General features: G+C 34.8%; 69 protein-coding genes and 1 pseudogene. 15 read left to right on the top strand and 55 right to left on the bottom strand.

The features are described from left to right. The 14 genes from ILT06_RS30720 to ILT06_RS30655 form a co-directional block, all read right to left on the bottom strand. On the bottom strand, window positions 1-207 hold a 207-nt coding region (locus tag ILT06_RS30720; protein WP_222655900.1), incomplete at its 3' end, for a hypothetical protein. A gap of 107 nt (window positions 208-314) precedes the next feature. Further along, complete coding sequence (locus tag ILT06_RS30715) at window positions 315-518, bottom strand: XtrA/YqaO family protein (protein WP_222655899.1); 204 nt, start codon at window positions 516-518, stop codon at window positions 315-317. A 119-nt stretch (window positions 519-637) separates the two neighbouring features. Next, window positions 638-1,138: a hypothetical protein gene (locus ILT06_RS30710; protein ID WP_222655898.1), complete on the bottom strand. Its 501-nt coding sequence runs from the start codon at window positions 1,136-1,138 to the stop codon at window positions 638-640. A gap of 21 nt (window positions 1,139-1,159) precedes the next feature. Next, a complete protein-coding gene (locus ILT06_RS30705; RefSeq protein ID WP_222655897.1) occupies window positions 1,160-1,741 on the bottom strand; it encodes a dUTP diphosphatase in 582 nt (193 codons plus the stop codon). After that, complete coding sequence (locus tag ILT06_RS30700; RefSeq protein WP_222655896.1) at window positions 1,738-2,187, bottom strand: hypothetical protein; 450 nt, start codon at window positions 2,185-2,187, stop codon at window positions 1,738-1,740. The genes ILT06_RS30705 and ILT06_RS30700 overlap by 4 nt, the downstream gene beginning before the upstream one ends. Continuing rightward, window positions 2,187-2,465, bottom strand: coding sequence for a hypothetical protein (locus tag ILT06_RS30695; protein WP_222655895.1), 279 nt, complete (start codon window positions 2,463-2,465; stop codon window positions 2,187-2,189). Before ILT06_RS30695 ends, ILT06_RS30700 begins: the two co-directional genes overlap by 1 nt. Before the next feature lie 201 nt (window positions 2,466-2,666). Next, window positions 2,667-3,134 carry a hypothetical protein gene (locus ILT06_RS30690; protein WP_222655894.1) on the bottom strand — a complete coding sequence of 156 codons (468 nt, stop codon included), beginning with the start codon at window positions 3,132-3,134 and terminating at the stop codon, window positions 2,667-2,669. A gap of 2 nt (window positions 3,135-3,136) precedes the next feature. Further along, entirely contained in the window at window positions 3,137-3,559 is a 423-nt protein-coding gene (locus ILT06_RS30685; RefSeq protein WP_222655893.1) for a cell division protein SepF, read from the bottom strand. Then, window positions 3,531-4,031, bottom strand: a complete 501-nt coding sequence (locus ILT06_RS30680) for a hypothetical protein (RefSeq protein ID WP_222655892.1) — start codon at window positions 4,029-4,031, stop codon at window positions 3,531-3,533. Before ILT06_RS30680 ends, ILT06_RS30685 begins: the two co-directional genes overlap by 29 nt. A gap of 166 nt (window positions 4,032-4,197) precedes the next feature. Further along, window positions 4,198-4,530, bottom strand: coding sequence for a hypothetical protein (locus ILT06_RS30675; protein WP_222655891.1), 333 nt, complete (start codon window positions 4,528-4,530; stop codon window positions 4,198-4,200). A gap of 63 nt (window positions 4,531-4,593) precedes the next feature. Continuing rightward, window positions 4,594-5,304 (bottom strand): hypothetical protein, encoded by a 711-nt coding sequence (locus ILT06_RS30670; RefSeq protein WP_222655890.1) that lies wholly within the window; start codon window positions 5,302-5,304, stop codon window positions 4,594-4,596. A gap of 23 nt (window positions 5,305-5,327) precedes the next feature. Beyond that, a complete protein-coding gene (locus tag ILT06_RS30665; RefSeq protein WP_222655889.1) occupies window positions 5,328-5,756 on the bottom strand; it encodes a replication terminator protein in 429 nt (142 codons plus the stop codon). Window positions 5,757-5,778: 22 nt separating this feature from the next. Beyond that, the gene (locus ILT06_RS30660) at window positions 5,779-6,477 is read right to left on the bottom strand and encodes a Rha family transcriptional regulator (protein ID WP_222655888.1); all 699 of its coding nucleotides are present in this window, start codon (window positions 6,475-6,477) and stop codon (window positions 5,779-5,781) included. 5 nt (window positions 6,478-6,482) lie between these two features. Then, complete coding sequence (locus ILT06_RS30655; RefSeq protein WP_222655887.1) at window positions 6,483-6,668, bottom strand: helix-turn-helix domain-containing protein; 186 nt, start codon at window positions 6,666-6,668, stop codon at window positions 6,483-6,485. 270 nt (window positions 6,669-6,938) lie between these two features. Between ILT06_RS30655 and ILT06_RS30650 the strand changes: the two genes are divergently transcribed. From ILT06_RS30650 to ILT06_RS30630, 5 genes are all read left to right on the top strand, one after another. Further along, on the top strand, window positions 6,939-7,376 hold the full coding sequence (locus ILT06_RS30650) for a helix-turn-helix domain-containing protein (RefSeq protein ID WP_222655886.1): 438 nt from the start codon (window positions 6,939-6,941) through the stop codon (window positions 7,374-7,376). Between the two features lie 20 nt (window positions 7,377-7,396). Continuing rightward, a complete protein-coding gene (locus ILT06_RS30645; protein WP_222655885.1) occupies window positions 7,397-7,855 on the top strand; it encodes an ImmA/IrrE family metallo-endopeptidase in 459 nt (152 codons plus the stop codon). Window positions 7,856-7,922: 67 nt separating this feature from the next. Then, complete coding sequence (locus tag ILT06_RS30640; protein ID WP_180232499.1) at window positions 7,923-8,099, top strand: hypothetical protein; 177 nt, start codon at window positions 7,923-7,925, stop codon at window positions 8,097-8,099. A gap of 135 nt (window positions 8,100-8,234) precedes the next feature. After that, complete coding sequence (locus ILT06_RS30635) at window positions 8,235-8,828, top strand: DUF4236 domain-containing protein (protein WP_222655884.1); 594 nt, start codon at window positions 8,235-8,237, stop codon at window positions 8,826-8,828. Between the two features lie 116 nt (window positions 8,829-8,944). Beyond that, complete coding sequence (locus tag ILT06_RS30630; RefSeq protein ID WP_098538529.1) at window positions 8,945-9,373, top strand: stress protein; 429 nt, start codon at window positions 8,945-8,947, stop codon at window positions 9,371-9,373. Between the two features lie 259 nt (window positions 9,374-9,632). On the opposite strand, the gene ILT06_RS30625 is transcribed toward ILT06_RS30630, so the two are convergent. The 3 genes from ILT06_RS30625 to ILT06_RS30615 form a co-directional block, all read right to left on the bottom strand. Then, entirely contained in the window at window positions 9,633-9,794 is a 162-nt protein-coding gene (locus ILT06_RS30625; RefSeq protein ID WP_222655883.1) for a hypothetical protein, read from the bottom strand. A 130-nt stretch (window positions 9,795-9,924) separates the two neighbouring features. Then, the gene (locus ILT06_RS30620; protein ID WP_098829389.1) at window positions 9,925-10,191 is read right to left on the bottom strand and encodes an RNA chaperone Hfq; all 267 of its coding nucleotides are present in this window, start codon (window positions 10,189-10,191) and stop codon (window positions 9,925-9,927) included. A 162-nt stretch (window positions 10,192-10,353) separates the two neighbouring features. Further along, window positions 10,354-10,689: a hypothetical protein gene (locus ILT06_RS30615; protein ID WP_222655882.1), complete on the bottom strand. Its 336-nt coding sequence runs from the start codon at window positions 10,687-10,689 to the stop codon at window positions 10,354-10,356. Window positions 10,690-11,371: 682 nt separating this feature from the next. On the opposite strand from ILT06_RS30615, the gene ILT06_RS30610 reads away from it, so the two are divergent. The 3 genes from ILT06_RS30610 to ILT06_RS30600 all read left to right on the top strand — a co-directional run bounded on the left by ILT06_RS30610 (window position 11,372) and on the right by ILT06_RS30600 (window position 14,181). Further along, window positions 11,372-12,328, top strand: a complete 957-nt coding sequence (locus ILT06_RS30610) for a helix-turn-helix domain-containing protein (protein WP_222655881.1) — start codon at window positions 11,372-11,374, stop codon at window positions 12,326-12,328. Window positions 12,329-12,350: 22 nt separating this feature from the next. Continuing rightward, complete coding sequence (locus ILT06_RS30605; protein ID WP_222655880.1) at window positions 12,351-12,872, top strand: hypothetical protein; 522 nt, start codon at window positions 12,351-12,353, stop codon at window positions 12,870-12,872. 400 nt (window positions 12,873-13,272) lie between these two features. After that, a complete protein-coding gene (locus ILT06_RS30600; RefSeq protein ID WP_222655879.1) occupies window positions 13,273-14,181 on the top strand; it encodes a hypothetical protein in 909 nt (302 codons plus the stop codon). A 145-nt stretch (window positions 14,182-14,326) separates the two neighbouring features. On the opposite strand, the gene ILT06_RS30595 is transcribed toward ILT06_RS30600, so the two are convergent. Next, complete coding sequence (locus ILT06_RS30595; protein WP_222655878.1) at window positions 14,327-15,274, bottom strand: restriction endonuclease; 948 nt, start codon at window positions 15,272-15,274, stop codon at window positions 14,327-14,329. Window positions 15,275-15,636: 362 nt separating this feature from the next. Between ILT06_RS30595 and ILT06_RS30590 the strand changes: the two genes are divergently transcribed. The 7 genes from ILT06_RS30590 (at window position 15,637) to ILT06_RS30560 (ending at window position 20,272) form a co-directional block, all read left to right on the top strand. After that, window positions 15,637-16,068, top strand: coding sequence for a DUF3967 domain-containing protein (locus tag ILT06_RS30590; protein ID WP_261784588.1), 432 nt, complete (start codon window positions 15,637-15,639; stop codon window positions 16,066-16,068). A gap of 19 nt (window positions 16,069-16,087) precedes the next feature. Continuing rightward, a complete protein-coding gene (locus ILT06_RS30585; RefSeq protein ID WP_261784587.1) occupies window positions 16,088-16,819 on the top strand; it encodes a hypothetical protein in 732 nt (243 codons plus the stop codon). Between the two features lie 234 nt (window positions 16,820-17,053). Next, window positions 17,054-18,064 carry a ParM/StbA family protein gene (locus ILT06_RS30580; RefSeq protein WP_222655876.1) on the top strand — a complete coding sequence of 337 codons (1,011 nt, stop codon included), beginning with the start codon at window positions 17,054-17,056 and terminating at the stop codon, window positions 18,062-18,064. Next, the gene (locus ILT06_RS30575; RefSeq protein WP_001284788.1) at window positions 18,054-18,293 is read left to right on the top strand and encodes a hypothetical protein; all 240 of its coding nucleotides are present in this window, start codon (window positions 18,054-18,056) and stop codon (window positions 18,291-18,293) included. Before ILT06_RS30580 ends, ILT06_RS30575 begins: the two co-directional genes overlap by 11 nt. A gap of 94 nt (window positions 18,294-18,387) precedes the next feature. Beyond that, window positions 18,388-18,624 carry a hypothetical protein gene (locus ILT06_RS30570; RefSeq protein WP_222655875.1) on the top strand — a complete coding sequence of 79 codons (237 nt, stop codon included), beginning with the start codon at window positions 18,388-18,390 and terminating at the stop codon, window positions 18,622-18,624. A 538-nt stretch (window positions 18,625-19,162) separates the two neighbouring features. Then, window positions 19,163-19,627, top strand: coding sequence for a helix-turn-helix domain-containing protein (locus ILT06_RS30565; protein ID WP_261784586.1), 465 nt, complete (start codon window positions 19,163-19,165; stop codon window positions 19,625-19,627). A gap of 36 nt (window positions 19,628-19,663) precedes the next feature. Next, window positions 19,664-20,272: a PIN domain-containing protein gene (locus tag ILT06_RS30560; RefSeq protein WP_222655874.1), complete on the top strand. Its 609-nt coding sequence runs from the start codon at window positions 19,664-19,666 to the stop codon at window positions 20,270-20,272. A gap of 103 nt (window positions 20,273-20,375) precedes the next feature. On the opposite strand, the gene ILT06_RS30555 is transcribed toward ILT06_RS30560, so the two are convergent. From ILT06_RS30555 to ILT06_RS30375, 37 genes and pseudogenes are all read right to left on the bottom strand, one after another. Further along, complete coding sequence (locus ILT06_RS30555) at window positions 20,376-21,434, bottom strand: N-acetylmuramoyl-L-alanine amidase (RefSeq protein WP_222655873.1); 1,059 nt, start codon at window positions 21,432-21,434, stop codon at window positions 20,376-20,378. 77 nt (window positions 21,435-21,511) lie between these two features. Further along, a complete protein-coding gene (locus ILT06_RS30550) occupies window positions 21,512-22,009 on the bottom strand; it encodes a phage holin family protein (RefSeq protein WP_222655904.1) in 498 nt (165 codons plus the stop codon). A 61-nt stretch (window positions 22,010-22,070) separates the two neighbouring features. Then, entirely contained in the window at window positions 22,071-24,065 is a 1,995-nt protein-coding gene (locus ILT06_RS30545; protein ID WP_222655872.1) for a hypothetical protein, read from the bottom strand. A 15-nt stretch (window positions 24,066-24,080) separates the two neighbouring features. After that, on the bottom strand, window positions 24,081-26,495 hold the full coding sequence (locus ILT06_RS30540) for a hypothetical protein (RefSeq protein ID WP_222655871.1): 2,415 nt from the start codon (window positions 26,493-26,495) through the stop codon (window positions 24,081-24,083). Window positions 26,496-26,516: 21 nt separating this feature from the next. Further along, window positions 26,517-28,253 carry a hypothetical protein gene (locus ILT06_RS30535; protein WP_222655870.1) on the bottom strand — a complete coding sequence of 579 codons (1,737 nt, stop codon included), beginning with the start codon at window positions 28,251-28,253 and terminating at the stop codon, window positions 26,517-26,519. A gap of 16 nt (window positions 28,254-28,269) precedes the next feature. Beyond that, complete coding sequence (locus ILT06_RS30530; RefSeq protein WP_222655869.1) at window positions 28,270-29,628, bottom strand: hypothetical protein; 1,359 nt, start codon at window positions 29,626-29,628, stop codon at window positions 28,270-28,272. Between the two features lie 13 nt (window positions 29,629-29,641). Then, window positions 29,642-30,019 carry a Low copy number virion structural protein gene (locus ILT06_RS30525; RefSeq protein ID WP_222655868.1) on the bottom strand — a complete coding sequence of 126 codons (378 nt, stop codon included), beginning with the start codon at window positions 30,017-30,019 and terminating at the stop codon, window positions 29,642-29,644. A gap of 13 nt (window positions 30,020-30,032) precedes the next feature. Then, window positions 30,033-30,407 carry a Low copy number virion structural protein gene (locus tag ILT06_RS30520; RefSeq protein WP_222655867.1) on the bottom strand — a complete coding sequence of 125 codons (375 nt, stop codon included), beginning with the start codon at window positions 30,405-30,407 and terminating at the stop codon, window positions 30,033-30,035. A gap of 44 nt (window positions 30,408-30,451) precedes the next feature. Then, entirely contained in the window at window positions 30,452-30,835 is a 384-nt protein-coding gene (locus ILT06_RS30515) for a hypothetical protein (protein WP_222655866.1), read from the bottom strand. Window positions 30,836-30,845: 10 nt separating this feature from the next. Then, window positions 30,846-32,390, bottom strand: a complete 1,545-nt coding sequence (locus ILT06_RS30510; RefSeq protein ID WP_222655865.1) for a hypothetical protein — start codon at window positions 32,388-32,390, stop codon at window positions 30,846-30,848. Next, entirely contained in the window at window positions 32,387-33,070 is a 684-nt protein-coding gene (locus tag ILT06_RS30505; protein ID WP_098103072.1) for a hypothetical protein, read from the bottom strand. The genes ILT06_RS30510 and ILT06_RS30505 overlap by 4 nt, the downstream gene beginning before the upstream one ends. Beyond that, on the bottom strand, window positions 33,067-36,090 hold the full coding sequence (locus tag ILT06_RS30500; protein WP_222655864.1) for a phage tail tape measure protein: 3,024 nt from the start codon (window positions 36,088-36,090) through the stop codon (window positions 33,067-33,069). Before ILT06_RS30500 ends, ILT06_RS30505 begins: the two co-directional genes overlap by 4 nt. 34 nt (window positions 36,091-36,124) lie before the next feature. Continuing rightward, window positions 36,125-36,547: a hypothetical protein gene (locus tag ILT06_RS30495; protein WP_222655863.1), complete on the bottom strand. Its 423-nt coding sequence runs from the start codon at window positions 36,545-36,547 to the stop codon at window positions 36,125-36,127. Further along, window positions 36,511-37,029 (bottom strand): hypothetical protein, encoded by a 519-nt coding sequence (locus ILT06_RS30490; RefSeq protein ID WP_222655862.1) that lies wholly within the window; start codon window positions 37,027-37,029, stop codon window positions 36,511-36,513. The genes ILT06_RS30495 and ILT06_RS30490 overlap by 37 nt, the downstream gene beginning before the upstream one ends. A 57-nt stretch (window positions 37,030-37,086) precedes the next feature. Then, window positions 37,087-37,689 carry a hypothetical protein gene (locus ILT06_RS30485; protein WP_222655861.1) on the bottom strand — a complete coding sequence of 201 codons (603 nt, stop codon included), beginning with the start codon at window positions 37,687-37,689 and terminating at the stop codon, window positions 37,087-37,089. Between the two features lie 12 nt (window positions 37,690-37,701). Then, window positions 37,702-38,124 carry a hypothetical protein gene (locus ILT06_RS30480; RefSeq protein ID WP_222655860.1) on the bottom strand — a complete coding sequence of 141 codons (423 nt, stop codon included), beginning with the start codon at window positions 38,122-38,124 and terminating at the stop codon, window positions 37,702-37,704. Window positions 38,125-38,127: 3 nt separating this feature from the next. Continuing rightward, the gene (locus ILT06_RS30475; protein WP_222655859.1) at window positions 38,128-38,538 is read right to left on the bottom strand and encodes an HK97-gp10 family putative phage morphogenesis protein; all 411 of its coding nucleotides are present in this window, start codon (window positions 38,536-38,538) and stop codon (window positions 38,128-38,130) included. 6 nt (window positions 38,539-38,544) lie between these two features. Next, on the bottom strand, window positions 38,545-38,910 hold the full coding sequence (locus ILT06_RS30470; RefSeq protein WP_222655858.1) for a hypothetical protein: 366 nt from the start codon (window positions 38,908-38,910) through the stop codon (window positions 38,545-38,547). Then, window positions 38,907-39,443 (bottom strand): hypothetical protein, encoded by a 537-nt coding sequence (locus ILT06_RS30465; protein ID WP_222655857.1) that lies wholly within the window; start codon window positions 39,441-39,443, stop codon window positions 38,907-38,909. The genes ILT06_RS30470 and ILT06_RS30465 overlap by 4 nt, the downstream gene beginning before the upstream one ends. Beyond that, window positions 39,443-39,607, bottom strand: coding sequence for a YqbF domain-containing protein (locus ILT06_RS30460; RefSeq protein WP_000869887.1), 165 nt, complete (start codon window positions 39,605-39,607; stop codon window positions 39,443-39,445). Before ILT06_RS30460 ends, ILT06_RS30465 begins: the two co-directional genes overlap by 1 nt. Window positions 39,608-39,777: 170 nt before the next feature. Then, on the bottom strand, window positions 39,778-40,764 hold the full coding sequence (locus ILT06_RS30455; protein ID WP_002141527.1) for a phage major capsid family protein: 987 nt from the start codon (window positions 40,762-40,764) through the stop codon (window positions 39,778-39,780). A 16-nt stretch (window positions 40,765-40,780) separates the two neighbouring features. Further along, window positions 40,781-41,992: an XkdF-like putative serine protease domain-containing protein gene (locus ILT06_RS30450; protein ID WP_222655856.1), complete on the bottom strand. Its 1,212-nt coding sequence runs from the start codon at window positions 41,990-41,992 to the stop codon at window positions 40,781-40,783. A 113-nt stretch (window positions 41,993-42,105) separates the two neighbouring features. Further along, window positions 42,106-42,624 (bottom strand): phage head morphogenesis protein, encoded by a 519-nt coding sequence (locus ILT06_RS30445; RefSeq protein ID WP_222655903.1) that lies wholly within the window; start codon window positions 42,622-42,624, stop codon window positions 42,106-42,108. Between the two features lie 113 nt (window positions 42,625-42,737). Beyond that, complete coding sequence (locus ILT06_RS30440; protein ID WP_222655855.1) at window positions 42,738-44,213, bottom strand: phage portal protein; 1,476 nt, start codon at window positions 44,211-44,213, stop codon at window positions 42,738-42,740. Window positions 44,214-44,282: 69 nt separating this feature from the next. After that, window positions 44,283-45,539, bottom strand: a complete 1,257-nt coding sequence (gene terL / locus ILT06_RS30435) for a phage terminase large subunit (RefSeq protein ID WP_261784585.1) — start codon at window positions 45,537-45,539, stop codon at window positions 44,283-44,285. Window positions 45,540-45,732: 193 nt separating this feature from the next. Then, the gene (locus ILT06_RS32755; RefSeq protein ID WP_261784584.1) at window positions 45,733-46,584 is read right to left on the bottom strand and encodes a phage terminase small subunit-related protein; all 852 of its coding nucleotides are present in this window, start codon (window positions 46,582-46,584) and stop codon (window positions 45,733-45,735) included. Window positions 46,585-46,605: 21 nt separating this feature from the next. Beyond that, window positions 46,606-46,785, bottom strand: a complete 180-nt coding sequence (locus tag ILT06_RS30425; protein WP_222655854.1) for a hypothetical protein — start codon at window positions 46,783-46,785, stop codon at window positions 46,606-46,608. A 51-nt stretch (window positions 46,786-46,836) separates the two neighbouring features. After that, window positions 46,837-47,409, bottom strand: coding sequence for a recombinase family protein (locus ILT06_RS30420; protein WP_222655853.1), 573 nt, complete (start codon window positions 47,407-47,409; stop codon window positions 46,837-46,839). Window positions 47,410-47,568: 159 nt separating this feature from the next. After that, window positions 47,569-47,784 carry a hypothetical protein gene (locus ILT06_RS30415; RefSeq protein WP_222655852.1) on the bottom strand — a complete coding sequence of 72 codons (216 nt, stop codon included), beginning with the start codon at window positions 47,782-47,784 and terminating at the stop codon, window positions 47,569-47,571. Then, entirely contained in the window at window positions 47,784-48,188 is a 405-nt protein-coding gene (locus ILT06_RS30410) for a helix-turn-helix domain-containing protein (RefSeq protein ID WP_222655902.1), read from the bottom strand. The genes ILT06_RS30415 and ILT06_RS30410 overlap by 1 nt, the downstream gene beginning before the upstream one ends. Before the next feature lie 875 nt (window positions 48,189-49,063). Next, entirely contained in the window at window positions 49,064-49,624 is a 561-nt protein-coding gene (locus ILT06_RS30405; RefSeq protein WP_000523414.1) for a hypothetical protein, read from the bottom strand. Window positions 49,625-49,885: 261 nt separating this feature from the next. Then, on the bottom strand, window positions 49,886-50,386 hold the full coding sequence (locus ILT06_RS30400; protein ID WP_222655851.1) for a sigma-70 family RNA polymerase sigma factor: 501 nt from the start codon (window positions 50,384-50,386) through the stop codon (window positions 49,886-49,888). 147 nt (window positions 50,387-50,533) lie between these two features. Next, window positions 50,534-50,872: a zinc-finger domain-containing protein gene (locus tag ILT06_RS30395; protein ID WP_222655850.1), complete on the bottom strand. Its 339-nt coding sequence runs from the start codon at window positions 50,870-50,872 to the stop codon at window positions 50,534-50,536. Then, window positions 50,872-51,402 carry a Holliday junction resolvase RecU gene (locus ILT06_RS30390; protein WP_222655849.1) on the bottom strand — a complete coding sequence of 177 codons (531 nt, stop codon included), beginning with the start codon at window positions 51,400-51,402 and terminating at the stop codon, window positions 50,872-50,874. Before ILT06_RS30390 ends, ILT06_RS30395 begins: the two co-directional genes overlap by 1 nt. 16 nt (window positions 51,403-51,418) lie before the next feature. Continuing rightward, window positions 51,419-51,481 (bottom strand): annotated as a pseudogene (locus ILT06_RS30385) (DUF3983 domain-containing protein); the annotation flags it as partial. Between the two features lie 59 nt (window positions 51,482-51,540). Then, complete coding sequence (locus ILT06_RS30380) at window positions 51,541-52,686, bottom strand: helix-turn-helix domain-containing protein (RefSeq protein ID WP_222655848.1); 1,146 nt, start codon at window positions 52,684-52,686, stop codon at window positions 51,541-51,543. A gap of 16 nt (window positions 52,687-52,702) precedes the next feature. Next, the coding region (locus ILT06_RS30375; RefSeq protein WP_222655847.1) for a hypothetical protein at window positions 52,703-53,269 on the bottom strand (567 nt) is incomplete at its 5' end.

Genomic DNA, 53,269 nt, shown 5'->3' with positions numbered 1-53,269 from the left:
TGATCCTCTTTTAACAACTCTCATTTCATAATTTTCATTTACACAGATTTTCTTATCAATCTGTGCATAAATTCTATCTCTAATGAACTTATTATTAGCATTCCCTGTAGGATTATCAGAATAAGTTCTTTTATATTGTCTATAATCAACTTCATATGCTATTTTTATACTTTCAGTAAAAATCTGCTTAAGCTCTGTATTAGTCATCTTGTATGTATCTTGGTGCAAAAAACCACCTCATTTCTCTTATTCGTAAGTTTATTTTACAATAAAACAAGAAAAAGTAAAGTGAAATTCTATTTTTAATAAAAAACTTAAACTAATTCGCTCTCTTCAAATTTAACTCTTTTTGCATGTCCCTTTACTGTTTCGATTATAGTTAATCCATGATCTACTGCTTCACAAACTTTAACTTTCCCTTGATTTCCGTCTAGAATTAATATCAGCACTTTACCTTCCTCTATATTTACTTCTACTTTTTTTTCACTTAAATTTGCACTTATATCTTTCAATCTCAATTAAATCACTCCCATATATTCATGCTTCTGTACTTTCATTGCCCTATAGTTTCATATCATATTTAACAATTGTGTATTACATCTCTTACTCCCTTTTTCTATAAATTTCAAATTGGGTCTTAATATTTACTCCAATATGATGCTTCTTTTCCCATTCTTCCGCATTCCTCTCGCGTTAACAAAGGAATCGTTATTGCATCATCTACGCTCCATTTCAACCTTTTTATTCTGTCACGTGCCAATCTATAGCAAATCCCATGTAATGAAGCTATTTTCATTTGTTCATCATTTAACAATTTGTTTTGACATTTAGAATTAACTTTCTCAGCTAACTCTAACGCTTGGTATTTATCTATAGGAGGTGTCGTTATTGCATCAATTATTCTCCAGTTTCTTTTTATTCTAGCTGCATATGTCGCTCGAGAGATTCCGTTTTTTAAAGCTATTTCTTTTACATTTTTCCACCCTGTTGCATTATATCTAGATGGTTTAGTCATCGCATCCTCTTTATCCCACCCTGAATTTCTAATCCTACGATCTAATAGCTCACGACTAATCCCATGCTTAGCTGCTACTTCATATTCTTCTGGAGTGACATAATATTCATATGGCGATTTCATAAAATACATCCTCCTCTTTACTCAGTATCCACTTGCTTGACGTGCAAAGTTTTCCTCATTCTTCTCTTTGTAGGCCTGTACAATATCTTCAAATTTATAACCGTATAGATAGCAAAGACGGAAGAAAATACCGAACGCTTTATGTAAATGGGTTAATGCTACACTTAAATTTCTAAATTCACACCATGCACGTTTAGCTGCTAATATATCCTGCATATACCATTCAAAAAGTCTGTTTACATTTAATATGTTTTTCTTCATAATGTATTGTTTTGAAAAACCAGAAACGAGTTTTCGTTTTAATGTATAACGATCTAATTCAATTACGATGTTCATCAAAAAATGGAAACCATCAACTAACTCTTCCAATAAACCATCCTTTGGCGTGCCAAATCCTGTGCTCCACATTTTAAAGGCCCTTGTTTCGTTCCAGGCTTCACCGATTTCAACCATCAACGCACGGAACAGCATATCTAACTTGTCGTTGCCCTTATATCCAATTCGCTTATCTAGTTCTCTTTGCATTTCGAACAACTCTGTAATATCAAAAGTCTGCTTCGTTTCTTCCGGAGTAATTACATATAGGTTTGATGTATGTCTCATAACGCATACGCCCCTTTACGATAATCTTTAATGATTTCACCTTTATCATTGAAGTAAACAATTTCCCAATGAGGATTAAATCTAAACTTGTGAGGATCATCATCCAGGACAATGAACAAATCATTTTTACAATTCCCGACGATCGTCCCTTTTCTTCCCTGCACTTCGACACGCATTCCACGTTTTGCAAATGGGATTCTTCTAAAATTACACATTTTTCGAAACGGCTCTTCTTTCCCAAATAAAGTTGTTATATCCACTACACCTTTATATTCGCAAGTGATAAATGGCTCAAACTGCTCAAATGGCATATTAATGAATCCTTGTTTTTTAATTTGCTTGTAAAAATGATATTTCGCCATTTTTTCATTTTCTTTTACAACTATGTGATTACAACCCCAGTGAGGAAATACAGTAGAAATGTGATACTTATATGTAGATTTCATCATTCTCCCTCCTGGCTAACTAATGAGATATTTGTCCAATCAAGAATAGGAGTTTCTTCTACTCTTTCCTCCGGTTCTAATAAGAATCGTGCGGATTCATTGCAATTTGTACATGTAACTTGAATTTCTTTTTCTGTTGTTTGAACCATAACACCCTGGATTCCGTTATCCTTTGTAGCAATAATAGGAAGGACTGCAGCACTCTCCATTTCCTGCTCCGCTCTATCTAATTCCGCCGTTATATTCATTCCGCAATTACATAAGATTTCAATTTTCATAGTTTCGCTCTCCTTTAACCGTTTTATGATCGTTATAACGAGTAAGACCGCCAATTCTAGCTCGTCCAATTCCCACAATTGGCGGTCCTTTGTCCTATAACACTCTAATGCTATTAACTTTCCAATCAATTTTTCTCTACGCAATATCTTGTTTCACCTTTTATTTTCCTAATATTCAAAATACGTTAAATGTACTCTTGCTCACCCTGCAGCATCTTCTGCAAAGAATAACACTTCTAATTCTTGCGGTTCGATATCTAATCTTTTACCAGAATTAATAATGTACACCGTTACAACGCCTGTATCCTTATCTTGATGCAATACTGTAAGAGCGTTACGATCATCAGTAACAAAATCGCCCGAACGAAATTCATTATTTCTTCTCTTCTTCTTAGCAAAGACTCTGCGGCGTTCTTCCCAATATTGTTCTTCTTCTGTTGCTAAACGGCAATGATCTGCATATTGCCACCCTTTATCACCTGCAGTCATTACACTGTAATTACCCCAAATACCCAGAATCTTAATGCGACCTGTTTTTGGTTCTACATCCATGCATTTTACTTCTGCAAGCATTTTACAATCATTATTCTCGTACACTACCCAATCACCAACTGCAAATGGCGTTTTAATAAAGTGTGGTACCGGTACTGTAATTGCAACTATTTTCATCTTTAACCCTCCAAATATTTAGTTACATATTGCGGTTTAAATCCGCTATCAAAATAAATTCGCAATGGCTGCGGTTCCTGCGATTCCCTAGCGGCTTTGCAAATCTCTTCTGCGTCGTCCCAAAAGAAACTCTTATCCTGTGCTCGTCTATACCGCCATAACGCTGTTACATAATCGATATACATGTCATAATGGTTATCTTGCCTAGTACCTGTAGAACGAGCAAGCTCTTCCGCACTCCATACATCACAAGGGATAATGGCAAGTACATCAGCGAATCCTACGCGTCCTGGCAGGTGCTTTGCATGAGCATTTCGTATATCAAACGGTTTCGCTTGTTCCCTAATATTTATAATCTTTTCGTTTTTTGTTACTTCAGTTATATTAGTAAGATCATCAAGCAAGAATGTCAGTTGTTCCGTCATCGTGAACACCTTCTTCTAACTGCAGCGTATATACAAGCCCTCTATCTAATAACGCACCAATAACTGCATTCATCCATAAGTGGGTGCCAATCTTTTTTTGCAAGTATTGTAGAATCGATACTATTTCACTTGTAGAAAGAGATACGAATTCGCCTAACTTCTCCTGGTTAAACTTCCCTCCACGTTTTTCAATTACAAAATCTAGTTCATTTTCTTTCACGTATCGTTCCGCTTTAACCAAATCAAATTCGCGTACTTTATTCATGCCGTATTTTTTTATAAGAGCCGTTAACATATCTTTAATTACTAACGTTTCAACTACTTTTAATTTCAGCTCCATTTCGCCACGACAAGACTTACAAAGAGTTTTCTCGTATCCTTCAATATACATATTTTTCACATCAGCAGTTGGGATTACCGCACTACAGATATCACACCATTCACTATTATCATCGAACAACAAAACATTCATCACTTTCAGCTCCCTGCTTTATAGTTTTTAATCAATCGTTTTATCTATATATTTTTATAAATACACATATTTTTGGCCGCATGTGCATTTATCATGTTATAATTGCAAATGTAAATTTATTTCCTAGAACCTTTTTTGAGTATCCATTTTCACGATGGATCTTTTTTTATGCGTTTTTTCTTATTTGTTCTACTACTTTTGGATTACCGCCTAGCGATTCCAGGCGATTCGCTACTTCAAAAACCTTTTCTTTTTCATAATCTCGCTTTTGCTTTGCCTTATATAATCCAATAAGTTCTTTTTCTGCTGTTGTAGCTTCTTCTTTTTGTTTATTACTTAATTCCTTTAATTCCAATGCAGTTGTTACCTCACGATTGTTCATCGCTCTATTACTCTGTTGCTCTAACATCTTTTGATTCTTCATATATTCACGTAGCTGTTTCTCTAAAGCCCCAGCTCTTTGTATATGCTCTGGAAGTACCCTATCGGCTAATCCCATCTATTTCACCTCAATTCCAGCCACACCGTTTATAGGTGCAGCTGAAAGTTATATAAATTGCTATTAAGCAATGATAAATACTTTTTTGCTTTCAATTTCTTCTGCTAGTTTCTCAACTAAATAGTTTTTGATGTTCCCAATCGCTTCTAGCTTCCAAGCACCGCCATCTGCTTCATGAATTGAACAGTTAGGACCTTTCTCCATACGGAATACAAACTCACTTTCTGGCTGCTCTACCTCTGTAAATGTACGATATGGTTTAAGTGAAACGGGGTTAGGAACATCAACTTCTCCAACTGCCGCTACACCGACCTTAGCCACTACACTTTGCGATATTCCAGTATCACCATACGTCTTAACATCTTCTTCTGTAATATTTCCTACAACTTTTAACATGACATCACGATCATCATTTTTAACAAATGCCGCTTGAAGACTAATAATAAACTTCTCCACCTTGTACCAATATCCAAAATCAAAGTCTGGTATAAGCGCTTCTGCTCTTACTAATGTGCTGCGATTGTAATTCCCATTAATAGCAGTAAAGCAGGTAACCGTTGTTGGATTAGCAACATGAATCATTAATGGCCCTTCTAAATCAAAACCTGATTTCACATAATCAACTAGTCCGGATAAGCTACGGACAGTAAATGAATTTGCTGTTGGCTCTTCTACTACATGCAATCGCTGCGTTGAGAATGTTTGTCCATCAATATCGTGTGTTTCTACATTTCCTAATCCAACTACGTATTCTAAAGCGTCTTTTTCAATCATTTTAATTTCCCCTTTACGATTTATTAGTTAGTTTGTGTTTTGCGCCAATTTACAATTTGAGCAGGTTCTGTTTCTTTTGGTGTTTCTTTTAGCGTTTCCTCTACAGCCACTTTTCCACCTACATCAGTAGCCACATCGCCCTCACCATCTATATACATTTGACCTTTCACACCAGAATATAGCTCTCGACCAATAACATCACCACCGTTATCTCTACCAACTATGAATGTAGATTCAACTTCTTTTGCAGGTACAAGTTTCGATGAGACTTTAGAAGTGCAATCCCATATTTCACGCTTTTTATTCCCTTTAAAAGTAAGTGTTAATGTAATTGATCTTGCCTTTGTAGGATCCGTGTTTGGATCGGCCATGTTTTTTAATACACGTTGAAACTCTGCATCAACTTTTTCTGCAACTGCACCATCTGCTAAACTGTTTAAATCAATATTCACTTGTAAAACCTCCCATTTGTACCTATATAAGTCCTGGTCTCCAGGCTTTTAAATACGTTAACGCTTCTTCAAAATCTTTTTCTTTCGTATCACGATAACTTGGAACTATAAAAGCCAATTTATAATCTTTCCATGCTCGACTATGTAGAATTCTCTTATCTTCAAATGCTTGGCGAATTTTGGGTTCTTCTCCCCAAAGCTTTTCAACTCGACGCAATTTCGCGTTTAGTAAAGTTGTTTGTTGATAACTATCAATCGTCATCTTTTCGTTTAACTTGTTTTCAATTGTTTCTAATCGTTCATCTTGTTTCATCATTTCAGATGAAATCGTGTTAATCATTTGTAGTGGAGACATTTGTTTTTGTTGATCATTTTGTTTCTGGATATGTTCTTTCATTCGCTTAAATTCTTGGATGAACTTAATTTTTGTCTGCACAGCTTCTTTTGTGTTATAACTGAAAACTACAAGAGTAAAAGCTTCTTCTGTCAAATTGTATTTAGGATAAATACGTCCTCTGGTATTCGTATAAGTTGACTCGGAAAAATTACCGAGTGAAAATTCAACTCCTGCATATTCTGCTTGCTTACGGATATCTTTTAAAACATCATCGTGATTTTTATCAAACATTTTTGAAACTGTTAAACTGTCCGTCACTACCTTATTACCTTCCGCGAAAACAAACTCACTAACTGGTCGTTGAACAACTTGTAATTGACTCATTCTTGTTATGAAACCTCCTTCATATCTAGAATTTTTATGATTTTCTCTCTAACATTCTTACCTTCTCGTTTATCTCGAAGAATGTCCGATAAGTACGCACTAGATATTCCAAGCAGTTTTGCTAATTCTTTTTGCGGCATATTTTTAGCGAATAGTGTTGCTCGAACCTTCATGCCGAATTCATTTTTCATTCTATTCACCTCTTTTTAGATAATAAGCTAATATTTCAGCTTATTATTGACTGAAAATATCCAATATGATATTATTTATTCATAGCAAATAAACATACATTTATAGCCTTTATGCGTTGGGGAACGTGACTTTTGGCTTTTATTTTGTAATGTTTTAATGGCTAAATAAATAGCTTATGAACACATTGTAATATCTTATTGGATAATAGTCAACTTTAAAATATCCAATAAGATATTATTTAGCGGTTCATGCATACAAGGATGGTTTATATGACTGTTGTTGATGTGATAAAAAGATTATGTAAAGAAAAAAAAATAACTATCGCTGAACTAGAAAGAAGAATTGAATTATCTAATGGACAGATTAGAAAATGGTCTAATCAAACTCCGGGGATAGATAAAGTTCAAAAGGTAGCTGACTATTTTAACGTTTCTGTTGATTATCTATTAGGAAGAACAGAACAAAAAAATAAAGACATTACTAAAGATGCTGAAGGCTTTACCGAAAAAGATAAAAAAGACATCGGAAAAAGAATGGAAGAGATAAGAAAAGATCTGACAGACTCTGACGGATTAATGTTTTCTGGTGAACCCCTTACTGAAGAAGCTTTAGATTCATTAATGGATGCAATGGAGTATATTGTGAAACATACTCAAAAGATAAATAAGAAATACATCCCGAAGAAATACAGAAATGAATCTGAGTGAGTCAGGGGAGGGAGAATCAATTGGGTTACTACGAAAAAGACACAGCATTAGAACTAGCAGCGAGATTTAATACAACCAACCCTTTTGAAATAGCTGAACGTTTAAATGTTCACGTTTTTTATCAAAATTTAGATCCAAGCATCATGGGTTTTTATAAATATAATAAGAAAAACCAGTATATCTGCATTAACGAAAATTTAAGTATCAACGAACAAATTGTTACTTGCTCCCATGAATTGGGCCATTGTAAAATGCATAAACATGTCAATACTCCATTTTTACGCGCTAATACTTTCTTATCTGTAGATAAATTTGAAAGACAAGCAAATTTATTTGCTGTTGAATTATTATTGCCCGATGAGGATTGGCATGCATATGCAAAAGAGTTTAAAACTATCGATGCAATCTCTCATCATACTGGGATTCCAAATGAATTATTATTACTTAAATATCAAAAGTCAGTATGTTGCTATGATTAGTCCTCCCTGGGCTTTTATTTTTAAACATCAAGCGAACGTACATTCCTAACAAGAAAGGATTACCACAATGATTATAAACTTAGATGATTTCAGAAAAGCAAAGCGACTGAACAAAACAAATACTATTCAAATGACTAAAATCCCTATTTTTGATCGTATTTTTGTTGAAAATAATAAATTGATTGGAGAATTAAAAGGAGACAAGGAAAAAGTAATTATTACAGATTTAGAGAAAAACAAGTAAAATAACTTTTTAAATTAATGAAGGGCAATATTTATTTTTTATTTACCTCTTTATACGTTATATAGGAATATAAGGATTAATAATTTGTTATAATTAGTAAATAAATTTAATTTTACGTAGAAAGGAATCGATATCATGGGTTTTAAGTTTCGTAAAAGTATCAAGGTTGCCCCAGGTGTGAAAGTAAACGTTACACACAAAGGGGTAGGGGTAAGTGCTGGTGTAAAAGGCGCTCGTATAAGTACCGGTCCATCTGGATCAAGGATTACAACCTCTTTACCTGGCACTGGAATCTCATATGAACAAAGAATAGGTAAAAAGAAAGCTCCAAAACAAAGAACGAACACTACTTCTCAAAACACCGTGCCTACGTCTTCACCATCAAATGAACAATTACAAACTAGGGTTAAATCATCCCCTCCTAAAAGAGAAGTTAAAACTTTCAAAGTTACTCCTATCCTTTTAAAGGATAGCAAAACAAACTCTTTAGGTAGAAAATTAATGAAACCACTTTCTATTATTACAGGAATATGTGCAGCGCTATTTTTACTAATGCTACTTATTGTTCCAGCTTTGATATTAGCGTTTATCTCTTGCTTATGCTACATAAATATTAGAACTCCAAACGTAGCAACATGTCCTAATTGTAACTGCGCTAATGTATTAATATCTAGAGAAAGGAAGATTACTTGCCGTAATTGCAAAAGTACTCTTCTTATACAAAAATAAAAGGCGCTCAATTGAACGTATTTTTTATTCGCGTTTCGACAATATATGACAATATATAGATAAATAATTTGTTATTATGTCTAAGGATTTATTTACATTAGGAGGAATGAACAAATATGTTTAAAAGATTAGCAGTATTACTTATGGGCGCTCTATTATTATTCGGTTTAACTGCTTGTGACAGCGTTAAATCAATGACAAGTAATGTTACAGTTGGCAAGGTAATTGAAGAATTTACAGCTGCAGGATTAGAAGCTGAAAATCCTAGTGATCTACCCGAAAAAGAATTTGGAAATACTAGAAAAGAAGCAAAACGCATTCTTGTACCAGCATTGGGTGAAGACAGTGGTGGTAGAGTATTTGAGTTTAAAAACAAAGAAGATCTTGAAAAAGCTAAGAAGTACTATGACGATTTAGGTAACGGCAATCAAATGTTATTCTCTCATACTTACGCAAAAGGTAATTTCCTAATTCAAATGAACGGTGATATGGAAGATGCCCAATTTAACAAATATAAAGAAGTTATGGATAAAGTAATTAAGTAAGTTAAAGAATGCGCTTTCAATTTTCAGGAAATGTGATAAAATTATTATTGGACGAAAGTTCGTATGTATATTATTAAAATTGAAGTGGTTATCAAGTCGAAGAACGGCACTCATTTGAGTGTCTTTTCTTTTTTCTGATTATTTGTTATGATATGACTAGAGTATGACTTCTAACTGAATTGCATAAAATAAAAGAAGAGATGCGCTAACATCTCTTCCAGTAACTGCTACCGCAAGGTGGCTGGTTGCTAAAATTTAATTATTTTCTTTTAGTACCGCCCTTACGCTTGCAGGCATTCGGGGCGGTATTTTTATTTCGTTTACTGTTAATCTTCTTTGCCAGCTCATTCGCATAAGCTGTTGCAAATACTGTAAGGAATACCTTAGCAGCGTCATACAATAAATTAAATAAAGAATCCATTCGGTCACCTCCTTCCTCTCTAAAATCAGAGAAAGGATAGCAACCTCCCGCCCTCACAATATACAGTTAAATCTAGTTTATCATATTAGGTATAACTACCACTAAAAAATCTTGTTATTTTTTCTATGTATTACTTCACCACAGACTCTTTTTTCTTTGCTATATGATTTTTCACAGATTCTTTTACTTTTAGTAGATCCAACTTCTCATTTGGAATGATATCCATAATATTAGATTTAAATAAAAAATGTTGTTTCTCATCTGTTTCAACGTAAATCATATATTGTTCTCTACCCACTATTTTTCCCTTTAATGATTTTCCATTACTCAATACAAATGTACAAGGAATATTATAGTGTTCTAAATACATTAAGATATTATCAAAAAAAACATGCATATATTACATCCCCCTTTTTGTTTTAGTATAACAAAAAAGACCATCAAACGACGGTCTTCTACCTTTTGTTTTTAGAAATAATCTTCTTAACAACGAAAACTACGAGTTAAATGGTTGGAATATAAAAGAGTTTGGAAATTAATCCAAACTCTTTTTAAATAATTACTCAAAGAATCTGTCTAGATAACCAGCATATGTAACTTTCCAAAAGCTGCCAGAATCTTCGAATTTTTGTATAGGTATTGATCCACCATATTTAGTTCCATTAGATTCTGCAGTCATAAAATAACTATCAGGAATACTTTTACCTTTTTCGATATAATTTATTTTTGTAGCATAATATCTGGCAGCAGAAAGGGTACTAATATTAGAAGCATTCACCTGAATGGACTCTTGAATTGGTGAAGAAGACTGAGTAAATTCTGCTGCACTAGCAGTACTAATAATCCCAAATGATAATGCTAATGTTGCAACACCTGCAGTAATTTTTTTAATCATGGTATATTATACCTCCTATAGTAGATTTAGTTACAATTACCATTATAATACAAACGAACTTTTAAATATACACTTTTTTTCTATTTATTCAGAATTTTAAATTTGGATTCCCTGCGATTTTACCTTTTATACAAGATTTTGTGCACACTGCAGACGATACTATACTTAAAACACTTAGTAAATCGATACTAGAAATAAAATACAGACTATGGCCCCAAATTACACGTATCTGGGCTGAACCTCATATACAGTTACATATAGCTTATCACACAAGTCATAAATACTAATTAAAAAATCTTGTTATTTTTTGACAACCATATTATTTTTTAAATCTATGTATAACAAAAAAGACCATCAAACGACGGTCTTTTCTTTTACTCTTCTTTTTTCAGCAAATCTCTGCTATCATAAAGAAGTAGATACATAAATTGCAAATGTAAATTTAAAACTTTAAATATTTCATATAAATAAAAAAACAAAAAACCCCGACAGAATTTTCAAAGGTTCAGTGGTTTGGTCGCCTACAGTAACCGATGAAAATTAGAACACGAGGTTTGTATTAACATATTTAAGTGTGTATCGCTACGTCTATGATAGCATATACTTTTAAAAATGTGAACTACAATCCTCTAATTTCTTGCACCCATTTTTTGGTCGGGGTAAAAAAATTGGAGGATTTTTTATGTTAGATTCAGTTATACAAATGAGAGGAACAGTTTACGAAAAAGGATTTGGTTTATTAGCACAGCATGTCATGAGAGATCGTTCATTACATAAGAATGCAAAATTAATATATGCTTACTTATGTAGTTACGCTTGGGGCAATACAAATGAAGAACGTACAGCATTTCCAAGTGTAGATATTCAATGTACAGATTTAGGAATGAGCGAAGATACTTATTATAAATATCGTAAACAACTAATCACTAAAGGTTACATCAATATAGAAAAGCAAAAAAATGAAAAAGGGCAATTCTCAAGAAACCTTTATTACATCGAATCTGTTGTAATACCAAAAGAAAGTACAGAAGAACCATCCCCTAAAAAATCGGGTACGGATGAAAAATCAAAACCATCCCCTAAAAATCCGGGTACGGAAAAACCGAGCTCGGAAAAACCGAGTACGGAAAAATCGGGTACTAATAAGAAAAAAGATAAAAAAGATAAATTAATAAAAAAACAAGATAATAAAAAAGAACAAATAATTAATTCCTCTTCTTCTAATATAGATAATTTACTTAATATAGTAGAGGAATTAAATTTAGAAAACGAAGAGGAAGAAGAATACATTAATCAAATGTCTAATCTATTCTATAAATCTGTTATTGAAAGACTAAGAGACAGAAAGATATTTAAGAATAAACAACAATTTTTGGATGTATTAAAAACATTACAAGAGAAAAATGTACGTATTGGTACTATGAAACAAGTAGACAAGTCTATTGATGAATTTCTAAAAACAGTTGAAGAACGTAGTCAAACATCAAATCCGGTTCAGAAACCTACTATTTTTTACGCTGGTCGTCTTGCTATGGTTATCGAAAGAGAAAACACTGTAGAAACAGCAAAGGCATTTATACGTAAAAATAAAGATGAATTTAAAGGAAATGTTTTATTCTTTAACTGGTTAGATCAATAAAACAATTATAGGAGGAATATTTATGAGAAAAGTAGATGTAGTAGTATCCTTAGTCGAATTAGAAAAAATAATCTTTAAAGCACTAAATCCACTTGAAGAAGCAGGATTGGATTCTGTATTCGAAATATTTTCTATGCTAGATTTTGAAGATGCAACAAACGTTTTACTTGAAAATGTGTTTAAAGATGTTTATTTTGAAAATATACAACATTTTCGATTCGGAACTGAAAATAAAGAAGAATTTACAAACCGTCTTTTAAAAATCAAACCCGATCTTTCTTGGATTATATCACCAGATGAAACATTAAAAGTTATTTCTGTTTTATTGGATATAGAGAAAGAAAGACAAGAAACCTATATAACTTTTGCTAACTTGGGGGTGGAATTTGATATTCCAGAAGCGATGGATTCCTTGGAGAAATTTATTAATCAATTAATCGGGGAAAACGCAGGAGATATTGTTTATTTCTATACTGATGGTGACATGTCTAAAGAAGAAGTGTTAGATTTCATCTCAGATAAGTGGAAACAGGAAAGTAAATAAAGAAGATTTTAAGGCAGATTAGAAATTAGAAAAATTCAAACCAACTGAACATACAGAAGGGAATTAACACATGTCATCTAGTACAGAAATTTTTAGTCAAAGCATGAATAATATAGTAGGGTTTCTAGCGATGTTATTTGGTCCTCCAATACTAGCTATAGCAATACTGGGAATAATTATAGCTCGGTATTTTGATAATGAGTTTTTTCGAAAATTATTCGCTCCAGTTGCAGTTTTTATATTCATAGGTTGGATATATAATATATTAAGTTAGCGCAAAGTAAGATTATTAACGGTATTTTCCCACATATATATTTGAGCAATTAAATCCCGAGGGTTATCATTATTTTATAGATTAATATCAATTAATCTTAATATGTTACTTATAAGGAGGATAATCATGGCGGTCAAAATGAAAGATGCATACTCAACTAAAAGAAATAGCGACGTAACGGCCAAATATGTAGAAGAAAATCCGGAATTAAAAAAAGGACTAGAGTGCCATATCTGTAGGAAAGAGGTCATTCATAAAAACGGACATTTTAGAGCCGAAACCTGGATTCCAACTCACTTTACGAGAAAACCGGGGATAGATCATAAGGAAGGATGTAAATATAATACGGTTGGGCAAGTTACTACAATTGCTAAGGATTCTGATGATAAAATTTTAGAGAGTGTAAAGAAAAATAAATTTACGTTTAGATTAACGATGATCCATGAGCCATTAAAAGAGTTAGGTGGACAAAATACGAATTCTACAAACAGTAATGGAACTACAGCACCAAGAAAAGATCGTAAATATGCACCTAACGGGAAGTTAAGTTCTTACCTAGCAACAATGAAAAAGATTCTTGAATTGAGAAAAGCTGTAGAAGAAGATAATTCCAACGACTTGGAATCTATTGTACAAATTGAAATGTATGGAAAGAAAGTCAAATGGTCTGATTTTTATTATGATTCAGGACGATATATGGATGCCTATACTTACTTAACAAAACCAGAACAAAAAAGACATCCTATCTGCATTGAAGGAACTGTAAGAGACATTAAACCTTTAAAACAAGAAGGCCGCTATGCTGTAAATCTCCAGTTTGGTAAAAGGAGTAAAGATGTAGAACACATTCCTGCAGTCTCTATTTTTGCTAATGAAGGTGATATTCCTTCTAAGGCTTTTAAACCAGGTCAACATATTGTAGTATGTGCTTTATGTACAACAAGTGAAGGTAATTATAAAGATAATAAATACTTCAACATTCGTGCGTCATTGTATCACAAAAATCAAGTTGTTATTTTTAAGGATGAAGAATAACAGCTTGATTCGTCCCTCCAAAAATTATTACTGGAGGGGCTGTATTCATTAATTTTTGTTCAACAACTTTACTTATGAAGTCATAAAAACAAATGACTTCATAAGTAGCTATAATGTAAAAGATTAGCAGTTTATAGCGGTAATATTAATATCGTCTGCTAAGTCCTGTTTTGAAATTCTCCATGTAAGGTGTATAAAATTTCTTAGCATGAGGTGTATATCTATCGCTAACTGTTCTTTCTTGATGTACCTTTACATCCCAATCCACAGATAAGTATCCCTCGCCATCACTAATATACCCTTCGAATATATTCTCCTCAAATGATCGTTCGAGTTCATTTATTAAATCTCTTGTTTCTGATGGATTATCAGAAAGTATATTTTCATCTAATATGATGTCAACAAATACTGTATACGTCCAATGTTTATCATCAAAATAAATACATCTGAGTTGTAGATCCATCTTCATTCTTTCAAGTTTATGTTCTTTTTTTGCGGATTCTATACGTTCGTAAACAGGGTCAATATAAGCAGTTGTCGGAAAATGCATTGCTAATCGAGATGAAAGATAGAAGAATGCTCCTTTGTAATTTGCTGCCCAAAAAGATGGGGAATTTGTATTATAAATTTTCAAACCGACATCATTAGAACTCTTTGGGAAGAATTGATCAATCAACGAAAAGTTGCAGGGTTTTAAAAGTTTATCCTCTAAACGGACTTCATCCCAATAATTTATAACTAGATTTTCTTGTTCTTTTAATTCTGTATACGCTTGAATTAATCCAGATGTAAGAGCTGTTGTGCAAATCATTAAATAACCAGTCGCTCCTACTCTTTTACAATCAGTGATTAAGGAATTAGCTTCAGCTTTTCCAACTGATTCTCCTGAATGAGCTTTATGTTTGCATTGAACTAACCATAATCTTTCAAATGTACTTAAAGGTCCTTTAACTTTCTCTTTTACTAGCAAGTCTCTGCCGCCATCAGTGCCTTTTCCAGTCCAATGAGTTTCATATCCTTCACGAACAAAAATCTCCCTTGCCAGGCGTTCTAAATCAGTCCCATCTTTAGATAGTTCCTTAAAATCCAGCATGTATTTTCCCTCTTTTCTTATATTTAATAGGTTGTCTATTCTATATATTACCATTTTATTATAGAGCATTTAACTTTATATGATTTTAATAGAATACAGAATTTAGCATCCTCTCATGAGCATTTACAGATATCTAAAATTTCACGCACCGTATAAATATATTTAAATCAAAACATATCATTAAGGGATTCTTGTTGTTTTCTGACGAAGACAAGGGTTTCCCCTCTACCATAACGAATGTTATAACACGAGGTGATGATGCTATGACAGATAAAACAGACAGCTTTCAATCTATATATGTCAGCAAAGACGTAGCGACGATGCTCAAAATCCAGGAGTCCACTTTGAGGAAGTACTGTATCATGCTCGAGGAAAACGGATACCACTTCCATAAGAATGAGCATGGACACCGCGGTTTTATGGATAACGATGTTATAACGCTAAGGAAGTTGATTGAAATTAAATCACACCCTGATATGACGTTAAAACAGGCTTGTAACGCAATCATGACCTGGGTTAAAGAAAAAGATATGTCAGAGGTTGATACGGATGTTATAACGGAAACTGAGCAACATGACGAGCGATATAACGAGTTAAAAGAAATGATTCTGCAGCAGAATGAAATGCTAAAGCAAATGGCTATGAAAATGGATGAGCAACAACGTTACATTGATGAGAGATTAGAAAGACGAGATCAGCAGCTTATGGGCGCTATACGTGAGATACAAGAAGAAAAGCGTGTACTGTTGGAAACAGCAGCAGCGACGAAGAAGCCTTGGTGGAAATTCTGGTAAGATTTTAAATAAAGTATAAATGGAGGGAATTGAAATGCTTTGCACTATGGTATTAGATGATCATTTCAGAAAAAATTTACAACAACCATATGAATTATATTTTCAAACTTATACAGATAGAATATCTCCGGTTTTTGACAACATAGACCAGGAAGCTGAAGAAGTTGCTAAAGATACCTATAACAAAATGATGATGAATGTTGGTTATGAGGATTGTGATCCCAGTGATTTTGCAGATGATGCGTGGCAATTTGGAATAGACTATTATGAAAATGTTTCGTTAATGAGATACAACACAAAGTTAATGTGGATTTCTACAATGTATCAATTTTGGGAACAACAAGTTAGGAAATTTTTATATAAGGAAATGACTCGCAGCGGTTATAAAGCTTTTAATAAAAAACAGCAAGAAATAGAATATAAAGATTTTTGTACAAAAATTGGTAGAATAAAGGAGTTCTTTCTTGGATTTAATGTTGATGTTACGACTTTATCCTGTTGGGACAAAGTAGACGAGCTAAGAATACTAGCTAATGTAATAAAGCATGGTCCAGGCGGATCCGCCGAAGATTTATTGAAAATCCGACCAGATATTTTTGATTCCTCACATGTATCAACTAATCTATTAGATTTGTATCAAACAACTTTAAACGATGTGGTTATTAATATAAGTAATCAAGATTTCAAAACGTATGCAAATGCTTTGATTGATTTTTGGGGAGAGTTGCCGGATAGAATGGTATTGAAATAAAAGTAATTAAGGATTTAATGAAATGATTTACATTATTGTACTAATTATATCTTTAAGAGATTCTAATACGGAATCTCTTTTTATATACAAAATTTTATTAACTATTATATAACCATTATATAATAGTTAATAAAACGTTGAAAAATCACTCTGTTTGGTATAAAATAAAGTTAACATTATATAAGCGTTACATAACTGATATATAAGTATTAATAATTTAAAGGAGTCGATAAAATGACTAAAGTATTTGCAATTGATCACGGGAATGGCGCTGTAAAAATGCGTACAGATGTGTTTAAAAAGACACTTCCAGCAATCTATTCATTTTCTTCTAATGTAGGAGAAGCGTTGTCTGGTGGGAAGATGAAGCTTAAAACATATAAACTTGAAGGTACAGAATATGTTTGGGGCGATGACATAATTAAAGTGAACAATACTTTAAACACATACGCTCAACAAAATCGTTATAAAACTAATCAGTATAAAACACTATCAAAAATTGCATTAGCTGAAATGGCTGCTAAAACAAATGTAAAAAGTTACGATGAAATCTTAGTTGTAACAGGTGTTCCAAGCCAAGAAATTGGAACAAAAGCCGTTGATGAAATTAAAGAAGTTTATCAAGGAACTCATGAGCTTGAGGTAAATGGAAAAAAAGTAACGTTAAATGTTGTAGATGTTATTGTTCTTGCTCAACCAGTAGGAACAGTTATGAGCCGTTATTTAGATGAAGATGGATTTGTAGCAGATGATTCTTATGAAGATATGACAGTAGGTATTATTGATATCGGAACTGGTACAACAGATTTAGATGTAATCTCTATGCTGCGTCGTGAAAAAGAATCTACTTCTGTTCCAAAAGGAATGCATGATGTTTATGAACCAATCGTAGCTAAAATTAAAAAAGAAACAAGTGCAACTATTAATGATTATAAATTAGAAAAAGTATTTGAAGAAGGTGCTTACCAAGCTTCAAAGCGTATGGATCCAATTGATTTTAATGATGAAAAAACTGCTTCGATTAAAGAAGTTTATGATTTTATCGTAAACGGAGTAAATAATGCATGGAAAACATTTGACCGCTTTGATGAAGTACTAGTTTCTGGTGGTGGTGCGAATACATTCCATGAGTTATTGGAAGAATGGATTGGTAAAGTAACAAAATTAGAAGAAAGCCAAACTGCAAACGTGGAGGGCTTCTACAGATACGGTAAATTTGAGGTAGGCGAAGAAGATGGCGAATAAGGTATATCCTCTTTCTTATGATGATGTATTAGATAAAGATATTAAAGATTGGTTAGAATCTTTACCACGTAATAGAAAAGCTGAAATGGTACGTACTGCTATTAGACAATACATGCATACTAGTGGTTCTATTATTATTTCTCCAATAAAAGAAGAAAAAGTAGAGCCTAAAAAAGTTGAAAGAAAACGCCCCAAGTTAGGTAGGGGCGGTAATTTCGAAAAAGAGTAAATAAAATTGAATATAAAAAGAGAACGCTCTTCCCAGCTTGCCGGCACGAAAGAGCGTTCTCTACACTTTGAAAATCTGAAAGGATGATTTAACAATGTCAAATACCCTATTCAAATTAACTACTAGTGAGCCTATTCTACCACAAACACGTAGCAAAAAGGAACTGTTCGGAACAATCCGCTCATTCTTTGTGAGAAAGTACCAGAGATTAAATGAGTGGTTCGGTATTGAAGACTGTAAATCTGATCGTATTTGGTACTATGGAACATTATCTATTATGTTTTTTCTCCCTGCTGCTACTTATGTTCTTTCTAAATTGATATGGTCTTAGATGAAATGGTGATATAATCATTTTTGCGTATATTGTGTCATCATCTTGATAGTGATGGCACTTTTTTATAATTTGTGGAGATGGTTTACTATAATCAAACTAGAAAGGATGACTAAATTTAGTCATCTTTTTTTGTTGTGAATATTATTCTTGTAGGATGGTGATTTGGAATGTTTTACTCCATTTAGATATGATTTTATACATTAAATAATTGTTAGGATATGAGTGTTAGTCCGACCTAACAAAATGGGAAATACACTAAACCCAGATGTATAAAGGGATGTAGACGTTCATAGCACGTTAGTTTGCATCCCAACTTCAGCGTACAACTTTAACTATCCATATTCTATATAATTTATCACTCTATTTTCGTTAGGACGGACTAACAAAAAAGGTAGTTGATATTTTATTTTTTATCGAAAAATAAAAAACAAGGAATATATTTCAGCAGAAATGCATATACTGAAAACGTAAGTTTCGTTTGTTTCATAAGTTTCGTAAGTTTCGAATTTGTGTTATAATGAAAGGGGGGAGTGATATGGACATGGCACAAGCAATCACAGACTTGTTAGAGGGAATCAAATTAGACGGTAATAATCCAGAACAATTAGCATCTAGAAACGCACAGTTATATGTGAAGATGGTAAAATTAGCTACTGAGATAACAAAAATGCAATCTAATTTGTATAAGGAACTCAACGAAACAGAAAAGGCAGCAGTTAAGGTGGTGATGTCAAAAACAGAAGTTAATAATTATCCAGAATTTTTAACAACGCAAGATGTGGCTAAAATTTTACGAATATCTACTCAAATGGTTAGACGATATTGCGCAGATGGTAAAATTGATGCTACACAAAGGATGGAAGGAACTGGAGCATGGTTAATTAAAACAGATCAGTTCTTAGATCATCCAGATTTACCAAAAGTTTTAAATTCGAGAAAACAGAACCAACAAAAATCCATTGGTTTTGCCAAAACGATGCTAGAACTTTTAAATAAATAGAGAGAAATATAAATTTATTGAGGGGGAACCTTATTTATGCAAGAAGAAACGTTGCACTCATATACACAATTTTTACTAGATACAAATGCATTTAGATACCAAGCAACCCCGGGTTCGCCTTATCAAGGAGTCGCCAATCGATTTTGGGAGAAGACGTTGGAGAGAGTTGATAAAGGTGAACTTGGCCTTTATACTGCAAATGAAGTGGTAAGAGAATTAGAAGTACAATCGCATTCTGTACATCCGGATGAAGCAAAAATTATTCACCAAGTTCTCTTACCGCAAATTGAAAAACTTGATTTTTTATATGATGCTGAAGCGGAACATTTGGTAAGACAAGCTTCTGCTTTTTTAAGTCACAATTATGAAATTGCTTTACCAAGTGGTAAGACACTGAAAAAGTACCCAGGGGTAGGGGATGCCCGTATTTTATTAACCGCGTATGAAAATGATTGCGAAATCATCACTGCAAATGTTAATGACTTCATGTTGTATCCACTCTTATATCCTCAAACAGGGAAAGTTTTATATGACCTCCTACGAGAACAATATGTTGAGATTGATCCACAACTGTATGAACGTATTCAAAAAGATGCAAGATTCATTGCATTTAAGTCCAAGATTGAAAAATACAAGATTATTTAGTTAGTAATTTTGGATTTTTCAATCTCATATTTGGACTATGTACGTAGTACATAGTTATTTAAACAAAAAAGGGCATGCCTGTAATTAGGCATGCCCTTTTTATTTACTTCACATACACATAGGCTTCATTTGCAGTTACATAGTATGTTGTTCCTTTACTGTTGTGTACTTTGTATTGTGGTGAACCATTCACTGATACTTTAGCATCAATAGTAAATCCTAGTCCCTCATCTACAGTTCCAACTACATCTGCATCAGACCATGAGGCAGCGTCATAGAAACGAAGGTTGTCCACTTTAGAAACAACGCGTTTACCTACTACAGAACTTGCAGCAGAAGTTTGTTCCCCTTGATATTTAATGTAGGATGGATTGTTATAAATCCATTGATTACCACCAAGATTTAACCAATTACCTTGTTTTCCCCATACTTGATAGGATTCCTCTTTACTTAATTGACGGATAATACCGTAATTTGTTGATGGCCCACTTCTAAGGTTTACATTATACCCATCGATATAAGCGACTCCTGTTGCTCCTACAACGTTTTGAATAGGTTCTTGTGGTTTTGGTTTAACTGTAACCGTCGCGCCCTCATATGCCTTTTGTACGTCTGCTCTGAATTGTGATTCTGATACGCCATGACTACGTAGATAATCAAGCGGATCTTCGTGGTCGGTGCCACCTAATTTATAAGTAATATCTTTATGTGTCCATAATCCTTTGCTTGGATGAATTCCTCTATCTTTTAAAATTTTAGCTAATAGTTTTACATAACGTTCGTAAGAAGATTTAAATTTAGCTGGATTACTAGTTTCGGAAAGTTCTACGTGAACAAATCTTTTATTTGCAGCTGGACCAGCGCCATAAGCAATATATTTTGTATCGGCAATTTGGATTGTTTCATCCCAATCTACTGCATAATGAACAAAAGCAGAACGCCATGTACGAGATTCGTAGCGCTGAATGTTGATTGCTGGTGCTTCTGGTGTTGCTGTACTATGTGCTACAACGCCCTCATACACGCCTACACCGTTGCGATATGCTTGTTTCGGTAAGTCTTGGATAATTAATACTCTATCAGCAAATGAAGCCGTAGCGAACGAAAATAGGAGTAATAGAGTCATAAATAATGAACTAAATAGTTTAATTGGTTTTTTCATTGTGTATTTTCCCCTTTTTAGCCAAACAAAAAGAGCACTGTCTTTTGACAATGCTCTACTTATGTAAGACGTGTATTTTATTGTTTGTACTGTTTTTCTTTTCTTGCATCAGATCTTTGGATTTTCGCTTGGATTTCGGATGCTACACTTTCTAGCAACCATGCAGGAATCCACTTTTCCCAGCCGATTCGTGCACAGTTTGCAGCGAAACTATTAAAAATGTGATAACTCAATCCGCCCACTACCATGAAGAAAAAGAAATCTGGTAGTTTAAGAGCGATATCAAACAGATGTGCAAGAGCTGGTAATGATAAAAGCACCACGGTTCTCGTGATGCCCTCAATTCCGTATTGGCTGCTGTATGTTCCATCTAGCTTTGAAGCTTTACTACCAGTAATCCAGTCCAACATGATAATCCAGCAGTAGATTCCAATCCAAATTACATTTGCCTTACCATATAGCAAATTAATTAATGTTCCTAGTCCTCCGCTTATAATGCCACCCACTTTAAATTGAGTACTTGTAATTACATCAGAAATATTCAATGCCTTGATGAGTTCTTGAATTCTTTCCAATTTCTCACCCCCTTTCAAATTTTGGCCAAAATAAAAAAAGCCTGCTGCTGCACGCTTGGTTTTAATCGTGTGATAGATGGATATTGAAATAAATCGGTTCAAAAGCCATGTAATTCACATCTTTTATGATTTTTACCCAAAAATCTTTACTGCTTCCTGCATCTAATGTTTCAATAGCTAGTTCATCGGTATAGTTAGATCCATCTAACGATAAATACGCCCAGGTGTAACCGAATTTCTCCATGTATTGTTGGATTGCTACTTTTACATTACTAACTGTACCAACATTATCATTTGTTAGCGTCATTTTAACGAGTCGTTCTGTTTCGGTCATATACCCTAAATGTGTTGGATCCGTTTCATCTAATTCTTTTGTATTCATCGATATGTGTAGAGAAGAACCCATACAATACATATCGCCACCAAAGAATGTTGTTTGTCTTTTTGCTACTAATGTTCCATCTTCATCATATATTTCTACGATTCCCTCAAATTCTAAAGAAGGTAAAGGAATATCTATTCCTGTATTTGCTGCTTCTACAAAACTTGTAGAAATAACATTTTCTGCAGCATCTTTTAATACAACTTTATACTTTTCATATAATTGGCGCAGGCGTAATAGATTACTTGTAGTAATAATGATTTTATTTATGTCTAATGGTGTAAACCCTTCTGCATTTCCTTTTTTCAGTACAACGCCAATTTTATGAGCTTCTAACTGCTCACTACGTACGTAATCAAACGTTACATCTGTTTTATTATAAAAGTCCCATTGGTTTTCTTTACATACGGCCATCCATTCTTTTGGATTCGGGGAATCACTTACATTCATCGATTCAAGGAATTCAATATTGTTGGCTTCGTTTTTATAAATGAGTAATCCGCCTTGATCCCCTTCTTTTGTAGGAGCATAATCCGCAATAACTTGTATTGCAAAGTTACTTTGCGGCTTATCGATTAAAAGCATAACGTCTTTATCTGCCGAATGATTCATACGTAAGAATCCTTTTTTGATAGCACTGTTAAATGCAGTTGATGGTGACATTAGCCATTTTGGATTTAAGGAATCAAAATCATCTACAAATATTTTCCCACTTTCTTTTTCGTATAAGGATACTTTTGGTTTTTTTATTACATCTTGTGAAATCAATTCGCCATTCTGAATATCAACAGCATCAAATATAAAGGATGGTGTGGAAACTTTAACGGTATGAACTCCATCTTGCAAATATAATTTTTGGAATGCTAGTCCTTGAATGGCGTAGGTTGGATGATATCCTTTAAAGGTTTCAGATACACCGTCAATTGTTATAGTTGAATCTACGTTATAAGCGGGTGTAGAAGACAAAGTAGCTATAAGTCTGATGCCCGTACCTTTAAAGGTAAATTCGAATTCGCCAGCTGTACTATTAGATGTGTTTTTAGAATGAAGCGTTTTATTATAATTATCTAATGGAGTATTAGTTGATACGGACCATGGACCGGCATAACTAATTAATGGATCCGTATCATCAAACCGTTTCCAACCTGGTTCTGGTTGAAGTAATTGGTCCCCTACTTTAGCACTTAAATCTGCGTAATCAACAGCAGTTAAAACCGTATAAAGGTCCTTATCACTTGAACCAGTAGTGAAACCATCATAAGTTACCTCTACTCTATGAGTGCCACTAGGTAAATCTAATTTCTCAAAACAAACTCTAAACATTACTGCACTGTTATAAATCACTGAGCCTTTAATCCAATTCCCACCATTTATTCTTACTTTTATGTTATAACGATGTGCAGAATAATACTTTTGCATTATTCTAAAAGCTGTTCCAGTAAATGTGAATGAAAATATATCATCATTTGTATTTTGGGGTCCATAAAATGCAAGCCAACAGCCTTCTGCAGAAGGATTATCATTTCCACCTACTATAGACCAACTAGAACTTGGGTATTTATCCGTACTTCTTACACCTTGAAAAAAAGTGTTAACGTTATCGAGTTGGAAATACTTACGATTCCATCCAGATTCCGGTTTCAGTAAACTATTACCTAATTGGGGGGTTGCCATTCTATCACCTTCCCGTTACCTCGTTTTCTTCCAATTTGAATTTGTCCACCAAGATTGGCGGCTGTGACGTAGCCATAACTTCGGATCATCATTCTCTTTTTCGATAACTATTAATTCATCTGGTTTTTCTGTATCAAGTACTCTCTCCAGTTTGAATTGTTCAGTATCCTCTAGAACTGATTCTCGTTCTGGTATGCGTTCAAATCGCTCATATTCCTCTGTAACGCTCTCTAATTCATGTTCCTTATCAAATGTATCCACTTCGTTAGTCAAAGCTTCTACAACATCCTGCCGCTCTAATAATTCATATTCACTAACGGTTGCATATTGTTCAGATTCTCTTGCTACATCTATAGTTTCAATTACTTCTGTATCTGTTGATATAACTTCTTTATCCGCTGGTGTGATGTCAGAGATAACTCCGCCTTCAAATTCACGTATACCAATAAAGGATTCTTGTTCTGTAATAAGAGCTTGTTGTGTATTTTGTTTATAAGAATCGTCTAAATCGATACATTGAGCATCTAAGGTAACCGGAACGATGTTAGAATCTACTTCTTCATTTACTATAGTTATAAGTTCCTTTTCTACTTTTTCGGATACAACTGTTTGATCTATTTGCATTTGCATTACTTGTGATAATTTAGAAGCATCTTCAAAGAACGTAATGCGTGTTTCTAGTTCCTTGTGAATACGGCCGAATAAATCAAATTCAGGAAGGTATACAGGAATCCCCATACCTTCAAATAAATCAAATTCTTCTATGGAAGCTGGTAATTCTTTTATTGTTTTATTAGCCATAAAATCAGGGTCTTCTATAGTAGTGAGAATATCTTGTGTTTTTAATTCGGATAAAATGCTTTCAGCTACATCTACAAGTACTGGTGAACCTTCCTTATCCGCACTAACTAATTCAAATACATCCGCTTGTGATTCATTTAATAAGCGATCAGCACCGTCTATATGTGCAATATTTGCAGTTAATTCGGTTAAACGTATAAATTCCTCTTTGCTGCTTTCTATTACTTCAAATGTATTTTGTATTTTTAGTGCAGTGGTACTTGCAGCGATATCTTCAACCGATAAAATACGCGAAGTAATTTCGCTTTCTTGTGAATTTGTAACTTCTACGGTAAATACACTTTCTTTCTTTACAGATACCTGTGTATCGTGATGAATAGTTTCAAGTTCTTTTACGATTAGCTCGGAATTATGAATTTGTACGATATCAGCATACTGATCATTTATTCTTTCAAATGTATATGGTTCGCTGCTTTCTGTAGCAAATACATCTACATGCTTATTTGAATCATTTATCATAATAGAATCTGCATAAAGTTCCTTCATCCGAATAGAAGAGTCAAAATCTATACGAGTAGCATCTATAACAGGTTCTCTTGCTGCAGTTGTTAAATCTTCACCTGGAAGTAGGTCTGCATTTTCTATTTTCTTACGTTCAAAATCATGTTGTATGTCAATATTCGTTGCTAATTCCCTTTGAATTCTAGCGAACAAGTCGTAGTCAGGAAGGTAAACAGGAGTCCCCATACCTTCGAACAAATCGAATTCTTCTAAAGAAGCCTGTAATTCATGTTCAGTTGCAAATGTTGCGTAATCATCTGGCAAACGGGTTTCTATTTCTTTTCGTTTTGTATCACCACAAACTTCTGTGTTAATTATTGCAGCGATGGCTGGAGAAACAATATTTGATATAGCGCCCTCGTTATATTCTCCATGCATTTCCCTAGTTACAATTGAACTTATATCTTCATAAAATTCTTCACCATATAGTACACGAGCGACTTTTACCCATTCTGGTAATTCATCCACACCAGCAGCTACGAATTCACGTAATTTATTTTTTAATATATCCTGCTCTATAATTTGAGCTGCTTCGTATTCTCTGGTTATAAGTTGTGATTCATCTGTATGATGTACAACTACGTTTCTTTCATTTGGTCTTTCGCTCTCTACCCCTTCGATATGGTCTATATCGAAAATTCGTTCATGTTGTATGGATTCATCCGCAGAAATAAGTTGCACTGGAATACTATCGATACGTTGAGACTGCTGCGTTTCCAAATTAGCCAAATTAATAATTCGATTTAATTCGAAATCAGTTGTGTTAGAAATAGAAGCGTCAATTTCATTTTGTCTTAGTGCTTCCTCAACTACACTAGATAAGATTCCCTTAGCCCGTACTTTCGTAGCAGTGACCGCTGCATTATCTTCTCTAACCGCTTTATGTCTTGCATAAGGAGCGATACAAATTGGATACTCAACATCATTCTTGTTTTCCGTATTTGCCGGAGTAATAGAAAAAGAATAGGTTCTCTGATTTCTATTAGGTCCATAACCAATTGTGACAACATGACTTTTTTCTTTGGTACATATAGAAGGGGAAGCAATAGAATAAACTTTTTCACTCATTCTTCTGCTACCCCCTTATCTTTAAATATCTTCTTTGTAGATTGCTAAGCCAATTGGATTGAAAGGCGTTGCTTTTGCTTGTGTCATAGGTGAAACGGGTGTTGTTGGCAATGTATAGCGGTATAATTGTGCCATTTCATAATAAGCTATGATTTCAGCATCATTTACTGGTGGTTCATTAAATGTAATGGTTTTATCATCGGAATTGTACACATATTCTCCCTTTGGAACCTCTATACAAGATCGTAATATCTTCAAGGTATCACCTTTAGGTTTGTGTTCTAAGTGAAACACCTTCCGCGCCCCGTTACCTTTTCCTAAAACTTCATTAGAAACTGTTTTTTCAATTTCTAATTCATCAGCTTGCTGGATGTTTTTTGGATGGACCGCATAAACATCATCCAATTTACCCACATACCCATCATTAGGATGAACAATATACACTTGAGATAAATGGTATTTACCACTATACACAGACGGATTAAAGCGGCCCTGCCCATTATCAACATCCATATTATGAGTAATGAAAGAAAGATAATGATGTTGATACATAGAGCCTGTATAAGATTGTGCCAATTGTACCGTTTCATTACCATTACTTGTACTTTCTCCATAATCTATTGTTGCATTTCCTACTTTTTTATTTGCAGAATATACAAATTGATCACCTGTACGGCAACCTGCTGCAATTATCATATTTCTTCGTGGTGCATTATCAAATGTGTACATTCGTCCAATATAAACAGGGACGAATAAAGCGCGAACGGGAGCTGGTGTTGGATCTACGCGCATAAACATTGCTATACGATCTCTATTGGCATTTCCATACATATAAACAACAGAATCTCGTTTCCAGTCTCTTGTAAACCGTTTTTCTGGTGTGAAACTAATCGGTGTATACGGTGAAGGATTGGCGAAATTTAACACTGAATACACTTCATTCATAATGGCTAACATATCCTCTGTATCAAAAGATTTCGTTGCTGTTAGTGTGTCTATGGTTCCATCTGCTTTAGGTTCAACTGTATAGAAGCCAGCCATTTTAATATTATCCGTACTTGCAGGTGCTTTTTTAAATACAATCTTTGTTTCGGTAAATGTGTATTCTTCTGGCGAGATAATGGTATCATTTTTATAAAAAATGGTGCGAGACTCATCAAAATTAGGGAACGGATATTGAAACTCTGTTTTTGTTCCATTCCCATTCCCTAAATTACTTGCTTGATCTGATAGTTTTAATTCTTTTTCAATAAAGTATTGGCTGTAAGTAAAGAAAATCATATCGTTTGAAGGCTCATAAGCATCACTAGCAAGTCGGCATTCGTATGTAATTTTATCGTTCTTCGCTGGTGCGTCAGTAAACTTAATTTCTCCAGTACGAGCATTCACTGTGTAACCTTTTTTATCTTTTACGATACTATTTATATAAACAATAAGAGAGCTTTCTGTGACTGGAAATACGGGCATTTGAAATTCTTTCTTTGTGCCGTCACCTATACCTAATTTACCTAATGGAGAATCCGCTGTAATGTATCTATTATCGGTAAAATCTGATAGATTCGTATCGTACGCAGTTGCTACACCTAGTTTTCTACGTTCTCCATCACTTCCGGCTGCTTCAAATAAACGAACATCGATAAACTTACTAATTCCACTACGAATCCTAAAAAATAGTTTTCTACTCCATCCGTTAGTGGTAAACATTTTTTCTAAGTCATTTGGTAATGTTTGCAAATACGTTATTTTATCAAACCACATTTATATTCATCCGCCTTTATCTTGTTTTTTCGTAAATTCCTAATCCAGCTGGTCGATAAGCAGTAGCAGGTAATTTTGTAATTGGTGAAATTGCATCGACCGTAAAGAAACGATAAATATCATGAGTATCTGGACAAGTATTTTGCCTTACCTTTAATTTATCTCCATTTAATAAGCCTAAAGGTGATAGTAGAACGATATAAGGCATATAACCACGAACGCCTTCTTCCGGATGAACAATATAAGCTCGTGACGTATGGACTTTATTGCTATAAACAGAAGGATTAAATTGATATTTATATTCATCATTCTCATGATTTTGCCATGCATTGGGATATTGGCCGCCTGTCGTACTTTTTCTATCTGGTGGCATCATGTTAGGTGGAACATTCCATGCTAGATAATGAGCTTGATATCTTGCTCCAAAACGTGATCGCTTGATTATGATGTTATCAATACCGTTACCTGGGCTTTTAGGATACGATTTTGTCCTTGGCATATATTTTTTAACATCCCTAAATGGAGTTTTACTTTCAAAGTCATATTTATGCGCGCTTGCTTCATCGCCTGCGTCATAAGCCGTTCCTGCCCAAAGAGCATCGGCAATTGTATCATCAGCTGCATAGCTTTCTAATTTCCCCATATAAACAGGAATTACAGGAACAGAGTTATTATCGAAAGCAGGCGTTCTATCAGCTTGTATTAGAAGAACCACACGGGATTTATCTACTTGTCCCGTAATACGAACCATTGAATCAGGCCACCAATTCGAATCGGCGTCTATTTTTGTTAGTTTAGGGTTTCTAAATGAACATTTTACCCAAGGGGACATCATCAATTCAGGTAGATCTGTATAATCGTAGTTATATGTGTAATAAACTTCCCCATCACTAGGACGTACGTTTCTAACTTCAGTCACCTTTACGTCAGCTAATTCAACATCCATAATATTTTGAAATTCCATACCTTCTTCAGCGCCCATAGGAATTACGCTATTGTCTTGATAATTTGGAACTTGTTCTATCATGTATAGATACATACAAGAACGATCTTTATATCTTGGATTATCTTCTACATAAGATTGAAATTCTGTTTTGCCTTTATCTGTAGAGAAATCAATATTTAGTTTTGTTTTAGTCTCCCAAGCCCAAGTTTGAACGATGCCGTACATGCCACCATCTGAATTTTGTAAGATAACATGTTTTGCACACCAAAATTGATATAATTTAGTAATGTTGTCTTTGTCTCCTTGCTGTTTTTCTCTTTGAATGTATTTATAAAAAGTTTTGACTTTTTTCCAACCGTTTTCAGTCATTAAATTTATGAGTGAATTATGAAAATCTGCTTCTGTAACTATTTTTTCAACGTATGCCATCTATTTCACGCTCCTAATCTCTTAATAGTTGGTAATTAAGCCATATAGTTTTTTTATCTGCTGATGCATTGTGGTATTCGAACTTTATTTCAGCGTTAGCAGGTATAGGTTTTACAACGGAGAAATTAAATCCCTCCGGCACATCTTTCACATAAACTTCTTTAAAGATTTGTTGGCCATTAATGAATAAATTCCAATAGTCCTTATCACTGTAATGTGAAGCAGCGACAGAAAAAGAAATCATTTCCGTTTCGAACGGTACTGAAAACTTATCTTTATGGATTTCATCATAAATACCAATTCTCCGCCCCTGGATAAATGGCTCTGTCTTTGTAGGGAAGTAAGGTGCGTCAAATCGCCCACCAGCCATATAGTTAACAGCAAAGCTCATAAAGTACTCTCCTTTATCTTAAAAAGTGAAATTCAAACCATACCGTTTTATCAAGAATGCCTTGATTATGGAATCGGAATGTAATTGTACTTCCTGCTGCGACTGCTTTATAAACCATAAAGTGCATACCTTCGGGGATACGCTTCGTATAGATATCCTGGCAAATAGTTTGTCCATTCACGATTAAATCCCATTTATCATCTAATTCATACATGGAGGAACTAACACTAATTGCGTAAATCTCCATATCTGCAGGTAATATATATTTCACTTCATCGGTTTTATATGATGTGGAATCCATAATGAATCCAGGTACAAATGGTTCCGTTTTTGTTGGATGAAAAGGTGGATCTAATCGACCACCAGCTAAATAGGTTGTTTCAAACAAGAGCATTCACCCTTTTCCATGTATTAAAAAATTCCCGTGCATCATTACGACACATCGGGAATTGCTAAATCAGATAGCATCCCGTTACCTTTATTAAGAAGTCGCGGCTGCACACGCTCTAATTGTTTCTTTCCGTTATATATTAATTGTGTTTCCATCGTCTTTCCTGTTATCTTGTGGGATAAGATAACCTTATCTAACATACCGTCGTCGTTAAAAACTAAATCGTAATAAAGGTATTTATCTCCATCAACAGCAGATAAGCGAGCGCCATTACGAATGAGGGTATAGCCCTCTGTCATACCTTCTTTAAATACGTTATTGGGGTCATCGCCAGGCATTGGTTTTCCACCGCTGTAAAATTCTCTATCAATTAATCCTTTCATCAAATACATAATCGGATCATATAAGTTTTTTTGCATTATCATCATATCACCCCTAATTTACCCTTGTGACAGACCATGTTTTTGCGGGACGATGAATATAATATCCATCTGGACCTATGTTTTTTCTATCAAACGTTAAATCTGGAAGAGCACCATAATCAAATAGAATATTATTCTGTGTATCTAACACTTGCAGTCGTCCTGTAAGCCACCTTAAGGGATTTCGTACAGCTTCAAATACAACTACATTTACCCCATATTCGAGTGGGATATCAACATATGTAGGTTTGTTTCGGATAAGGTAATTTTCTTCTATTAACCTATCATTGGCGTAAATGTTTATTACGTCACCATCTTCTAAATCATAATCCCAAAGTTTTAATCGTAAGGTATCTACGTTTACTGTAATACCTTCTATATCTGTATATGGAGTAGGTTCGTATCCATAGTTAACTGTTAGATCTAAAGTTTGATAGAAACCATCATCTGCTGAAATCATAGTATTAATCCCTTTTACGAAATAATTCCATTGTTGGCCAGAATCTCTGTTGTAAACAGAAATTACATCGAACAATTGAATCCTTGGATCACCAACTACCGCTACCGTTAATGTTCTAAACTTCTGTATTGCCTTTAAATGATAAGCTGCAGCTACTGCTCTTCTTGCGAAAAACGTTGTCGCCCAAGGGACTTCTATCATTTCCTCTCGCAAATCACCCTGCGATACATTTTTTAAAAGAAATGAATTAAGAAATCCGTTTGCGTAATCTCCACATTTAACAACAATGCTATTACTTATATCCTGGTCCGTTAGCTGCATATCTAATGAAATAAGGTTTTCTCCTTCTGTAAAATTAAATTTAGAAGGTTCATTAATGGCATAGTCCGGCATTTTCATAAATGTACAACTTCCATCCGGTTCATGTTTTATGTAATGGAATGTTGTATCTATAATATCGCGAACAATTTCATCCCATTTTTGAAATCTCTTACCAGTCGCTCCTTCAACGAGCCAACTTTGATTGGTACCAGGTATGTTTACGGGACTACCATGTAAGACAACCCCTGCTTTTTGGAAGAAGAATTTCACAACATCATAAACATTTCCAGTTGGTGCGACAATTTCATCCGATCCAGGTGTTGGGATTACTGATTTATGTAGAAGTTTCTTATAAGATGTTGTACAAGTGACTGAAATAGTACCACTTTCGGCATTTACCTTCACATCAGATACCAAACCATGTATATAAGGTAAAACCTCTTCACCGTAGCCAATAGATACCTTAAATTCTGTTTGTGGATACAGTTGATTTGTATTTGTTACTTCACTGTTATAAAACCATTCTTGAATAGAGGAAAACTTACCATACCAATTATCAGGAGCCATTTGACCGTATTCATTTGCAAAGGTAATAGTAAATGTACTTGCGAATTGGTCTGCGTTCTCCTGGACTTCTAAACCCGTTACACGGTGTTGAATTTGGACGTAAGAAGAAGAGTCCCTTTTTTTCATAAAAACAATTAAATTAGGGGAGTTATTTCCTAATTGGAAATGACTCCCCAACATTCTAATTAAAGATACAGAACCTTCCCTCATATGCCATCAACTCCAACTCCTGCTTGTGCTGTAGATATTAATTTGCATTTCGCTATTACTAATGTGCCTTTTCTTATTGTATCTACTTCGTTAGGTGGGATAATACCCCCGTATGTACCGTAATCACCGGTGATAATATGAGTACGATATATTTCCCTCATGAAATCACGCCAATATTTTATATCTCTAAATAGCAGAGTGAATTCTACTTCGCATCCTTTATTACCAGCACTTTGAAAACGCGGATATCCATGCATAACATTGTGAGTTTTTAAGCCGTCTAATGACTTTGGCATCTTTGTTTGCTCAATCATTGCAATGTTAGGAACATACCCAAATGCATGATAAGAAGCTTGGCTTACATAGGCTACATCAGAAGCACCATAGCCTATTGTTGTAAATTCAATTGTTTGCGGCCCTGCACCAACAAATATCTCTCGTGCTTCCCAAGCGTAAGGCCCTCTCGCTCTAAACCGTTCAATACCATTTACCCGAACAATAAAGTATTTATTCGGCAGCATGCCATCAGAACCAATAGGAACTTGGGACATAAAATGAAAGTTATATGTCCCTGGCCATCCAAAAGTAATGGTATATTGTATTGTGTTTTTTAATTCTACTATCTCTTCAAAGAGGTAATACGAACCTGCTTTTCTATGCAATGTTTTTAATACACTCATACATTTCGCACCGCCATTCCCATTAGATCATCAGCAACTACGTTTTGTAGCAGTTTTCTCATTTTTACAAAGTCATCTGCAGATTGTAATTTTTCAACAGCGACTCTAAATGTAGCATTTTGAATTGTTACACCTTTATCCGTTTTCTTCTCAACGTGGGTTTGTCCAGCATATGGATGCGCAGTCTTCCCAATTAAATCAGCAGAACGTGCTCCCATTTGTCCGATTTGAGTAGATACATCGGTTACTAGTTTCATTGGTTTAGGTGGAACAACGGCTTTATTTAGTAGTTCAGAAGCTCTATCGACTGCAGGAATCATTTTTTCCATCCCTACACCTAAACCTTCTGTAATAAATCCACCGAATTCCATCATTAGGCGTGAAGGAGATCGAATACCAAAGAACTTTTTAACCGCTTTTGGAATTCCGCTGACTACACCTTTTGCTTTATCAGCTACCCAACCACCCATCGCAGCCATACCTTCACCAATACCAGCAATGATATCTTTCCCCCAGCTAACTGCATCTTTTGCTACATTTTTTACAATGGATCCTACTTTACTAAATACATCTTTTACGATATCTACAATCCCTGTAAAAGTTCCGGTAATAACTTTCTTAATCGTAGCGAAATTACTTACTATGAAATCTTTAATAGCTCCAACAACGCTAAAAATTGTATTTTTAATCTTATTGAAATTATCTACCACGAAATTAACAAAGGCTCGAACTGCTCCAATGATCGTATCCCTAATAAAATTCCATGCCGCTTGAATGAAATTCTTAATCGCATTCATTACGGTAATGATTATATTTTTAATAAAGTTGAACGCATTTTGAACAGTGGTTTTAATGAAATTCAATACAGTAACAAATACCGTTTTTATAAAATTCCAGGCTGCAGAAATTATGGTTTTTATAACATTCATCGCTGTTGAAATCATATTTTTTATAAATTCGAAAGTAGCACGAATAAACGATTTCAAAAAGTTAAGGACAGTTGTAAATATCGTTTTAATGATATTCCACCCAACTCTAAAAATCGTTTGGTATGCTTTTATATAAAATGAGATTACATTTTTAATAACTTCTAAGGCGAATTTAACAACGCTTTTTAAAATATTTAAAGCGGCATTAAAAATGAATTTTATAGCAATCCACCCAAGTTCGAATGCTTTTTTCCAGAAATTAATGTAAAACTTTATAACTGTGGCTATACCGCGCCAGGCTGCTTCGAGCATTTTTCCTATAAATGATACAGAAGCATGGAAGACTTTTTTCGTACCCTCCCAAAATCCGGAAAAGAATTTAGATAAACCCGACCAGGCTGATTTTGCACCTTTTACGGTTGCGTCCCACCCCTTAGAACATGCGTCACCCATCCATTTAACGGCTTGTTTCGTATATTTAACAACAGAATCCCAATTTTTGTAAATCAAATAAACTAATCCAACAATAGCAAGTATGGCAATTGTCCAGGGATTCATGAGTAATGTCATTGCAGATCTACCGAGTATAGCGAGCGCTTTACCTATTGCACCAAACATTCCAATAAGTTTAGGCCCTACTTTTAAAAGTCCTGCAAATGCAGTACTACCTAGAAAAGCTACTGCTCTTCCTATCATTCCAAACATACCAATCAATCTAGGTCCGAGTTTTAATATACCCGTAAATAACAAAGGAACCTTAGATAATACTGGTACTAGGAATCTAAATGAACCGACAAATGCACCAACTCCACTTGTCATGAATCCCATCATGGCAATTAGTGGACCTAATACAGCAACCATACCTAAAATTGCTACGATACCAATTTGAATTGGTTTCGGTATAGAACTAAAGGCTTTTGCTGCTAATTCCACCGCTTTAATAATTGGAGGAAGGGCTACTTCTGCAATATCTAAGATGGCTTGTCCTAGTGGTTCTAGTGATGCCATCGTAGTGCGCATTAACTTTTGCCAACGAACACCAAAGGCTTCTTGCTGCGTCTTCTGCATTTTACCCATTGTGCCCTCAACGTCACCTAATGCACCATTGGCATCATTAAGACCTAGTACAGCTTGAGCACCCATGTCTTCCCATTTTGTGCCAAAAACAGCCACGCCAAGCTGGTTTGCTTTTACTTGATCGTCCATCTTACCTAAATCACCTAAGACGGCATTAAATACATCTGCAGAAGTTCCTTTACCTTTGTTGAAGTTATCCCATACTTTTTGTGTTTCGGGAGACATTTCAGCAAAAGCATTAGCTACACCTTTTGAACCATCCTGTACACGAATACCGAACTCTTTTACAAGGTCGTTAATGTAATCGAGGTTATAACTGCCATCACGGGTTCCGTTTGCCATAATGGTAAACATCTCGTTAGCAGAGAACCCGGCTTGTTTATAAAGTGGTGCATATTCGGACACATTATCAAACATTTCATTTGAATAGTTCAAACCCTCTTGTCCACCAGCAGCAAATAAATCAAATGCCTCTTTTGAAGAAATACCGAAATTAGTCATTAATTGCCCTGCACCACGGGTTACTTCATTGATATCAGAATCAAATGTTTTACCCAGTGTCATAGCACTCTTTGTAGCTTCCTCTAATTCTTCATGAGGAACTTCTTTCATATTTTGATACACTTTTATAAGGGATTGATCTACTTCTTCAATACTTTGGCCAAATCCATCTTTCCAAGTTTCTTTTGCGATTTTACCAAGGTTTTCGGCACCTTTTTCAGTAAGACCTAAAGAAGATTGGATGTTTCTTTGAGAAGTATCAAAATCAGAAGCTACTTTAACTGCTGCAGCACCAATACCAGCTAAAGGTAATGAAACACCAGCGGTCATATTAGCGCCTGTTTCTTGCATCTTACTACCTACATGGCTAATTGATTCCCCTGCTTTTTGGAACTTATCATGCATTCCATTTGCAGTCTTTTGTACTCGATCTTCAAACTGTTGTAAATCTTTATAAGCACCTTCTGCTTTAATACCAATCGTTCCGAACAATTGGAACATTTCAGCGAGCATTTATGCACCCCCTTCGCTGGGGTCTATTACCCTTTTATTCCTCATCGTCTTCTTCTTGGAATTGAGCCATGATTTGCTCAACATGCGCTTCACATTCTTCTTTCGTCCATACTTCACCCATTTCATAAGATGAGTCTTTATCGTCCTGGGTGTCGGTAAGTCCAAAAGCTTGAAGGTAATCGTTGAAAGTAGTACCTTCTTCAAGCTGACGAGTTTGAAAGCCAATGAACGCCATCTTCTTCCACTCATTTAGTTCTTCTTGCTGCTCTTCTTGTGCAATTAATGAAAATAAATCCATTAAACGCGAATAAGGTATGGATAAGACATATTCATCTGTCCATCCATACCGCTTCTGAATCTTATCGAAAGTACGTAACATGTTTTGTTCAGCTTCCTCTAAATATTCATCTGTATCTTCGTTTACGCTTGCATTTGAGCTGCTGCTGGTTTGCTCCATTTCTCGCTCTGAACTTTCACGAGTCCCTTGACCTGGTTGAAAAAAGTCATTAAGTCCTCACTTTCTAATAGGCCCTGTATAACAGCAACCATTGCTTCTGGAGGGAATTGTCGAAACTCTTCTGTTTTTACTTTTAACAAACTAGCAAAGAACTCTGTAAAATCATCCTCACAAGCAGGAATCATTGTTAGGACGCGGAAAGCAAATTCTAATCCTTTTTGTTGCTGTCTCTCTTTAAGTGCAGCTAAATGTGCTTGTTTTTCTTCTTCCGGAAGGTCTTCTGCTGCTTTAGTTAGTTCATCCATTTCTTGCTTATCCTTACCGAAATCAGCGAAGTTGGCCATTGCGCTGCGTCCAACCTTTGAAATGATCTTAGCGAATCGCCAAACATCAGTTACATTTAATCGTCGCATTGATACTTGTACACCTGCGATTGTAATATCTGTACCAGTATTCATCATTTTTTCTAAAATAGAAGCCATTTTGTTCTCTCCTTTTAGCATTTAGCTTGTTTTATGTAATAGAAAACCGACTACCATTTATGCGGTAGCCGGTGCTTTAAGTGCTGCTGTTTTCTTTTTCTTAGGTAAGTAAATTTCATACGGTGGCGTAGATGGTGCAGATTCACTGTAATGACCAATAAACTTACATTTCAAACCAACTGTCCCTTTACCATCTTTTAGATCAACCTCAATAGATGAAACTACCATCGCATTACGAATTACAAAGATAACAGGTGATTCACTTCCCGAAATCATACCGATTAATGCAATATCATGGTAACTTGAATCAGGAATATCATTAGAAGGTTTCATAATATTGTAGTCTGTTTCTGTAGTACTATCTATTGTCATACCAGGTAAAGCTAATTGCAGATTTTCTTTTGTAAACTCTACTAATGTAAGTTCAACATGCGGTTCATCTTTTAATAACCACTTACCGCGCACCATTTTACCTAGTACACCATCAATATCCGCATCGTAATACTCACGGTCAAAACCTACTTTAGTTCCGCCTGTAGTCGCTCCTACAAGTTCACCTAATTCTTTTACACTTTTAAAACCTTTGTACATGACACCAGGACCGATAACAAAATTATCAGTAGTCCCTTCACGGACACCATTAATTAATTTCCAGCTCATTTGTCCTACCCCCTAATACAAGTCCGTTCGCATGGTTCGGACAAGAAATTTAGCATTTATATGAATGATAGATGGGTCTTCATCCGGTACCGGCAGTTTACCTGCACGATGTATAGAAAGTATCCCATCATCTTTTAAACCAACTTCTCTATCTAGTAACTTCTCAATACGTGTAGCAATCAACTTTGCCTTATCATAATCCCCGTTATCACAATACACATCGAAATTCAGAATCATACGATCTATAATTTCAACATCATCCGGATTATCTGCTTCAATTCTCATAACTACATAAGGCATTTCCATATCATCTTGTGCAGTTTGGAATGAAAGAGCAGGGCCTTTGTCCTCGCCTTCACCATATTCAGATAGATTAGTTTTAATTATTTCATCCTTCTCCACGATTGTTCTAATAGCTGCAATAGCGTTAGACATATATTACCCTCCCATCATTCTTTTAAGCTCTCTGCGCTCTTTTTCAAACGCTTTTAATAGGAATGGACGGGCTTCCATGTGACTTGTACCAGCTTCAAGCCATATCGCTTTCTGCAAGTCGCTTCCTACTGCACCCAATACCTCTGATTGTGACCGTTTAACATTGTATTTAATCGAATTTAGCAAATCACCAGTACGAACAGCAGGAGCTTCCCCTGGTTTAGAAGCAGTATACTTACGACTTGTATGAGGTATTTTGTATTGTTTACCGCTACGGCTACCCGTGAGATTCTTCTTAACTTGATTTTGTAAATGAATAGATGCTGCTGTTACTTTTTCAACACACATAGCGTTAATGTGAGTCTTTACTTGCTCCATATTGCTTGAGAACTCAACTTCTACTGAATTAGCCATATAGAATCACACCTTTTCGCAATAAATCTCAATGTGATGATTCATAAATGCAGGATTACGCGGTTCTCCTTTTACTTCAAACGTATAATCAACGCCTAATTCTTCATTTTTAAAATGAATACGATCATTAGGCTTAATTTTGTAAGAAGCAGGTGCATATATCTTAAAAGTTGTATCGAAATTTTGTTTATCACGCTTAAATCTCTCATTATCAGCAGCAGAATTAGTAGTTACGCGGCAAATCATATTTTCATAAATGTCTTCTTCAACTTCTGCATAATTACCAGAGGATTGTTTCTTTTTTGTTTTTCGTTTTACAACTACTTCATGAATATATAAATCCTCCATATCATCAACAAAGTACATACTCATATAGCCATTACCGGCTTAACTCTTGCTCTAAACGCTTTTAAACCATTAAGTATCTTATTATTTGTAGCAGGTTCGTCTAACGCTTCTGGGCTAATCTGGTACGAATAATCCCCTATACTTTCGGATGTCTTCATACCTTTCCGTTGTAATTTAGCACGACCTACTGCAGAAATAACCAAATCAATAATACATTTCCTAATAAGTACCTGCAGATCATCATAATCTTGTATCTTATATTCAAATTCATATAATTGATTTTCGGATAAACCATGAACAATACGGCCATTTACAGTAATAGAATCGGTCATATCTTGTTTCGAACTAACGTGAGTTACTTTTGCTATAGATTCAGCAGGAAAAGAAAGCCAAGCTAGTTTGCTTGTTTGGATGATTTCTATCATTGGATTCTCCGGCTTGACCCTTAAATACTTTTTAGTAATAACCGTATAGTAATCTATTAGTTCTTGAATAACTGTATCAGGTATTTTCTGCACATTTACGCGTTCTTTAATGTCCTGTATGGTAATATCCATTATGTTTCTTTCTCCTTCTTATCGACTTCTTTTACAAGTTCAAAATGTCCAGTACTTACAAGGTAATCAGCTTTATCATTTGCAACTGTTTCTTCTTGGCCATTTTTAAACTTTTGTCCATAAGCGGTGTAAGTGCCACCGTATCGCAGCGTAACTACTTTCATAATTAACACCCCTTTCACGAATGTAAACTATTACATGAAAGTTTACATTCGTATTGTTGGTTTTATTGGTTCTATCTCGTTTTCCATTAAAAACAAGAAAACAGTAAAAAAGTATACATTCAAAACCCTAATAACAAAGAGTTTGTTTCAATAAAAAATACGCCTGGATATTAAGCTCCAAACGTATCTGGAATATTTGTTAGGATTGCTACTGCATCCATTTCTTGAACTACAGCATCATCATCAAAGTGAATTACATAGAAACGTTTATCTTCCATTACTGCAGATTTACCTTCTGTAGTTTTACGAACACGAGTGTCATATGTATTAACCGCAATGAAGTTTTTAGGATCTGCAAGAATAATAACATCGTCTTCTAAAGATGGAACAGTAACAATTCCGTATCCCATTGGTTTATTAACTTGATCCCCTGCTCCAAGTAATGCAGCATCACCAGCGCCAGTAGGACGATTTGTTAAATACTCAATCCATTTCTCTCTACGACTTGGAGACATAATCCAACGTAGGTTGCTGTTTTTATATTTATTTGGCATTGCGCCGGATAAAGCAAAGATAGAACCTTTTCCAAATCCATTTGCCGCTGCTGCTTCACCTGTACCAGTTACTAATTTAGCATGGTCGACAATATGAGACTCTTTCGATTTCTTGATTTTTTTCAACCATCCATCATTGATAGATAACATTCCGTCTGAAGATTCTGTATCACCATTCCAATGTAGATCCTCTAAATCGATACCTAATTGAGTAGACATAAGAGCCATTACAGTATCTTCATAACCTTCACCTTCAATATTTTCACGGAGTAATTCTTCTGTAATCTCCCAAGGTAAGCGAATAGCCTTTGTATTGTATTCAATCTTAGAAGTTTGAACACCTGCGCGGTAATTATCGTCGCTGTTTTCTGTTTTCTTGCGTAAGATACGGCCACCAATTGCGATTTTATCTAATTCACCTTGTTTTGCTTTACGCATTTCTTTACGGTGTAATTGTGAGAATGGCGTTGTATCGAATGCCATTCGGAAGAACTCTTTACTTTGTTCTGGATTTAATAGTCCAGCAGCTGTTCCTCCTGTTGTCATTGCACCTTTTGTAATTCGTTCCATATGAGCTAATAATTCTGCGTTAGTCATTGTCATAGTGATAATCCTCCCCTTACAGGTTTAATCCTGCCCATTTAGATTTTTTAATTTGTTGTTGTCCTGGTGTAAGTTCTTCATCTGGATCTAAACCTTTGCGAATAGAAGCAGCATTTTCGATATTCTCAAGTCGCTTGGTAATTGGCTCTAAAGCCTTTTGAATAACTTCTGCAGCTTTCTCTGCATCTGTTTGCTCTTCTAGTGTAAGATTATCACCTGGAACTTCCTCGCCATTCACTTGTTTCTCAATCTTATCTAACTTAGTAGCTAGTGGTTCTACTGCTTGTTTAACAATCTCTGCAATTTCTTCTGCTTTCATTTCTTCTTCCTCCTCTGTTGAAGCAGCTTCTTTTATTTCGCTAATTAAAGCCAATGCTTCATCTAATTTCGCATGATTCTTTTGGGATAACACTTTCCCAGCTTTTTTAATACTCTCTAGTACAATGCTTTCTGCTTGCGTTTTATCGTCTGCTTTAGCGATGGTATATCCACCTTTAATAGAAGCAAGTACTTCCTTCATATCATCAAGTGCAGCCGTCATACGGTCGATATCGGGATTGTTCTCCCAAATCTCCCAATAGAACACATCTTCGAACAAATCAAAAACAGCACGTAAATCACGATTTTGTTTCCCATCGATAAAACGGTCCTTCACTTCACCTTTTTCGATTCTGTGTGTTTCACCCTTGATGAAATCAAACATTTTACGGATAAATCCTTTTTCTTCATGGGTAAAATCATCATTTTTTGCGATTTCTACACGTTCACCGAATCCCCCCATTGAAAAGCCGGTTACTTCACCTTTTTTGATTTCTTCCCAGGTTTCTGTATCATCAACACGAACAGTCATAAGCCATGTTCCTGCTTTTACTTCTTGTTCGCCTAATGTCATATCACTTTTAGCAATCCAGTTTTCAACAACTGTCCCTTTACCAGCAACTTCATCATGTTGCTTGTCGATGTGTTGGTAATTTTCCATAAAGGTATGTGAAGCTTTTTCAATTTCTTCTGCGGTCATTTTGTCCCCGTGCGAATCTTCAACATCCGGTTCATATACAACGCCTGTAACAAGTTGCTTCTCTTCCTCCGTTTTAAGGATTGGAACTTGTTTCGATATATTAGGTTGTTTAGCAGTTGCACTCTTCATAATGGCAAATTGACGACCGTTCGCACCTTTTGTAACTAATGAAATATAGCTAATCTCGGCGTTTTTCAGTTCATATCCCACCGTTTTACCTCCTTCCCTATAAATATTGGGGTTCCACTGTCAAAACGCATAACAGCCAATTTAAAGCCTTATACGTTTTGACGATGAAACCCCAATCAATAGGTTTATTTCTGTTACTCTTCTGAAATCATAGTGCAGCGGCAATGAGGATGAGCTGGTGGACACATCTTTCCATTGTTAAATGATTCATCAATATCTACCGTTTCACCATGTAAACCGCCACATTCTTTACAAACACGCTCGTCGTTTCCTGTAAGCCATGTTTTTTTATTTCTATTTGCACCCTTATAAGCAATTAGATTGCCGTAATTCATTGCATAGGTTGTTTCTGTACGTGCAATCATCATTGCTCTGTAGTTACTGGCTTCTGACATTACATCTGCAATAGAAACGCTTAATGCATCGACACCCATCCCTTCACTAAGATTGTTTAACATGACTTCTCTTAATCTATCTTTAGTTGTTTCATGAATGCCTTTTGCTAATTCGAATGCATAAGCAGCGACCCACTTTGCAGCAACGTCACCAATTGGATCTAATACCATCCAAGTTAAACCGTTTGATGCAATGGTACTTTGTACAAACTCTGTAACATCATCCTGTAGTGTGTCCGTGACTTCATCGACAAACATTTGTCGTTCCTCGTCCCAATCCACACTATCCAAGAACTCATCAACTTCTGCTTCTGCAATTACAAAATCAATCTCTTCATCTGCTTTCTTAATAGGAATTACGGGAAGCAGGTTTAGGAGCCTATTTCCCTGTTCGGAAAAAAATCAGCTACCTTCTTTTGCATGACCTTCTCTACTTCTTCATGCTTTTCCCTAAATGTATTAATAGCAATTATGCTCTCTTGCTCATTGTCTGCTGATTTTACAATAGGTTCGAATTGAGAAGCTGCTGTTCCACCTTCAAAGAATGTATCCCCATCTGCTACAGGTTCATAACCTACTACTTTACGAGATTCATTCCGCGTTAATATACGTTTTTCATAACCATCAGCTGCATATAACATATCAGCTTCACGATCATCCGTATCAATTTCGTTTAATTTGAAATGCCAATCTAAACCACCTAGTATTTCAGCAAATACACGGAATAATTGATTGTTCAATCGATGTTCTAAGATTTCTTGACCAGGCTCTATAATAGAGCGTTTGTACATCTCGTTCATTTCTTTAGCAGTTGTTTGCCCTAATGAACCTGTCATAGCCCAACCGATACGATAAGGCGGTACACGATGGGCCACACATATCTCCATTGCGTTATCTTGCTTATATAAACGAAAACTACCTTCTTTTACATCTGGACTTATTTTCTCTAATCTAGCTTTTGCTCCTTCTGGTACTGGAACAACTGCTAATTTATGATGTTCGCCTTTTGCTTCAACAGAGAAAAACGCCTTTAGTTCTTTTTCTACCGAATCATCTATTTCATCGACTCCCTCAACAAATAGAAGGGCATCTGGAATAGTTTTACCTGTAAAATAGTTAATGTTGTAATCTCTTACTGCTTGCGATCCAACTATAGAACCGATAGAACTTACATAGTTAGGTATCCCATAGTAAGAAGAACGTGAACCGAATTTACGAATAACAATTACTTCTCCTGCTTTTTCAGTTCCACTTTCTGCAATATCTTCTGCATTTAGCTCCCTACCATCAGCAAGACGGAAATCATCGGGATAACCGAACTTTTTAAACCATCGTTCTTTGTTATTTACAATTTGAGCAAAGCGTACTTTATCTTTATGAGCACGTACCGTATGAGCTGGGATATGATACAACTGTGACGGCTCGCCTTTCATATTACGAATGACTTCGATAATTCCCCAGCCAACTGTTTCATAATCTTCCCATACGGCTCTAATAATCTCTGAACTTGTCATTTCTGGATTACAGTGTCTCATAAATTGTTTTAATGCTTCATATTGCTCTTGCTTCGCTTCTTTCTTTTCTTCAAAAGGTGCAAAATCAAAACCAACACCTGCAATATCATCTACCTTTGCACTAATACATGCAGAATGAATAGGGTTACTTTCTTTTATATCTAATAGAACTTTCATATCATATGGAGGTTTGACTAATCCCTTATCACCATATATTTGTGCGAATGGATCAACGGTCATTTGTTTGCTGTGATCTTCCTTATTCTTCGGATCATCTGCAGCTTTATTAATGCTGAATACTTTTACATTCTTCATGGTTTTCTTGTCACTCATAGCGTTTGTATATCCCCCTTTCTACTATTGATAAAGAGCAAAAGAAATAGCCGAACAATAAATGTCCGACTACACTCTTTTAACTTTCCCACCCATAACTTTCTTCGGTTTCGTGAAGAAATGCTCCAATGCTTGAGAAGTCGTATCTACCTGATCATCGTGCTTACCGGAAGGGAAAGAAACCATCTCATCTATATAATCATGTACCCATGTATGCATCTTAGGGTTTGGTATATAAATATTACCTGATTGAAATTCTGGCGAAATAGCTTCTGCACGCGCTTCTTTTGAACCTTGTGGGCTAATAGGTATAATACCGCTAATCTCACTTTTTAATGAACTGATAATTGCAGGACCATTCGCTTTTTTCTCAACAAGCTTTGGTATAGATTTCTTAAATCCGCCATTTCTAATAATGGTTTCATATTTATTATGGAAAACTTCGAATGCCTTTTTCGTTTCTGGAAAGTTCATTTGCGCCCTTACCTGGTCAATTAAATACTTATCTGCATTTATTTTCCCCCATATTTGGCCAACAACATATGAACTATTGCTTGTAGCATTATCAAACGCCATATCCCATGATGTAATAATTTGATCGAACTCTTCCCATTTAGGTAACACATCATAATACTGCATCCATTTCCTTTTAAATATGCTTCCTGTATCGCTAGAAGGTTTTTGCTGCCATAAAGAAAGCCAAGAACGCGCAGAAGAAGAGTCTTTCTTATCGTCATAATACTCTTGGCCATAATGTGATACCCATAAACCTTGACCGATTTCCCTACCAAGCAGATCATCTTTCGTATCAGCAACAGCAGGAATAGAAAGAACCGTCCATTTTTCCGGCTCCTTTTCTAACAATCTACCTGCAAGATCATCTTCGTGCCAACGAGTTAAAATAAGAATAACCTTTGCGCCTTTTTGTAAACGTGTAGATAATGTATCTTCCCATTCATCCCATAACCTATTACGATAGGTGGTTGATTCGGCTTCTTGCCGGTTTTTAATTGGATCATCGACAATCATTAAATCTGCACCTTCACCGGTAATAGAACCACCTACACCAACTGATAACATACCGCCTAATTTACCTTGTATAGCCCAATCAGTAACAGACGCTTGTCTCTCATCAATGCTAATTCCAAAAATCTCTTGTCCGAACTCTTCCACTTTAGCGCGATTACGTCTACCGAACTTTTCTGCAAGACTAGCAGCATATGAAACTTCGATCACTCGTTTATTCGGATTGCATCCTAAATACCAACTTGGAAGCGTTTCGGTAATAGATTGTGACTTAGAGTGTCGCGGTGGCATAAATACCATTAATCGATTTGTTGCTAATTTATCCTCTAATAAGTTCTGGCACGCCTTTGTAATCAGTTTCGTATGATCTGCATGTTTATAAAATCCTTTATGAGCGTACTGAACGTAAAAAGGGATAGTTAGCTTTCGCTAATTCACGAAATACGTTTTCATCCAACATCTCTTGAACATCCACCATATTTCTCCCTCACTTTCATCCTGAACCCTTATTCTCTTGAACTTTTTCATATAATTTCATAGCTAAATCCAAGGCATCATCACTTGAATTTATCTTTTGAGCTATCTCACCTCGCTTAACTGTTGATTGGCCCAAATGTTTTTTATCTGTATCTGATTTGTATTTATCTATTTGCGCTTGCATCAAAGCAAGTTTCTTTTCATGCTCTGCTTTCTGTAACTCTAACTTTTCACGTTCCATTGTTGCTTTATTAATCCGCGTTTCGATTTTCGATATTGTATCAAGTGCTTTTACAATAGCAGCCGTGTAAAAATCATCTTTCAGCTTATATTCAATTAGATCACCACCAACAAGACGTCGCTTTTGTTGATCCTCCATTAATTTAGCTAATTTAAAACGAGCTACTTGTAATTCTTGTTCTTGCCCCTCAATATCTTGGGATAAATCGAATAGGCGTTTATCTTCTTCAGATAAGTTCTCATAAACAATAGTGGCGTATAAGCCATGAGTAACAGCATTCTTATTACCAGGTGGAGCAGAGCCACCAGAATTACCGACAGCATTTTTATTGCCCTTTTTGGCTCCACCACGATTGTTTACAGCATTCTTATTACCTTTGGGTGCTCCTGGTTTCTTTTTGGAGTACTCCGTATCTTTCTTTGGAGTACTCCGTTCATTTTTTTGGAGTACTCCGTTTAATTTGTCTATCCATTCATCTTTTGATTTCCATCCCCCAACTGTTTTTTCGCTTACAGTTTTTTCGGATGTAGACAACAATTCGGCAATTTTACGATTCGTAATATCACCATTATGTTCTTTAAATATTTCATACGCTTTGTTACGGTCTGGACTTCGTTGTCTGGCCATAATTACATAACACCTGCCCCCTTATCCAATTGTTTGCACTTCCTTCTCTAAACACTCAATGCATATATGAGCATTACCCGTATTCACTTCACGGATATATGTATTATCAAAATGAGTAATAGTTAATGGCATTTTTAATGTCCACATGCAAGGCTCATTACAAACAGAGCATGTAGGAACGTTTATAGTTTCTTCTTCCATTTACACCACCTCACGCTAATCGCTTCACAAAATAAAAAAGCAGCGAATTCGCTACTTTAAATTTTTCGTATTTTTTTCTTCTTCATTTATGTATCTATATAAAGTTGCCCTTGAAACATTGAACATCTTACAGACATCAACTTTAGGTAACCCTTGTTCAACCATTTTTAGCATACCCTCTATCTGTTCCGGAGTATGAGCACGTTTGCGACCACCTTGTTTTCCTCGTTCTTTTGCAGCAGCTACGCCACTAACAACACGTTCATTAATAACCTCGCGTTCCATTTCAGCCATTGCACCAAATATATGAAATAAAAACCTTCCCATTGTTGTAGATGTATCAATACCATCTTTAATAGAAACAAAGTGAATTTCCTTATCATTAAATTCTTGCAATAAATTAACTAACTGGTGCATGGTTCTTCCTAAACGATCTAACTTGTAAACAACCAATGTATCACCTTTGCGAAGTTTGCTAAGTAATAATTGAAGCTCTTTTCTGTCCTTTTTCGCTCCGCTTTCTTTTTCTGTAACTATTTCTTCACAACCATAACGGTTTAATTCATCCAATTGCATATCTAAATTTTGTTTTTTAGTAGAAACCCTAGCATATCCGAATATCATGCACCATCATCCCTTGTTATTTGATATAAAAAGTGTATCAAATTCCTGTATCAAAATCAATTATTAATTGAGACATAGTTTTGAGACATTTCTTATACCATTTTTATAGGTTTTAAGGCCCATATATTGAGTGTCTCATAATGTTTTGTTTTTGAGACACTAGTTTTCGGACAAAATAAGTTGTAATCCACTCGTCATCCCTTTAATTAGTTCAAATTCCTTTTCGTTAGATTGAGCTAATAATTTACCGATTACCTTCTGATCTGAATAAGCTAGTAAAAAAGTAGATATATAAGCTAGTGCATTTACGTATTCTGTAGCATCTTTACTTTCGTTATTTGCATGAGCAGTATAATGTACATTTGGCACTATCATCACCTCTTACAATATTTGGTTTGTGTTGAGTTTGTTTTGTTTTCACATGAACACTTGAACCACTCTTCAAACCGCTCTCTATTTATCACCCATGTTCCACCAATCTTTTTAGATTCAACAGCACCTGCTGCACATAGATTTTTTATATGACCAGGAGAAAGGCCGCTAATAAGATGAGCATCATTAACACCAATAACATTATCTAGTACTGCATATGGTTTCAAATCAACATCTTCCCATTTAACACCATACATCCCTATACCAAATTCATTCACTTTTGTTTTATCTGCTATTCCTTCTAAACGATCTAATACAATAGCATTAATTAGCTCCCATGTAACTGCACCAGATAAAACTCGTGTCTTTAATTCTGTTGTTAAATCATTTAATACTTCTGCTTCCAGTTCACTCACCTCAAATAACTATCATTCGTTTTATAAAACCATTTATTATGTAATAATTACACATCAATAAAAAAACACCCATAACGGATGCATGTTTACTCTTATTTCTCTCCCAACCACCGCACTCTTACATTTTTGACTACGCGTCTCACGTCAGTGGCTAGGAGAGAAGCAAAAGTTCTCCCAGGAATTTTTTAATTTATGGCGGTATTTCCGTACCCCTTTAAATTGACACCTTAATGGTTGGCAGATATCAACTTAAAGGAGAACAGAAGCTCTCCTCCATTTAGACCATTTAAATTAATGAAGTTTTGAAGACTATTCTAATTGCGTATTGAAATCAAGAACTACATACAAAGTGAGGTACGCAACTCCTTACTCGCATGTTTAGTAAAATCCTCTTACAGATAAGGGAGAGCAACGCTATACGTTCACTTAATCACTTATCTATAAGAGCTGGTTTCGGTCTCTCATATATAAGGGGCATTATGACGACAAATTTCGACATTTTTTTCAAAGAGAATTTATTATGGGAATACGTTATTTTCAAAAAAGGGGGGCTGTTACAAATGTGGAGAAATATAGAAAATCACTGAAAATGATTGCACTTTGGGTTAACATAGTATTATGGGTAACTTTCCTAAGTAAGTATTTAAGGGGTGAATAATTTGAGTTTCACATATAAGAGACCGTTAATTTTTATAGTCCTACTGTATATTGTATTGGTAGCTTTTAACTATGCAAATCATAATCAATTTAATTGGTTTGAAAACCTTATAAAAACACTATTTATAGTAGTGTTTTTTGAAATTATGATGTGGTTATTTTCTTCAAAAAAAACAACCTCTAGAAAATAAGAGGTTGTTTTTTATCAATCACCATGTTTTTCCTGTCCAGCCTTCTTCTTCATAAATACATGTACCTAGATACCAAGCAAGCTGACCAGCTAAACCAATTAAATTACCTTTGACGCCTAATCTAATCATTTTTCTAGCTGCTAATTCATATTCTTTGTTAGTAATATTAGCAATAATAGAACCTATAAAGCCTACTGATAGAAATTCTTTATAATTTGCTATAAGTTTTCTTTCTATACAGTTATCTACAGCTTCCGTTTCTTGTTTGAATGGATCTTCATAGCCAGGTGGTGTATTTACACGTTGGATTTCTTGTCTCAATTGTTCTAATTCTTCAGTTTTACCATATTTGTTTTCTATCATATCAATATCAATATCTACTACTCTTCCATGTTTATCTTTAATTGCAGCTTCTTCAACAACAAATTTCAATTGTGCAGCTACTTCTTGTACTAATTTTTCTTCTTCACTATTAATCTCTTGAGCTTTGGAGATTCCAGCGAAAGAAGTTGTAAACAAAGCGAGTACGAGAGCCATTGATACAATATTTCTTAATAAAGTCTTCATTTTTAATCCCATCCCTTTTCCTTATTTATGCTTTTTTACCGGTATTTTCTAGCACAACTCCATCTTAATACATAAAGCTATAAAAATATATACCCTTCAGAAAGCGGAAAAATGATGAAATCCAACGATTATAACCTTTAAAACTGCGGTTTCAAGATAATTCCAATTTAATTATTTAAATATTCTGTGTTTTATTTATCAATTTAATTGTGGATATAGATATAATGTTAGATGGTAGATTAACTGTCTTTAAGAGCACGATTTTTTTGGCCCCTATCTTATACAAAATAGACTTCCACTCAATCTTTCACCAATCTTTTTATCCGCTCGTTTTAAATATTCTTGAACAGTAGTTCTTTGCAATTTTAAATAATTGGAAATTTTATCTTGTGTAAATCCATACCCTCTAGACATTACATATATCTCCTTTTCTCTTTCAGTCAGAGTTGATAATGCATCCTCTAGCTGTATACGATCCCATTCAGAAATAACACTCTCTTTCACTTCTGTATCCCATTCATATACTGGCATTTCAGTACTACGTACATACCTTTGCATTAATAATGGATCACATGGCTTCTCACGCTCATATGCAGCTCTACGTTCAATCCCTCTCTTTTTATCTGGCTGTTTAGCAGTACGCATCCATTCCAGGGCATAATTAATATCGCTAATCATTTCATTAGTAATACTTATATCCTTTTCTGTTGCGCCCACCTTAGATGCTTCTAAATGCTTTCTTGTTTCGGTATACTGCTTCATTAAATCTTTCATAATTCAGGTTCCTCCTTTTATATAAAAAGAGGACGCTGAATTATATATAGGAAGAAATGCTTTCCTATGCATAATCAACGCCCTCTAAATGTGGACTATTACTTTCATTATTTTTTATTTATCCTTTTAATACGGTATGTGAAATTTTTATCTTAGATTTCGCTTTTTCAATTGCTCACTTATATAACTTGGATCTCGTATACCAAGTTCTTTTGCTATCTGTACATTAGTCATTCCAGTCTCTTGCATTATTAATATTTTTTCACATAAAACATCCCATTCCGCTTTCGTTCTCTTTTTTGGCTGATCACCTACATAGGTGCCCCCTAAAGCAGTACCTAATTTATTCATCTGTTTACCTATATCACAATTATGTAAACAATGACTTGGTTTGTATTGATACTCACATCTCTTACAATGATGGTCCTGTAAATTTATTATCTTTATGCGTACGGTTCTTTTATTGATACTTCTCGTTTGTTCCATCAGCTGCAAAGTGGCCAATCTAATTTATCTACATGTACCAAGTAATCTACGAGAGCACGATCAGTTCTTTCTACTACATACGCATGTTTCTCAAATTCTTCCCTTGGAATGGATTTACGGCCACCATCGTATAACATAGCTTCATAGTATTCTGCTACTAATGAAACTGGAACAAAATAGATAATCTGATCTTCTCTGAATTCTATTAAAAAGAAACAAATAGCTCCTTGCTCTTGCGTATCTTTTAAATAATCAATTTGATGTCTACCTATATTGTCTAATGGAAATCTTGTTGTTTCTTTTGTAGATTTTGCTTCAAAGTACACTGCTCTTCCTTTATATACACCATCGTAATCTACTGTAGATTTGCTTTCCCATGCACTTTTTGTTATTTCACCTTTTTTATTCGTTTTTATAACTTTCACCGGTGTTGGACGTTTATTGAAAATACCTACATTCGCTGATTTATACATACGGCATGTAATGTTTAATAAAAGCTCAAATGCCATTCCTCTATTCCCGTATCCCATGCTGCTCCCTCTCTTTCTATTTAATAACTCCACGTTTAACAAATATGTTTCGCCATGTTGTGTCCACTCTATGTTTCTCAAATAAAAAAGACGCTAAACGAGTGCTTTATGCACTTATTTAGCGTCCTCAGGATTTCCTTACTTGGACATTAAATCACGTCTTGTATTACTTAATCTAACTAAATTATCCTCAATGTTTCTAGCGTATGACAAAATATTCGAATCGATATCTATCGCCTTTTCTATATCTTCCTTATCAATTGACAAATGATTAATAAACTGTGAACTTTGTAACACGTCATTATATATAATTAATTCTAAAGCTGAATTAAAAGCTTGAGGTTTTCTCATAACAAAAACCTCATCTAAGGGCTCTTTTTGTTTCCAGCCTAACGCGGATACTTTTCTCATTAAGTATTGATATTGATTATAATTAATCGCATCTAAATTACGTGCTCTGATTATCATCATTTGAATGGAAACTTTCCATTTCTTTTTCAATTCTATATAATATTCCAATTTATTAGGGTAATGAAGATCTGATAAAAATGCATTTTTAGGTAATAGAAAAGCTGCTGCGAACTCGTTAGCTTCATTTTCCATTTGTGCAAATTCTTCAGTGCTCAATTCATCTACTACTAAATTTTCTTTATGCAAACATATATGTCCTAATTCATGTGCAGCATTAAATTGTCTTCTCGCAAATGATTGTTTGTCATTTGTTAACACTACAACAAATCTATCAAGACCATTTATTAACTGATGTTGACAATATGCATCAATCTTAAATTGATTACTTTCGTAGCTAGTCACTATTATCCCATTTTGTTCTAATTCGTAAATGATGTTATCTATTGGTTCCATCCCTAAGCCCCAAAATTCTCTTAATTGGATTGCTGCTTCTTCTGGATTATCACTTATTTTTTGTGGCAAATTCAGTTTTGGAAAATCCACATACTCCTCTAACACATCATATATTTCTGTTATTAACAAAGAATGGACCTCTTGCATTTTTAAACTTTTTTTGGTTGCTGTGGAACTTGCTCTAAAAAATGTATTTTCAACTGCAGCATTAAAATTCCCTTTGTAAAAGAAATCTCTAGGAAATTTTAAAACAGTAATTATTTTAAAAAGAGTATCAATTCCTGGAACCGATTTTCCGTTTTCATATTGTGATACCATTTGCTTTGTAACATCTATTTCTGCAGCTAAATCGGTGATAGTTAACCCTCTATAAATTCTTGCTGCCTTCAATCTATTGGGATTAAATGCTAAGGCTCCCATCTAAATACTCCTCCTCTTATTCCTCCCCTTTGATATCCTTTTTCTTCTCCAGTTTTATAATTAGCTTTTCTTTCCCTTGTAATTGATTTTTAATCGCCGTTTTTAATTTAACACTTACTTGCTTAGTTTGTTGATCATTGTCTAAGCTATTTTGAGATGCTATTTTATTTTCAGGAATAGTAAAGATTGGTCTATGAACTGTTAAATCATCAATTCCATTTATAGGAATGAGATTCAAACTAGAAGGACGAAAAGCTTCTATTGCAGATACATTTTCAGTAAACTTATCAAAGTCATACACAATTAACACTGAAGACACCACTTTCCATCCAAACAAATACTCCTTAGCTTTTTCCTTCGCATACTTCTTTTTAACAGCTAATTCATTATTAAAACCAATATCGTCTATTATAGAAAATAAGCTATGTCCTTCTTCTTCTGGATTAGACTGTGCATATATAAAGGTATAATGTGGAGGAACCTCTGGGTCTATCGCTTCTTTTTTTATAACTTTATACCTATCTTTACTAACTAAACAATATAGTTCGTATGACATTTTATCAAAGACTAAAATGTGTGCTTC

It is taken from the genome of Bacillus sp. 17RED48 (genome assembly GCF_019837545.1).
GTDB lineage: Bacteria > Bacillota > Bacilli > Bacillales > Bacillaceae_G > Bacillus_A > Bacillus_A wiedmannii.
Note: the sequence above shows the minus strand (reverse complement) of the source record. Positions and strands in the feature narration are given on the sequence as shown.

Bases quoted from the DNA above. Each gene is read 5' to 3' on its own strand.
- terL (WP_261784585.1), bottom strand. From the start codon at position 45,539: ATGGTATTTATGCCACCGCGACACTCTAAGTCACAATCTATTACCGAA.
- ILT06_RS30480 (WP_222655860.1), bottom strand. From the start codon at position 38,124: ATGTCTAACGCTATTGCAGCTATTAGAACAATCGTGGAGAAGGATGAA.
- ILT06_RS30485 (WP_222655861.1), bottom strand. From the start codon at position 37,689: ATGAGCTGGAAATTAATTAATGGTGTCCGTGAAGGGACTACTGATAAT.
- ILT06_RS30545 (WP_222655872.1), bottom strand. From the start codon at position 24,065: ATGGCAACCCCCCAATTAGGTAATAGTTTACTGAAACCGGAATCTGGA.
- ILT06_RS30575 (WP_001284788.1), top strand. From the start codon at position 18,054: ATGGCGAATAAGGTATATCCTCTTTCTTATGATGATGTATTAGATAAA.
- ILT06_RS30500 (WP_222655864.1), bottom strand. From the start codon at position 36,090: ATGCTCGCTGAAATGTTCCAATTGTTCGGAACGATTGGTATTAAAGCA.
- ILT06_RS30705 (WP_222655897.1), bottom strand. From the start codon at position 1,741: ATGAGACATACATCAAACCTATATGTAATTACTCCGGAAGAAACGAAG.
- ILT06_RS30425 (WP_222655854.1), bottom strand. From the start codon at position 46,785: ATGGAAGAAGAAACTATAAACGTTCCTACATGCTCTGTTTGTAATGAG.
- ILT06_RS30415 (WP_222655852.1), bottom strand. From the start codon at position 47,784: ATGATAGTGCCAAATGTACATTATACTGCTCATGCAAATAACGAAAGT.
- ILT06_RS30680 (WP_222655892.1), bottom strand. From the start codon at position 4,031: ATGAATGTTTTGTTGTTCGATGATAATAGTGAATGGTGTGATATCTGT.
- ILT06_RS30490 (WP_222655862.1), bottom strand. From the start codon at position 37,029: ATGGCTTCTATTTTAGAAAAAATGATGAATACTGGTACAGATATTACA.
- ILT06_RS30390 (WP_222655849.1), bottom strand. From the start codon at position 51,402: ATGGGATACGGGAATAGAGGAATGGCATTTGAGCTTTTATTAAACATT.
- ILT06_RS30530 (WP_222655869.1), bottom strand. From the start codon at position 29,628: ATGGCATACGTTGAAAAAATAGTTACAGAAGCAGATTTTCATAATTCA.
- ILT06_RS30620 (WP_098829389.1), bottom strand. From the start codon at position 10,191: ATGCATGTTTTTTTTGATAATATCTTAATGTATTTAGAACACTATAAT.
- ILT06_RS30405 (WP_000523414.1), bottom strand. From the start codon at position 49,624: ATGGGATTAAAAATGAAGACTTTATTAAGAAATATTGTATCAATGGCT.
- ILT06_RS30605 (WP_222655880.1), top strand. From the start codon at position 12,351: ATGAGAAAAGTAGATGTAGTAGTATCCTTAGTCGAATTAGAAAAAATA.
- ILT06_RS32755 (WP_261784584.1), bottom strand. From the start codon at position 46,584: ATGGCCAGACAACGAAGTCCAGACCGTAACAAAGCGTATGAAATATTT.
- ILT06_RS30570 (WP_222655875.1), top strand. From the start codon at position 18,388: ATGTCAAATACCCTATTCAAATTAACTACTAGTGAGCCTATTCTACCA.
- ILT06_RS30690 (WP_222655894.1), bottom strand. From the start codon at position 3,134: ATGAAAATAGTTGCAATTACAGTACCGGTACCACACTTTATTAAAACG.
- ILT06_RS30560 (WP_222655874.1), top strand. From the start codon at position 19,664: ATGCAAGAAGAAACGTTGCACTCATATACACAATTTTTACTAGATACA.
- ILT06_RS30615 (WP_222655882.1), bottom strand. From the start codon at position 10,689: ATGATTAAAAAAATTACTGCAGGTGTTGCAACATTAGCATTATCATTT.
- ILT06_RS30685 (WP_222655893.1), bottom strand. From the start codon at position 3,559: ATGACGGAACAACTGACATTCTTGCTTGATGATCTTACTAATATAACT.
- ILT06_RS30590 (WP_261784588.1), top strand. From the start codon at position 15,637: ATGCTCGAGGAAAACGGATACCACTTCCATAAGAATGAGCATGGACAC.
- ILT06_RS30610 (WP_222655881.1), top strand. From the start codon at position 11,372: ATGTTAGATTCAGTTATACAAATGAGAGGAACAGTTTACGAAAAAGGA.
- ILT06_RS30515 (WP_222655866.1), bottom strand. From the start codon at position 30,835: ATGATAATGCAAAAAAACTTATATGATCCGATTATGTATTTGATGAAA.
- ILT06_RS30600 (WP_222655879.1), top strand. From the start codon at position 13,273: ATGGCGGTCAAAATGAAAGATGCATACTCAACTAAAAGAAATAGCGAC.
- ILT06_RS30440 (WP_222655855.1), bottom strand. From the start codon at position 44,213: ATGAGTGACAAGAAAACCATGAAGAATGTAAAAGTATTCAGCATTAAT.
- ILT06_RS30470 (WP_222655858.1), bottom strand. From the start codon at position 38,910: ATGAGTATGTACTTTGTTGATGATATGGAGGATTTATATATTCATGAA.
- ILT06_RS30580 (WP_222655876.1), top strand. From the start codon at position 17,054: ATGACTAAAGTATTTGCAATTGATCACGGGAATGGCGCTGTAAAAATG.
- ILT06_RS30650 (WP_222655886.1), top strand. From the start codon at position 6,939: ATGACTGTTGTTGATGTGATAAAAAGATTATGTAAAGAAAAAAAAATA.
- ILT06_RS30510 (WP_222655865.1), bottom strand. From the start codon at position 32,390: ATGAGGGAAGGTTCTGTATCTTTAATTAGAATGTTGGGGAGTCATTTC.
- ILT06_RS30465 (WP_222655857.1), bottom strand. From the start codon at position 39,443: ATGGATATTACCATACAGGACATTAAAGAACGCGTAAATGTGCAGAAA.
- ILT06_RS30380 (WP_222655848.1), bottom strand. From the start codon at position 52,686: ATGGGAGCCTTAGCATTTAATCCCAATAGATTGAAGGCAGCAAGAATT.
- ILT06_RS30555 (WP_222655873.1), bottom strand. From the start codon at position 21,434: ATGAAAAAACCAATTAAACTATTTAGTTCATTATTTATGACTCTATTA.
- ILT06_RS30660 (WP_222655888.1), bottom strand. From the start codon at position 6,477: ATGAGTCAATTACAAGTTGTTCAACGACCAGTTAGTGAGTTTGTTTTC.
- ILT06_RS30420 (WP_222655853.1), bottom strand. From the start codon at position 47,409: ATGATATTCGGATATGCTAGGGTTTCTACTAAAAAACAAAATTTAGAT.
- ILT06_RS30455 (WP_002141527.1), bottom strand. From the start codon at position 40,764: ATGACAATGACTAACGCAGAATTATTAGCTCATATGGAACGAATTACA.
- ILT06_RS30635 (WP_222655884.1), top strand. From the start codon at position 8,235: ATGGGTTTTAAGTTTCGTAAAAGTATCAAGGTTGCCCCAGGTGTGAAA.
- ILT06_RS30535 (WP_222655870.1), bottom strand. From the start codon at position 28,253: ATGTGGTTTGATAAAATAACGTATTTGCAAACATTACCAAATGACTTA.
- ILT06_RS30675 (WP_222655891.1), bottom strand. From the start codon at position 4,530: ATGGGATTAGCCGATAGGGTACTTCCAGAGCATATACAAAGAGCTGGG.
- ILT06_RS30670 (WP_222655890.1), bottom strand. From the start codon at position 5,304: ATGATTGAAAAAGACGCTTTAGAATACGTAGTTGGATTAGGAAATGTA.
- ILT06_RS30540 (WP_222655871.1), bottom strand. From the start codon at position 26,495: ATGAGTGAAAAAGTTTATTCTATTGCTTCCCCTTCTATATGTACCAAA.
- ILT06_RS30585 (WP_261784587.1), top strand. From the start codon at position 16,088: ATGGAGGGAATTGAAATGCTTTGCACTATGGTATTAGATGATCATTTC.
- ILT06_RS30700 (WP_222655896.1), bottom strand. From the start codon at position 2,187: ATGAAATCTACATATAAGTATCACATTTCTACTGTATTTCCTCACTGG.
- ILT06_RS30655 (WP_222655887.1), bottom strand. From the start codon at position 6,668: ATGAAAAATGAATTCGGCATGAAGGTTCGAGCAACACTATTCGCTAAA.
- ILT06_RS30640 (WP_180232499.1), top strand. From the start codon at position 7,923: ATGATTATAAACTTAGATGATTTCAGAAAAGCAAAGCGACTGAACAAA.
- ILT06_RS30595 (WP_222655878.1), bottom strand. From the start codon at position 15,274: ATGCTGGATTTTAAGGAACTATCTAAAGATGGGACTGATTTAGAACGC.
- ILT06_RS30505 (WP_098103072.1), bottom strand. From the start codon at position 33,070: ATGAGTGTATTAAAAACATTGCATAGAAAAGCAGGTTCGTATTACCTC.
- ILT06_RS30475 (WP_222655859.1), bottom strand. From the start codon at position 38,538: ATGGCTAATTCAGTAGAAGTTGAGTTCTCAAGCAATATGGAGCAAGTA.
- ILT06_RS30395 (WP_222655850.1), bottom strand. From the start codon at position 50,872: ATGGAACAAACGAGAAGTATCAATAAAAGAACCGTACGCATAAAGATA.
- ILT06_RS30445 (WP_222655903.1), bottom strand. From the start codon at position 42,624: ATGTTTGTCGATGAAGTCACGGACACACTACAGGATGATGTTACAGAG.
- ILT06_RS30460 (WP_000869887.1), bottom strand. From the start codon at position 39,607: ATGAAAGTAGTTACGCTGCGATACGGTGGCACTTACACCGCTTATGGA.
- ILT06_RS30630 (WP_098538529.1), top strand. From the start codon at position 8,945: ATGTTTAAAAGATTAGCAGTATTACTTATGGGCGCTCTATTATTATTC.
- ILT06_RS30565 (WP_261784586.1), top strand. From the start codon at position 19,163: ATGGACATGGCACAAGCAATCACAGACTTGTTAGAGGGAATCAAATTA.
- ILT06_RS30400 (WP_222655851.1), bottom strand. From the start codon at position 50,386: ATGAAAGATTTAATGAAGCAGTATACCGAAACAAGAAAGCATTTAGAA.
- ILT06_RS30495 (WP_222655863.1), bottom strand. From the start codon at position 36,547: ATGGAGCAAACCAGCAGCAGCTCAAATGCAAGCGTAAACGAAGATACA.
- ILT06_RS30625 (WP_222655883.1), bottom strand. From the start codon at position 9,794: ATGGATTCTTTATTTAATTTATTGTATGACGCTGCTAAGGTATTCCTT.
- ILT06_RS30525 (WP_222655868.1), bottom strand. From the start codon at position 30,019: ATGAGCTTTGCTGTTAACTATATGGCTGGTGGGCGATTTGACGCACCT.
- ILT06_RS30710 (WP_222655898.1), bottom strand. From the start codon at position 1,138: ATGAAATCGCCATATGAATATTATGTCACTCCAGAAGAATATGAAGTA.
- ILT06_RS30695 (WP_222655895.1), bottom strand. From the start codon at position 2,465: ATGAAAATTGAAATCTTATGTAATTGCGGAATGAATATAACGGCGGAA.